The sequence below is a fragment of the Paenarthrobacter sp. GQ52 genome (assembly GCF_059759005.1).
The window spans coordinates 1-57,671 of the sequence record NZ_JCAXEJ010000002.1; the positions used below are offsets into that span (position 1 = coordinate 1).

The following is a 57,671-nucleotide window of genomic DNA, read 5'->3' on the forward strand; positions in this document are numbered from 1 at the left end:
TGCCTTGGGGCGTGTGCTGACGTTGGTGGTGGTGACGAAGTCCGGGCAGGAAGAAGACGCCATCGAGGCCGCCAACGAAGCCAGCCGGGAACACCCCTGCCGGATCATCGTCCTGGCCGATGCTGGCGTTGAAGGACCGGACCGGCTCGACGCGCAAATCCGGGTCGGTGGCGACGCCGGCGCTTCCGAAGTCATCGTCCTGCGCGGGCACGGGCACATGGCCCACGAAAGCGAATCCCTCGTCGCGGCCCTGCTCCTCCCGGACGCACCGATCGTGGCCTGGTGGCCGCACGGCGCCCCGGAAAGCGCGTGCGAGACGTCCATCGGCCGGATCGCCCACCGGCGCATCACCGACTCAGCCAACGAACCGGACCCCCGCCGGGCGTTGGAGAACATCCGGGCGACCTACAAAGCCGGCGACACCGACCTCGCCTGGACCCGCCTGACCAACTGGCGCATGCAACTCGCCGCAGTCTTCGACCAAGTGGATGGCGACCCCGTCTCCGCAGTGGCCGTCGAGGGCGCCTCGGACTCCCCGAGTACGCTCCTGCTGGCCGCCTGGCTCAGCCTCGCGCTGCAGGCCCCTGTCACGATCGTTGCCGATCCGGCAGGGACCGGAATCCGCCGCGTGCGCCTCACGCGCGCCAGTGGCGACGTCCAGCTCTTCCGTCCCGGCTTGTCCGTGGCCGAGTTGACCCAACCGGGACAGCCCGCACAACGCATCACGCTCCCCCGCAGAAGCCTCAAAGACTGCCTTGCTGAGGAACTCCGACGGCTGGATCCGGACGAAGTCTTCGGAGAAGTGATTACGATGGGACTTCCACTTACCAGCCAGAGGAGAGTCCAGACCAGTGCACGCTGATCCAAGAGTAAGCATCCACCCCGACTCCAAGGTTTTGATGGCCGCCATAGCGGCGCGCCTCATCACCAAGCTTGTGGATGTCCAGGACAAGCACGGCGAGGCCACGGTGGTCCTCACCGGCGGAACCGTTGGCATTGGGACCCTGAGGGCTGTGGCTGACTCCGCGGCAGCACCCGCCGTCGATTGGTCAAGGGTTAACTTCTGGTGGGGTGACGAGCGATTCGTCGGCGCCGACAGCGATGACAGGAACACGCGCCAAGCACACCAGGCTTTGCTCGCCCACTTGGCCGTCGACCCCGCCCGGGTTCACGAACCCGGCTCCGCCGATCAGTACGCCACCGCGGACGAAGCTGCGGCAGCCTACGCGGAAGAGCTCAAGGCAGCGGCCGAGGCCGAGCATACAGCGGACACATCGGACAACAGGCCCGAAAAGCCCGGCATCCTGCCGCGCTTTGACATCCTGCTCCTGGGTGTCGGACCCGATGCGCACGTTGCCTCGCTTTTTCCCGAGCAGGCCGGCATTCGCGAGAAGTCACGAACCGTAGTGGGCGTCGAGAACTCACCCAAGCCGCCGTCGGCGCGCATTTCATTGACACTTCCAGCCATCAACACCGCGCAGGAAATCTGGATGGTTGTTGCCGGCGAGGATAAGGCCGGCGCCGTGGGTCTGGCCCTGGCAGGCGCCAATCCCGTGCAGGTCCCTGCAGCAGGCCCTGCGGGGCGTGCAAGGACACTGTGGCTTATCGATGAGAACGCAGCGTCACGAGTCCCCCAGCAGCTGGTCCGGAAGGACCCCGCGGGCGCGTAGGCGCTCCAGCGCTCCGGCCAAGACTACTTCGGCGTCTTGGCTGGAGCGTCTTTCTTTAACGTAATCCAGGTGCGATTTGAAGATTTCATCCTCAGGTCTTGTTGGGGCCGCATGACCGGGATCCCGGGTGGCGGGCGAACCACATTTGGGACAGTCCCACATCCTGGGAATCTGTTCGTCCGGCAGCTTAAGAAAAACAAGCCGTGTTTCGTGTCCCTTGGCGCACCAATAGGGGACACGAATACGCGGTAGTTGTTCTCCTGCTCCGTGGTCGCTTTGATGTCGAGGAGCTGAACCTTGAGTTACACCTACGCGGGTGCCCCGGTAACCAGACGTGCCATGAACCATTTTCGAACCCCTAGCGACTCGGTGGTCGGCCGTCACGGCCTGTGGGCCTTACGGCCAACAGGGCCAGTCTAGTGCGAGGTGCTCGACGGCGGCACTACCGGTGGGTGTCACAGCCAAAGAAAAAGGGAGGCTCCTATGAAGGAGCCTCCCTTTTTGGGAAGAACTAGGAGTCGCCACCCGAGGTAAAGCGCATGATCAGGCCCAGGCCAATGATCACAACGCCCCATGTGATGCCAAGAATGATGGTGAAGCGGTTCAGGTTACGCTCGGCTACGCCGGACGAACTCAATCCGGAGCTCATTCCGCCACCGAACATGTCGGACAAACCGCCGCCACGTCCCTTGTGCAAGAGGATGAGCAGCGTCAGCAGAAGGCTGGTGATACCCAGCAGGATCTGCAGAATGACTTGAAGAACGTCCACGACGGCCTTTCGAAGAAGCGGAAAACGGGAGCCGGACTAGTCCGTGACGAGGTGGCTCTCGAACCTGACAATGTTAGCAAACTCAGCGGGGTCCAAGCTGGCGCCACCCACAAGCAATCCGTCAACGTCGCTTTCGGCCATGATGGCGGCAGCATTGTTGGCCTTGACGGAGCCCCCATAAAGAAGGCGCGTCTTGGCCGCGACGGCCTCGTCGAAGAGACCGGCAAGCTCGGTACGAATTGCTGCACACATTTCCTGTGCGTCTTCCGGGCCGGCTACTTCGCCGGTGCCGATGGCCCAGACGGGCTCATACGCCACAACGAGTTCAGCTGCCTGCTCGGCTGTGAGTCCTTCGACGCCGGCGCGCAGTTGGGCCAGGGTGTGCTCCACGTGTGTGCCGGACTGACGGACTTCTAGGCCCTCGCCGACGCACAGAACGGGCGTGACTCCGTGACGGAAGCCGGCCTTGACCTTCGCGTTCAAGACTTCATCGGACTCGTTGTGGATGGTGCGGCGCTCACTGTGGCCCACCAGGACGTAGGCACATCCCAGCTTGCTGAGGAACTGACCTGAGATGTCGCCGGTGTAGGCGCCGGAGTCGAACTGGGACAGGTCCTGGCCGCCGTAAACAACTTCCAGTTCGTCACCCTGAACCAGCGTCTGGACACCGCGGAGGTCGGTGAACGGAGGAAACACTGCGACCTCGGCGCGGCTGTAGTCATGCTTGGCATCGGACAGTGTCCAGGCGAGCTTCTGCAGCAAGGTGATGCCCTGGACGTGGTCCATGTTCATCTTCCAGTTGCCGGCGATGAAGGGCTTGCGGACGAAGTTGCCGTTGGCAGAGGTAGTCACATGAACTCCAAAGAATGCGTTGAGATATGGAACGACCGGCAGGACGCGGTAACGTCCTGCCGGTCGGTTGATGCTTAGCGGTCGAGGACGCTCAAACCCGGAAGTTCCTTACCTTCAAGGTATTCCAAGCTGGCGCCGCCGCCGGTGGAAATATGGCCGAACTGCGAGTCCTCGAAGCCGAGGGTGCGAACGGCTGCTGCCGAGTCGCCACCGCCGACAACGGTGAACGCAACCGTATCCGTCAGGGCCTGTGCAATGGCACGCGTGCCACTGGAGAAGGCTTCGAATTCGAAGACACCCATGGGGCCGTTCCAGAACACGGTCTTGGCCCCTTCGATCTGGGCCGCGAATGCCGATGCCGATTCCGGACCAATGTCCAGGCCAATGCCGGAAGCACCGAAAGTGCTGTCCTCAATGGCGTCTGCCTTAACGACCTCGTGCTCAGCATCCGCAGCGAAGCGGCTGGCGACTACGACGTCCGTGGGAATCACGAACGACGTTCCGGCATCGGAGGCCCGCTTGAGGTAGTCCTGGACTACCGGAATCTGGTCTTCCTCGAGGAGGCTGCCCGCAACCTTGCGCCCGGCTGCTGCCAGGAAGGTGAAGAGCATGCCGCCGCCAACAAGGATGGTGTCCGCTTTGCCAAGCAGGTTGTCAATGACCGCCAGCTTGTCTGAGACCTTGGAGCCGCCAAGAACCACGACGTATGGACGTTGTGTATCCGTGGTGAGCTTCCGAAGAACCTCTACTTCGGTGTGCACAAGATCGCCCAAGTAGGACGGCAACCGCGTGGCTACATCGAAGACACTCGCGTGCTTGCGGTGGACGGCACCAAAAGCGTCGTCCACGAACGCCCCGTTGCTTCCCGTAAGGGCAACCAACTCGTCAGCGAAGGCGCCGCGCTCGGCGTCGTCCTTGCTGGTTTCACGCGCGTCGAAGCGAACATTTTCCAAGATGAGAACTTCGCCATCCTGGAGTCCGGATGCGAGTTCCTTGGCGGAGTCCCCCACAGTATCGTTGGCCAACTGAACCTTGAAGTCTGCGAGCTCCGCGAGGCGGGTCGCAGCGGGCTTCAGTGAGTACTTATCCTCTGGAGCGCCCTTGGGGCGTCCGAGGTGGGCGGTTACGAGCACACGGGCACCGGCGTCCGAGAGCTTCTTGAGGACCGGAAGGGAGGCCTTGATGCGGCCGTCGTCGGTCACTGCAGAGCCGTCGAGCGGCACATTGAGGTCACTTCTGACCAGAATGTACCGCCCGCGGACACCTTCAGCGATGAGTTCGTTGAGGGTGTGAGATGTCATGTGTCTACCCTAGCCCAGCTTGGATGCGACAAGCTCCGTGAGGTCTACGAGGCGGTTGGAGTAACCCCACTCGTTGTCATACCAGGAAACAACCTTGACCTGGTTGCCGATGACCTTGGTGAGGCCGGAATCGAAGATGGAGGACGCAGGGTCTCCGACGATGTCCGAGGAGACGATGGGGGCATCCGTGTAGCTGAGGATTCCGGCGAACTGCTCGGACTCAGCGGCGGCCTTGACGGCAGCGTTGACTTCCTCCACAGTGACTTCGCGGGAAACAGTGACCGTGAGGTCAGTAGCGGAACCCGTGGGGACGGGAACGCGGATGGCGTAACCATCCAGCTTGCCCTTGAGCTCCGGCAGGACCAGGCCGATTGCCTTGGCAGCACCAGTAGACGTGGGGACCATGTTGATGGCAGCAGCGCGGGCACGGCGGAGATCGCCGTGCGGGCCGTCCTGCAGGTTCTGGTCGGCCGTGTAGGCGTGGACCGTGGTCATCAGGCCACGCTCGATGCCGAAGGCGTCATTGACAACCTTGGCCAGCGGGCCGAGGCAGTTGGTAGTGCAGGACGCGTTGGAGATGATGTGGTGCGCTGCGGGATCGTAGAGGTCCTGGTTGACGCCCATGACGATGGTGATGTCTTCGTCGCTGGCAGGTGCCGAAATGAGGACCTTCTTGGCGCCGGCGTCAATGTGCTTCTGGGCGGCTGCTGCCTTGGTGAAGAAACCTGTGGACTCGATGACGATGTCCACGCCCAGTTCACCCCAGGGGAGGTTGGCGGGATCGCGTTCTGCCAGCACGGTGATGGACTTGCCATCGACTACCAGGTTGCCATCAACAACCTCCACGGACTGCGTGAGGCGGCCACCAACGGAGTCGTACTTCAGGAGGTGGGCGAGGGTCTCGGGGCTGGTGAGGTCGTTGACTGCCACGATCTCAAGGTCTGCGCCCTGGGCCAGTGCTGCGCGGAAGTAGTTACGGCCGATGCGGCCGAAGCCGTTGATACCAATACGGGTGGTCACTATGTGTCAATCTCCTTGGTGCTCTTGCAAGCACGCCTAGTGAGTCGGATCAAATATTTCCAACTAACAGACCCCGCACGTCTTTGGGCAGAGGTGATTATCAGATCGGAGGGCGACCAGCCACGTTGCTGAAGGCTAACCGCCTTCCGTGATCCATCTTACGTTTAACTAAGCCTGCCCCCGCAACTGCGGAGGCAGGCTTTCCAGCATTTGGCCCCAATTCACGCCAAAAGTGACTTTTGTTACATCGGCGTGAACCGGAACTCACCAACTAGAGGACGATGAGGCCCGTGGCGTTGGCGCGGGCAGCTTCGAAGCGCTTGGCGACGTCTGCCCAGTTGACGATGTTCCAGAACGCCTTGACGTAGTCAGCCTTGACGTTGACGTAGTCCAGGTAGAAAGCGTGCTCCCACATGTCCAGCATCAGCAGTGGGGTGGTTCCTACTGCAACGTTGCCCTGCTGATCGTAGAGCTGCTCGATGAGCAGGTTCCCGCCGATGGGCTCGTAGGCGAGGAAAGCCCAGCCGGAACCCTGGAGGCCCAACGCGGCAGCGCTGAACTGGGCACGGAAGGCATCGAAGGAACCGAAGGCGTCATCGATGGCAGCAGCCAGTTCGCCTTCGGGCTTGTCGCCGCCGTCCGGGGAGATGTTGTTCCAGAACACGGAGTGGTTGATGTGTCCGCCGGTGTGGAACGCGAGGTCCTTGGAGAGGCGGTTGATGTTGGCGAAATCATTCTTCTCGCGCGCGTCGGCCAGCTGGGAGAGGGCGTTGTTGGCGCCTGCAACGTATGCCGCATGGTGCTTGCTGTGGTGCAGCTCCATGATTTTTGCCGAAATGTGCGGCTCGAGTGCTGCGTAGTCGTAGCCGAGCTCGGGCAGAACGTACTCTGTCACGAAATCCTCCAATGTAATGGACTCACGTCCGGGTTGGTAACTCTCGTTATTTCATCCGGCCAGCGGACCGGCCGGAAATCCTTGGCGAAGAAAGCCTGCTCTTGCCTCCACCGGGAACAACCCGCGGTGCCTTCGCAGTATTTCCTCCGCACTTTGTCGATTCTATGGGTGCGGCCTACTCGTCCATCATTTCCGGAGTCACATTTGCCTCAGTGCCCGGGATGCCCAAATCCAAGGCACGCTTATCTGCCATGGCCAGGAGCCGGCGGATACGGCCGGCTATGGCGTCTTTGGTCATGGGCGGATCAGCCAGGCGTCCGAGTTCATCCAGGCTTGCCTGCTTGTGCGCCACCCGGAGCTCTCCTGCGTACTTGAGGTGGTCCGGAACGTCATCTCCCAGAATCTCCAATGCACGGTCCACCCTGGCGCCCGCAGCTACTGCGGCTTGGGCTGAGCGGCGCAGGTTGGCGTCGTCGAAGTTGGCGAGCCTGTTGGCGGTGGCGCGGACTTCCTTTCGCATGCGCCGTTCTTCCCAAACCATCAGGGCGTCATGGGCGCCCATGCGGGTGAGGAGAGCAGCGATGGTGTCGCCGTCACGAATGACCACGCGGTCAACGCCGCGAACTTCGCGCGCCTTGGCCTGGATTCCGAGGCGGCGGGCTGCGCCGACCAATGCCAACGCGGACTCGGGGCCGGGGCACGTCACCTCAAGGGACGATGATCGCCCCGGTTCCGTGAGTGAACCATGGGCCAGGAAAGCGCCCCGCCACACTGCCTCAGCATCGGCCGCTGAACCGTTGACGACGGCGGAGGGAAGGCCCCGCACAGGTCGCCCCCGGCCATCCAGCAAGCCCGTTTGGCGGGCTAGTGCCTCCCCGTCGCGCACAACGCGGACGACGTAACGGCTCCCCCGCCGCAGGCCTCCACCGGATACGACGATGATTTCGCTCTGATGTCCGTAGACTTCCGCGATCGCTGCCCGGAGACGGCGGGCGGTGGAAGCGAGGTCGACTTCGGCCTCGATAACGATCCGCCCCGAAATAATGTGCAAGCCGCCTGCAAAACGCAGCATTGCCGAAACTTCCGCCTTGCGGACCGAAGATTTCTTGATGTCCAGCCGGGACAGTTCGTCCTTGACCGACGCAGTAAGTGCCATCGCGTGTTCCTAACTGTTCCCGAAAATATCGTGGTACGCCGCTGCCAACAGCAGTGGATCATGGACGGGGCGGCGCCTCGACGCCCCTACTCTACCCAACACCACTTCGGCGCCGATCATCGCTGCCGCCTTCTCGAAGGCCTTGCGATCCTGCACCGCTGCGGGATCCGCCAGGACGACGTCTACAGTGAACTCAGGTGCATAGCGCCGCAGGACATCCAAGTGGTCCGCTGCCGTCATGCCGGACGTTTCCTTGGTTTCCACATCCAGGTTCATGGTGAGGCAACGCTTGGCAGCCGTATCACCGAGGGCCCGCCGAAGCTCAGGCAGCAGCAAATGCGGCAGGACCGAGGTGTACCAGGAACCAGGGCCCAGAATGACCCAATCAGCCAGCTCAATCGCAGTGAGCGCCTCAGTGCAGGCAGGGGCGGCTTCGGGCAAGAGCCTGACTTCTTCCAGCTTCCCAGCCACGGCGCACTTTGCCTGCCCCCGAACCGTCCGCAGTTCATGGCCGCCGCCCGGTAATTCCACCTGCGCCTTGCCCTCAATGGTGAGGGGGACGCTGGACATGGGCAGTACCTGTCCGCGGGCACCCAACAACGCTCCAGCCCACTTGAGGCCTGCAACGGTGTCGCCCAAAAGTTCCCACAGTGTGACGATCAGCAGGTTGCCCATGGCGTGATTGTCCAGTGAGCCCCCTTTCGCCGAACCGGCTTCGAAGCGGTGCTGCATGACATCGCGCCAGGTCCGGCCCCAATCCGTGTCGTCGCAAAGAGCGCTCAGGGCCATCCGCAGGTCTCCCGGCGGGAGGACGCCGTACTCGTCGCGGAGACGCCCGGAGCTGCCGCCGTCGTCCGCTACCGTGACGATTGCCGTCAGCTCGGATGTGAGCAAACGAAGGGCAGACAGCGAAGCTGCCAGTCCGTGACCGCCTCCCAAGGCGACCACGGAGGGGCTCTTCTTTTGCTGGCTACCGGGAACGCCCTTGGGCGGTATGAGTGGCAGCGGGCCCGTCAGAACCCCCACTACTCGCGTCCCAGGTCGCGGTGGGTGGTGGTCACGGTGACACGGGGGTACTGCGCAAGGCGCTTGGAAAGTTCCACCGTAACCGCCACCGAACGGTGTTTGCCGCCGGTGCAACCGACCGCCAGCGTGGCGTAGTGCTTGTTCTCCTGGCGGTAGCCGTCCAGGACAGGCTCCAACGCCCTAACGTAACGGTCCACGAACTCCTGAACACCCTCCGCGCCCAGGACGTAGTCGCTGACGTCCTGGTCCAAGCCGGTGTGGGGCCGGAGCTGGGGTACCCAGTGCGGGTTGGGGATAAAGCGGGCATCGGCCACAAAGTTGGCGTCCACGGGGAGCCCGTACTTGAAGCCAAAACTCATGACGTTCAGGCGTAGCGTCACGGGCCCGGTATCACTGAACAGCTCCGTGATGGCTGTGGCCAAGCCATGGACGTTGAAGTCCGAGGTGTCCAGAACGACGTCGGCGTGCTCACGAAGTTCCCGGAGGACCTCACGCTCGATGCCGATGCCGTCGAGGATCCTTCCACCGCCCTGCAGCGGATGCGGGCGACGTCCCTGCTCGAAACGGCGGACCAGGACGTCGTCGTTGGCGTCCAGGAAGAGTACCCGGAAGGTGATGCCGCTGGCGCTCAAAGCTCCCAGCGCAGTCTGAATATCGGTGAAGAGGTCCTTGCTCCGGACGTCCACAACTACGGCCAGCTTGGGTATCGACTTTGGCGCATGCGAGACGATTTCGGCCAGAGTGCCCAACATTTGCGGAGGAAGGTTGTCAACGACGTACCAGCCGTGATCCTCCAGGGCATCTGAGGCGGTGCTGCGTCCGGCACCCGACATGCCGGTTACCACCAGCAACTCCGCCTCAGGCGGCTTGACGGGCGTCAGGCCGTCCTGCTCCGTGCCGGACTCTGCCGTAGCCTCATCCATCTGTTGTCCCCGTTTCGTCGGAAGTGGTCATTCGAAAGCTTGTGGTAGCCGCCTGGGGCAGCATGGCCCATGTGGCCGCATCTCAGGCGTCCGGCAGCACTCTTGCGCCGACCGGCCAAGTTCTTACCCTAGCTAAGATTCAAGGATTTCGCCGGTGGTCATGTTCACCGCAGGTGCCGTTTCACCGGTGACCGCAGCAGAACCAAGGTGCTGGACCACCGCGGCAGCCAGAGCCGGCCCGATGCCCTTGGCAGAGGTGAGCTCCTCCACGGATGCGGCCTTGATCTTCTTGAGCGATCCGAAGTGTGCCACCAGGGCCTTCCGTTTCGCCTCCCCCAGGCCGGGCACGCCGTCCAGGACGGACACTGTCATGGCCTTGCCGCGCTTCTGGCGGTGGAAGCTGATGGCAAAGCGGTGGGCCTCGTCACGGATCCGCTGCAGGAGGTACAAACCTTGCGACGTCCGGGGCAGGATCACGGGGAAGTCGCTGTCAGGCAGCCAGACTTCCTCGAGCCGTTTGGCCAGACCCACCACGTAAACGTCATCAATGCCCAATTCCCCCAGGGCGCGGGCCGCCGCGTTGACCTGCGGCTGACCTCCGTCCACCACCACCAGGTTGGGCGGGTAGGCGAACTTGGCCTTCGGAGCGGGCAAAGTAGGGTCCGACGGCGGCACGTCAGTGCTGCTCTTGTCCCTGGTACTTTGTGCACTGCTACGTGTCGGGTTGATGATTTCGCCGGAAACGATCGGGACCTGGGAGGCCTTGTCCGTGAGATAGTGCCTGAAGCGACGGGTCAGGACGTCGTGCATGGCCGCAGTATCGTCGGCGGCTGCAGCGCCCGTAATGGAGAATTTCCGGTAGTCGGACTTCTTGGGCAGCCCATCTTCCACCACCACCATGGAAGCCACCACGTTTGTTCCTTGAACGTGGGAAATATCGAAGCACTCGATCCGCAGCAGGGGAACCGGAATCTCCAAGGCCTCCTGCAGTTCCTGGAGGGCAACGGAGCGGACAGTAATGTCTCCTGCACGGCGTGTCTTATGCAGTTTCAAAGCTTGCTCTGCATTCTCGCGCACGGTGGACATCAGGGCGGCCTTGTCACCGCGCTGTGGTACGCGGATGTCTACCTTGGCACCTCGCAAGCCTCCCAGCCATTCCATGAGTTCAGCATGGTTACTGGGGTTCTCCGGAACCAGGACTTCACGTGGAATTCGACCCTGCACTTCACTGTCCTCACCGTAGACCTGCTGCAGCAGGTGCTCGATGAGTTCCGGCGTCGTAGCATCCTCGACTTTTTCTACGACCCAACCGCGCTGTCCGCGGACACGTCCGCCGCGAACGTGGAACACCTGCACGGAAGCTTCGAGTTCGTCCTCGTGAAGCGCGAAAACGTCCGCGTCGGTATCCTCCGCGAGGACCACTGCGTTGCGTTCAAAGACCTTGCGGAGCGCGATGATGTCGTCCCTGAGCCCGGCCGCGCGCTCGTAGTCCAATTCGGCTACGGCGGCAGACATGTCTTTCTCCAGCCGGTTGATGAAGCGCTTGGCTTCGCCGCCCATGAAGGAACAGAAGTCTTCTGCCAGACCACGGTGTTCGTCGGGGGTGACCCGGCCGACACAGGGAGCGGAACATTTGTCGATATAACCCAGGAGGCAGGGGCGTCCGCTGGACTCGGCCCGCTTAAAGACGCCTGCGCTGCAGCTCCGCACAGGGAAGACCCGTAGGAGTGTGTCCATGGTTTCCCGGATGGCACCGGCTGTGTAGGGACCGAAGTACCTGGTGCCCTTCCTTCTTTCACCGCGCATGACCTGCACCCTGGGGTACTTCTCCCCCATGGTGACGGCGAGGTAGGGATACGTCTTGTCATCCCGGAATACGACGTTAAACCGAGGCTTGAATTCCTTGATCCAGGTGTATTCCAATTGCAGCGATTCCAGCTCGCTGCCCACCACGGTCCATTCAACACTGCTGGCCGCGTGGACCATTGCATGGGTCTTCGGGAGGAGTCCTGCAGGATTCGCGAAGTACGAATTCAGCCGGGAACGAAGGTTTTTTGCCTTGCCCACATAGATGACCCGGCCATGGGGGTCACGGAAACGGTAGACGCCCGGAGTGGTGGGGATTTCACCTGTTTGGGGCCGGTAACTTGCTGGATCTGCCACGTTTCCAGTCTAGTGAACCGGAACGACACTCATTGCCACGGTGGCGCGGCCACCAAGGCGTCAGTCGACCGCCTTGCTTTGGTTGTAGCTGGTGGACCGCTCCTGGCCGCTAAGCAGTGCAATGGCATCCATGATTTTGTCAGTGACTTCGCGGCGGGCGGGCAGGGAGTGGTCCGGGCCTGTCTTGTCGAAGTAGAGGGGCTCGCCAACCTTCATGGTGAAGTGCTGCGGCCGAACGGCGTTCTTGTCCGCAGGCTGCAACTGCTCCGTGCCGATCAGCCCCACCGGGATCACGGGAGCGCCCGTGGTCAAGGCAAGCCATCCCACGCCCGTCCTGCCGCGGTAAAGAATACCGTCGCGGGATCGTGTGCCTTCCGGGTAGATGCCGATGCCCTTCCCGGATTCCAGGATGTCCAGCAGGGTCTTGAGCGCCTGGACACTGGCCGCTTGTTCACCGCGCTCGACGGGAATGGAACCTACTGCCTCGAAGAATGACTTCATCACGGCGCCTTTGACGCCTTTGGTGGTGAAGTATTCCGCTTTGGCGAAGAAGGCAACAGGGCGGGGCATCAATGCCTGAACGATGACGCTGTCCAGGAAGGAGAGGTGGTTGGGGGCTACGATAAATGGCCCATCCTTGGGAACGTTCTCGAGCCCAATGACCGTAGGACGGCAAGTGGAGGAAATCAGGCCTCGGGTTGTCCAGCGGATCGCATCAAAGACTGCCATCGTTTTGTACCTCGCTCAGGGCTGCCGCGCGGACAGCGTCAAGTTCTTCAATTTTGGTGCGCAGTTCGAGGGCAGTGTTTACCACCGCGACTGCTCCGGCTTGCTCAAGTTCACCGTCCGGTGCAAATCCCCAACTGACTCCGATGCAGTCCAATCCATTGGCGAGAGCGCCTGCGACGTCTTGATGCCTGTCCCCCACCATGACGGCCGGCTGGGAGTGGAGATCATTTAACGCCGCGGCGACGATTTCCACCTTGCCGGACGCTGTATTGGCCTTCAGTGATTCGTCATCCGCAGCCCCGCGGATGGAAACGAAGAAGTCAGCAATTCCATGGTGCTCCAGCACGAGGCGCGCAATTGACTGCGGCTTCTGGGTGGCCACCGCGACGGGCCGGCCAGTCTCAGCGAAGAATTCGAGGAGATCGAAGATTCCCGGGTACAACTTGCTTTGGCCAATGCCGGTTTCTTTGTAGTGGCCCCGGTACCGCTCAATGGTTTCATCCACCAATTCCCTGGGGACTTTCGCCAAGTGGAGGAGGGAATCGCTGAGTTTGGGACCCACCATGGAATTCAGCACGGCTTGTTCGGGAACAGGGAGGTCCATTTCCCGGAGGGCAGCAGAAATGCCTCCCGTGATACCGCCGGCCGGATCGACAAGGGTGCCGTCCAGATCGAATATTACGGGCACCGTTGTTTGAGTCACCGGGTTAGTTTCTCACGAGTAGCGGCATGCCTGAAACTCGCATGCCGCTACTGGAATACTTCCAAGGTCCCGAGGATTTTCCTTTGGTGGCCTCAAAGCCGTCCGTGAGTAACTAACCGAGAATCTCGGCCAGGAACGTCGCTGTGTGGCTATCCGTGGATTTTGCCACCTGCTCCGGCGTTCCTGTGGCCACGATCTTTCCTCCGCCCGAACCCCCATTCGGACCAAGGTCCACAATCCAGTCCGCAGACTTGATCACGTCCAGGTTGTGCTCAATGGTGATCACGGTATTGCCTTTGTCCACCAAGCCCTGAAGAACCATGAGCAGCTTGCGGATGTCCTCAAAGTGCAGGCCAGTGGTGGGCTCATCAAGGACATATATGCTGCGACCGTTGGAACGCTTCTGGAGCTCGGCAGCCAGCTTTACCCGCTGGGCCTCTCCACCTGACAAAGTGGTTGCCGGCTGGCCAAGCCTGACGTAACCAAGGCCCACGTCCACCAAGGTGTTCAAATGCCGTGCGATCGGAGTGAAGGCAGCGAAAAATTCTGCACCTTCCTCTATTGGCATGTTGAGGACGTCGGCAATGGTCTTGCCCTTGTAGTGAACTTCAAGGGTTTCCCGGTTGTACCTGGCGCCGTGGCACACTTCGCAAGGGACGTAGACGTCCGGCAGGAAGTTCATCTCGATCTTCAACGTACCGTCGCCGGAACACGCCTCGCAGCGCCCACCCTTGACGTTGAACGAGAACCGTCCCGGCTGGTAACCACGTACCTTGGCTTCAGTGGTCTCAGCGAAGAGTTTCCGGATGTTGTCAAAGACGCCGGTGTAGGTAGCCGGGTTGGACCGGGGTGTCCGGCCGATGGGGCTTTGGTCGACGTGGACCACCTTGTCCAGGTGCTCCAGCCCGGCAATCGTGCGGTGCCGTCCCGCAACCTGCTTGGCGCCGTTGAGCTTGTTGGCGAGGACCTTATACAGGATCTCGTTCACCAAGGTGGATTTGCCGGAACCACTGACGCCCGTGACCGCGGTGAAAAGTCCCAAGGGGAACGTGGCGTCTACGTTGTTGAGATTGTTCTCCCTGGCGCCCACTACCTTGAGCTCACGCTTTTTGTCGTACTTTCGGCGTTTGGCCGGGATATCAATCTTGCGGCGTCCGGACAAGTAGGCGCCCGTCAGCGAGTCAGGGTTCTCCAGGAGTTCCTTGTAGGTTCCGGAGTGCACCACTTGGCCGCCGTGTTCACCGGCACCGGGTCCGATGTCAACAACCCAGTCTGCTTCGTGGATGGTGTCTTCGTCATGTTCCACCACGATCAGGGTGTTACCGAGATCCCGGAGTCGGGTGAGCGTCTCGATCAGTCGCCGGTTGTCACGCTGGTGCAACCCAATGGATGGTTCGTCCAAAACGTAGAGGACACCCACCAGGCCGGAGCCGATTTGGGTGGCCAGCCGGATGCGTTGGGCCTCGCCACCGGACAACGTACCCGAGGGTCGCTCCAGGTTGAGGTATTCCAAGCCGACGTCCAGGAGGAAGGTCAGGCGGGCCTGGATTTCCTTCAGCACCTGGTTGGCGATCTGGGCTTCCCTGTTGGTCAGGGTAAGGCTTCCCAGGAACTCCGCGCACTCGCGCATCGGCAGGGCAGCGACCTCGGCGATCGACTTCCCGTTGATGAGCACGGACAGCGACGCCGGGTTGAGGCGCGCACCATTGCACTCAGGGCAGGGAATCTGCCGCATGTACTCTTCGTACCGGTCGCGTGCCCAGTCGGAATCCGTTTCTCCGTGCTTGCGGTGGACGTACTGGATGGCACCTTCAAACCCAGTGCTGTACTTGCGCTCACGACCAAAGCGGTTCTTGTACTGGACAACAACCTTGTGATCCTTGCCGTGAAGGACGGTGTTGCGGACCTCCTTGGGCAGCTTCTCCCACGATGTCTTCATGGAGAAGCCCAGTTCGTGGGCCAGGCCCTCGAGGAGCCGGTTCCAATACTCCGTTGTCGCTGTGCCCAGGGCCCAAGGAGCAATGGCGCCCTCACCCAGGGAGAGCTCCGGATTGGGAACGATGAGCTCTTCATCCACTTCCAGCCGCGTTCCGATGCCACTGCAGGCAGAGCAGGCACCGAAGGGGTTGTTGAAGGAGAATGAGCGCGGTTCAATTTCGTCAATGGCCAACGGGTGCTCGTTGGGACACGCCAGGTTCTCCGAGAAGGCGCGGATACGCTCGGGATCCTCGGCATCGAGGTCCACGAACTCCACCAGCACCCGGCCTTCTGCAAGGCCCAGGGCTGTCTCGACGGAGTCAGTAAGACGTTGGCTGATCTCTTCCTTGACCACCAGGCGATCCACCACAACCTCGATGGTGTGCTTGAACTGTTTGCCGAGCTTGGGAGGATCGCTCAGCTGGACAAGTTCGCCGTCCACACGGGCACGTGAATAGCCCTTTGCGGTCAGCTCCTTGAAGAGATCGACAAACTCACCCTTGCGGCCGCGTACAACCGGGGCAAGGACCTGGAACCGTGTGCCAGGATCCAGTTCCAGGAGCTGGTCCACGATCTGTTGCGGCGTCTGCCGGGCGATGGGCTCGCCACAAACAGGGCAGTGTGGCCGGCCTACGCGCGCCCAGAGCAACCGCATGTAGTCGTAGATCTCGGTGATGGTGCCCACCGTGGAACGCGGATTCTTGCTGGTGGACTTCTGGTCGATGGATACAGCAGGAGACAAACCCTCGATGAAATCGACATCAGGCTTATCCACCTGCCCAAGGAATTGACGCGCGTACGCGGACAACGACTCCACGTAACGACGCTGGCCCTCTGCGAAGATCGTGTCAAAAGCCAGGGACGACTTCCCGGAACCGGAGAGTCCCGTGAACACGATCATGGCGTCACGGGGCAGATCGAGGTCCACGTTTCGCAAATTGTGTTCCCGGGCACCCTTGACCACCAAACGGGAAAGATCCGGCTTGGCGGGTTTGGTATCGGGTGGGACGGAGACGCCGTTCACGGCATCCATGGCGGTATCTTCAGCTAAGGCTTTGGGCACCTACCAATGCTAATCGAAAACGTCTTCGAATTTCCATGTCGTGCCTCACATGCTACTGATCGGTATCAGTCGGCATCATATGCAGCAGCAAGAAGCTGGACTGCCTCAGCGAACGAAGCTCCTTGGGCCTTGGCGGCGGCGGCATATTCTGCGGCAACACCGGCTAGTGCTCCCCAGCGATCATCGCGCGGGCAGACCACAGTGCCATTGCGTCCACGTGTTGCCACGACCCCGGCTGCTTCCAATTCCTTATATGCACGGGCCACGGTGTGCGGAGCGACATCCAGCACCCCGGCCAGATTGCGAACAGGAGGAAGCTTGGCGCCAACGGCAAGGATTCCGGCATCCACCAGTTCAATGATGCGCAGTCTCAATTGTTCAAAGAGCGCAACGGCGCTGCTGGTGTTGGGGCGCCAGCTTCCCGGAAAATCCCCGGTGGGAGTCACGAGGAGACCCGGCCTGGCGCAGGCTCCACGCGGGGCATCTCTTGTACGAAGCTTCCTTGGTCCATGCCGAGAATTAGACCAGCGACGCCGGTCGGGAACAAGCTGTCACGGCGGAGGAAACCGAATGCTACGTGCGTCGAAGTGTACTGCCGGGTCATGCGGCCTTTTGGGCTACGGCGAAAACGCGACGGAAAGGGTAGACCGTTCCGTGGATCGTCGAAGGGTAGGCCTCACGCAGCAGGGCCGAGTACTCCGCCTCGAATTCAGATGCCTCCACGGGAGTCAAGGCTGCCAATATTGGACGAAGTCCAGTGCCCCGGACCCACTCCAATACCGGGTCTTCACCTTGCAGAACCTGCTGGTAGGTGGTCTCCCAAGCGTCTGCTGCACATCCGGCGTCGAGCATGATGCCCAGGTAGTCCGCAGGACTGCCCACAGCGCCATCGTGCCGAAGCACGCCACCCAGCCGGGTAGACCACCTTGGCGATTCGGCCAGTTGCCGCATCAGGGTGTGGGACGGCGACGTGAAGTTTCCCGGTACCTGCATGGCAAACCATGCCCCCGGTTTGAGGACACGAAGCCAACCGGCCAACAACTCCTGATGTCCGGGAATCCATTGGAGAACGGCATTCGTGACCACGACGTCAGTATCCGCATCGGGGACCCACTGCGTGACATCGCCCAGCTGGAAGGTCAGCCGGCCGGACTGCTCCTGGGGGGACTGCTCCCGGAGGGACTGTGCTTTGAGGAGCATTTCCTCCGAGGAGTCCAGACCCACAACGTGCGCCTCCGGCCAGCGATCAACCAGCGTAGCGGTCAGGTTCCCGGGACCGCAGCCGAGGTCAATGACTGTCCTTGGTTCGTCAGCCCGGACCCTCGCGACGAGGTCATGGAATGGCCGGTCGCGATGGTTGCCGAATTCCACATACTTGGATGGATCCCACTTCACAAAAGCCTCCTCGCGTCTGCCATGCCTGCTGGGCCGAGCCTAAACCGTCCGGGCACTAAGCTGGAAACCAATGAAACTTCTTGAGCAGCTCCCCGGTTCCACGGCCACCGGTCCTTTGGACCCGGACGAAATCTACACCCGGTTCGTGGCGTGGACTGAGAGCCGTGGATTGCAGCTATACCCGGCGCAGGACGAAGCGATCATGGAGCTTGCCTCCGGCGCGAACGTTATCCTGGCCACGCCCACAGGCTCCGGTAAATCCCTGGTAGCAATTGCGGCGCACTTTGAGGCAATGGCACGCGGCCAGCGGAGCTATTACACAGCCCCGATCAAAGCACTGGTTTCCGAGAAGTTCTTCGCACTCTGCGAGATCTTCGGTGCCGAAAATGTTGGCATGATCACCGGTGATTCCGGCGTGAACCAGGATGCCCCCATCATCTGCTGCACGGCGGAAATCCTGGCCAACATCGCCCTGCGCGAAGGCTCTGCGGCCGAGCTGGGCTCCGTGATCATGGACGAGTTCCACTTTTACTCCGACCCGCAGCGCGGTTGGGCGTGGCAGGTACCGCTCCTGGAACTCCCCCAGGCCCAGTTCCTCCTGATGTCCGCCACCCTGGGCGACGTCTCCCGATTCGAAACCGGTTTGTCTGAGCTGACGGGCCGGACCACCACGACTGTCAGCTCTGCGGAACGTCCCATTCCGCTGCATTACTACTACCACCTGACCCCGGTTCACGAGACGCTGGAAGAACTGCTCTCCACCAAGCAGGTCCCCGTCTATGTGGTGCATTTCAGCCAGGCGGAAGCTATCGAGCGGGCCCAAAACCTCATGAGCATCAACATGTGCAGCCGTGCTGAAAAGGACCGCATTGCAGAGTTGATTGCGGGATTCAGGTTTGCCGCCGGCTTCGGAAAAACGCTCAACAGGCTGGTCCGGCACGGGATCGGGGTACATCACGCCGGTATGTTGCCCAAGTACCGCCGCTTGGTGGAACAGCTCGCCCAAGCAGGCCTCCTCAAGGTGATCTGCGGAACCGATACTTTGGGTGTGGGCATCAACGTGCCGATCCGGACGGTGCTGTTGACGGCTCTTAGCAAGTACGACGGCGTACGCACCAGATCGCTTAACTCACGTGAGTTCCACCAGATTGCCGGCCGCGCAGGCCGCGCCGGCTATGACACCGCCGGGACGGTGGTGGTTCAGGCCCCGGACCACGTGGTGGAGAACACCAAGGCCATGGCCAAAGCCACCGCCAAGTTTGGCGATGACCAGAAGAAACTGCGCCAAGTGGTCAAGAAAAAACCTCCGGAAGGGTTCGTTTCCTGGGGGGAGCCGACGTTCAAGCGTCTCGTGGAGTCTGTGCCCGAGCCTTTGACTTCCAGCTTTACGGTGACCCACGCGATGCTGTTGAACCTTATGGAACGGCCGGGCGATCCCTTCCAGGCAACCCGGCGCCTGCTCAGTGAGAACCATGAGAGCCGCCCGGCGCAGCTCAAGTTGATGAAGAAGGCCTTGGGAATCTACAGGGAATTGCTGGCCGCGGGTGTGGTGGAACGCATCCCGGAGGAGGAACAGGAGGCTGAAGGGCGCTCAGTCCGGCTGACTGTTCACCTGCAGGCAAACTTTGCCCTTAACCAGCCGCTCTCCCCCTTTGCGCTTGCCGCGTTGGAGCTCCTTGATCCTGAGTCTCCCTCCTACGCCTTGGATGTAGTCTCCGTCATTGAGTCCACGCTGGAGAAGCCGCGCCAGATTCTCTCTGCCCAGCAGAAGAAGGCTCGAGGCGAGGCTGTTGCCGCCATGAAGGCTGACGGCATTGAGTATGACCAGCGCATGGCCATGCTGGACGAAGTTACCTATCCCATGCCCTTGGCGGAGATTCTCGGCGAGGCCTTCGAGGTCTACCGGAAGGCGGCCCCCTGGGTGGGCGACTTCGAGCTCGCTCCGAAATCGATTATCCGGGACATGTATGAGCGTGCCATGAACTTTGGCGAGTTTGTGCAGTTCTATGGCCTTGCCCGGTCGGAGGGCATCGTCCTGCGTTACCTGGCGGATGGCTTCCGCGCGCTCAGGCAGACGGTTCCCCAGGATTCGCTCCGCGAGGACCTTGAAGACCTCATCGCGTGGCTGGGTGAGCTGGTGCGCCAAGTGGATTCCAGCCTCCTGGACGAGTGGGAAGAGCTCACGTCCGGGCTTGCCCCCACACCCCATGACGCTCCCCCGCCCCCGCCGCCGCTGCTGACCACCAACATCCGGGCTTTCCGGGTCATGGTGCGGAATGAGATGTTCCGCAGGGTTGAACTTTTTGCGGACGAGGACTCCGCAGCCTTGGGCGAACTCGACGCCGATGCCGGCTGGGACGCCGAGCGGTGGGAAGAAGTCCTGGACGACTACTTCGACGAACATGACGACATCGGCACCGGTCCTGATGCGCGGGGTCCCGGGTTGCTCATCATCACCGAAGAACCAGGGACGTGGAAGGTCCGGCAGATCTTCGACGACCCTGCGGGCAACCACGATTGGGGAATTTCGGCCGAGGTGGACTTGGCAGCATCCGATGAGACTGGAACCGCCGTGGTCCGGGTGACAGACGTCAACAGGCTCTAGGTCCACGTGCGATGAAACCCGGCGCCGTTGAATCCGTCCCGGACCTGACCGCGGGCTTGCGGGAGATGGAAGCCTTACGCGGGGAGCAGCGGGCGGCCTGCACTGGTTCGCGTCGATGGTGGGGTGGCGGCCTGGACGTGGAGGGTTTGGCGCTGGGTTCGGTTCAAGCCGCCGCTACAGCGCTCAATGCGATGACTGGCCACCCAGGCAGATACTCGATTGACTCAGGCCTTACTGCAGCGTCTTTCGATTCGCTGGGGCACCTTCGGGTTGAGGGGCGGAAACCCCAAGGCTTCGCTCCCACGTCGGGATTCCGGCGCACGGCCGACGGCTGGATCCGCCTCCACGCCAACTACCCTCATCACGCAGCACGGCTGATGGAAGCGTTGTCGGCCACAGTGCCGCAGGACGTTGACCGGGCGCTGTTGGCTATGACGTCCTTGGAGGCCGAGACTGTGATCGCGGCCCACAAGGGGGTGGCTGCCGCTGTCCGGAGCCGCGAGGAATGGGTGGCCTCGCCGATGCATGGCGCGGCAATCTCCGGTCCGTGGATCAGCCTCTCGCGTTCTGATATTCGGTCCGTGGGTTCGGATTCCACGCCATGGATGCCGGCGGAGAACCCGTTTCAGCCGTTGGATGGGTTGAGAGTGCTCGACCTGACACGCGTCATCGCCGGCCCTACTGCCACGCGCCTGCTGGGTGCCCTGGGCGCAGACGTCCTGCGCATCGACCCGCCCGTCCTTCCGGAGCTGATCGATGCTTTTATTGACGCCGGGTTCGACAAGCGCAGCGCCGAAGCTGATTTCAGGAAGAATGAAGACATTGCAACTGTGCATGCTCTCGTCGCCTCAGCAGATGTGGTGGTCACCGGATACCGGGGCGGGGGCTTGGACAAATTCGGATTGAGCCAGGGCGCGCTGCTCGCTACCAAGCCCGGGCTGGTGGTTGTCGCACTTACCGCATGGGGCAGCAGCGGGCCGTGGAAGGGGCGGCGGGGCTTTGACAGCCTCGTCCAGGCAGCCTGCGGAATCGCTGAGCGGTATGGACGGCATCACGACGACGGATGGACACCTGGTGCGCTTCCGGTTCAGGCACTGGACCACGCCACAGGATACGGACTCGCGGCGGCAGTGCTGGCCCTGCTGGCCGAGCGACTCATGACCGGAACCGGTGGAGCAGCGAAACTCTCCCTGGCGCGGACGGCCGAGGAGCTCTTCGCCCTGCCTTCCGGCCACCAAGGCAGCCCGGTGAGCCAACTCCATGAACCGGAGTACCTTGAAGCGGACAGCCCCTACGGCGAGCTCAGGTTCGTAGGGCCGCCCCTTGTGGTGGCGGGCACACCGCTCACGTACCGGGAACCGCCCGTACGTTATGGAACGTCAACGCTCGCCTGGCGGTAGGAGTCCGGCAAGCCCCTAGTAAGCTCGAATGCATGAGTGTAATCCGCCCCGCCACCGTTGACGACGTTCCCGCCATCCTGCGTATGATCCACGACCTCGCGATCTACGAGAAGGAACCGGACGCAGTTAAGAACACCCCGGCCATGCTCACCGAAGTACTCTTTGGCGAGAACCCCCGGGTATACGCCACCATTGCCGAAAACAGCTCCGGCACAGTTCAAGGTTTCGCGCTCTGGTTCCTGAACTACTCCACATGGGAAGGCGTCCACGGCATCTACCTTGAGGACCTCTACGTAGTGCCGGATGCCCGTGGCGAGGGCCACGGAAAGGCGCTCCTGCAATATCTGGCCGCCACCGCCGTCGAACGCGGTTACGCCCGGGTGGAATGGAGCGTCCTGAACTGGAACGAACCCTCCATCAACTTCTACAAGAACCTTGGTGCTTTCCCCATGGAGGAATGGTCGACGTTCAGGCTGACAGGCGACGCACTCCAGGCCTTCGGAGCGAACGTCAGTGAGGCGAAAGAGGCGCTGACCCGTGGCTGAACCGTACGTAGCTGACGAGCGGGCCGCCACCGGCAGGCACATCATCCAAGCCCGCCACGAATTTCGTGGACTACGGACGGCGGAGCACTACTTCACTGTTCCCTTGACGCATCAGGCAGATGTACCCGACGAGACGATCACGGTCTTCGCCCGGGAATACTCGTCCACTGACCATTCGGCGGACGAAGCCGCCAAGCTGCCGTGGCTCTTGTTCCTCCAAGGGGGGCCCGGCGGCAGGGGCAATCGTGTAACGTCGCTGTCCGGCTGGATGAAGGCGGCAGCGAAGGACTTCCGCATCCTCATGCTTGACCAACGCGGCACCGGACTGTCCACCCCGATTGAGCGTCAGTCATTGGAGCTCCGGGGTAACGCTGCGTCGCAGGCAGAATACCTGACCCACTTCCGTGCCGATTCCATTGTGGCTGACGCCGAGTACATCCGAGGTGTCCTGGGCTCCGGACCCTGGTCAGTGCTGGGACAGAGCTTCGGCGGGTTCTGTGCACTGACGTACCTGTCCTACGCGCCGGAAGGACTGCGCGAAGTGCTCATCACGGGCGGCCTGGCACCGCTCCACGGTTCAGCGGAGCGCGTGTATCAAGCAACGTTCCGTCGGGTTGCCGCCAGGAACGCCGAGTATTTCTCGTGGTACCCGGAGGACCGGAAAAAGGTCACGCGCATTGCCCGTCATTTGGAGCAGCACCCTGAATTCCTCGCCAGTGGCGAACGGCTAACGCCGGAGCGTTTCCAAATGGTGGGATCCTTCCTGGGCGGCAACACCCGGGTTGATGCGCTTCACTATCTTTTGGAGGACGCGTTCATCGACACGCCCTCCGGCGAGCGGTTGTCCGAATCATTCCTTGAACAAGTACGGGGACTGGTGAGTCGGGCGGCCAATCCGCTCTACGCCGTCCTGCACGAATCAATCTACGCTCAGGGAGAGGCAACCAACTGGGCCGCCTGGCGCGTTCTGGAGGACTACCCGGAGTTCAAACCGGAAGCCGGGGATCCGCTGCTCACAGGCGAAATGGTGTATCCGTGGTATTTCGAACAGGATCCCGCGCTGGTTCCCCTACGCGAAGTGGCCGAACAACTGGCCGCCCGCCAGGACTGGAAACCGTTATATGACCCCACCCGGTTGGCCTCCAACACGGTCCCCGTCGCAGCCGCCGTGTACAAGGACGACATCTACGTGGATCACGATCTATCGCTTGAGACCGCGGCCGCGGTGCGCGGACTTCAAACCTGGGTTACGTCGGACTTCCATCATGACGGCATCGGCGAAGACGGTGAGGGCATCTTCGGGAGACTCTTCGGTATGGTGCGCGCCAACCGTTAGGTGGAGGTGCCTTCGGTGCGGCCATCTATCGAGGCGGCCGCCCGCTGCCGGGTTGCCGTGACGGCTGTCAGGGCCAGCACGGCTGCGGCGAGAAGGCTGGAAGCGATATTGAGCCCTTGATAGCCGATCCACGCAAGAAGCAGGCCTGAGGTTGCGCCTCCGAGCGCCCCCGCGGCACCCATCAGGGTGTCGGAGACACCCTGCACAGTAACCCGTTGGTCAGGTACGACGCTCTCGGCCAACAGCGTTGATCCAGCAATGGTTGCCGCCGACCAGCCCAGTCCCAGGAGAATCAACCCCGCTGTCACCAACACAGGCTCCTGCTGGCCGAACCCGGCGATGAACACCGCCACCAGAAGAAGTCCGTGGCCCATGGCAATGGTCTGAAATCGGCCGGCCTTGTCCGTTAGCCAACCCCAGAGCGGAGACAGGGCGAACATTCCAGCAATGTGGAGGGAAATCGTAAGCCCGATAACCACCAGGGCATCCGTGCTGTCGGTGGTTCCGTGGTGTCCCTCATGGGATCCGCCCACCAGCTGTTGAAGATGCAGTGGGGTCATGGACATGACCGCCACCATGACGCCGTGCGCAGCCACGACGGCTGCCAGGGCCAGTATCGCCTGCGGTGATGATCGGACGGCTCGAAGACCGGACCGGATGGTTCCCCGGACAGGCTGAGGTCCCGGCTCGCCGCTAACGTCGGCCTGACGAGCCAAGCGGCGGGACAGCAGCAGAGGATCTGGCCGTAGTCCCGCGTACAGTAGCCCGGCCGCCAGGAACAATCCCACGGCCGAGAACACAAAGGGGCCGGCGATGGGCGGCAGGCCCAGTGCCGCACCTACGGCGGCTCCTGGCTGTATCAGGTTGGGCCCTGCCACAGCCCCGATGGTGATGGCCCAGACCACCGTGGACAATGATCGTCCGCGGTGCTCCGGTTCGGCGAGGTCGACGGCGGCGAAACGAGCCTGCAGGTTCGCGGCTGTGCCAAGGCCGAGAAAAGCTGCGCCAAGCAGAAGCAGGACGAACGACTCGCTCATCACTGCGGCGATGATGAGCAAGGCACCCACCATCGCAGCTGCCAGGCCGGTGACGAGTCCTACGCGCCGGCCCCGTGCCTCAGCCAACCTTGCCAGCGGCAGTGCTGCGATTGCTGCAGCCAGTGTCAGGACAGTGGTGATGGAGCCGGCCCAGGCTTCGGAACCTGATAAGTCCACGGCCAGCAGGGACCCGATGGAAAGAGTCGCCCCATTGCCAACGCCGCTGAGCAGCTGTGCGGAGCTGAGCAGGAAAACAGTACGGCGCTGAACCCGTTGTGGGTCCAGCGCCGTAGTTGAAGTGGTAGTCACTTCACGAGACTACAACCTTTGGAGGTCAGTTACTCGGCCTCGCTCATGCTCTTCTTGGCATCTGCCTCGAGTCGGGCATCCAGCTTGGCTTGCCGTGCCTGCGGGCTCATCAAGCTGGCTACGACAGCAACGATGATGGTACCGACGATGACAGCCAACGACACATAGGTGGGGATCTCAGGAGCCCATTCGATGTGGTGTCCGCCGTTGATGAACGGAAGCTCGTTCACGTGCATTGCGTGGAGGACAAGCTTGACCCCGATGAAGGCCAGGATGACGGACAGGGCGTGCTTCAAGTACACCAGGCGTGTCATGAGTCCGCCGAGGAGGAAGTACAGCTGGCGCAAGCCCATCAAGGCGAAGATGTTGGCAGTGAAGACGATGAACGCGCTTTGGGTCAGGCCGAAGATCGCGGGGATGGAGTCCACGGCGAACAGGAGGTCCGTGAGGCCGATGGTGATGAAGACGATCAGCATGGGCGTGAAGACCTTCTTGCCGTCCACCACGGTGCGGATCTTGTTGCCGTCGAACTTCTCGGACATCGGCAAGACCTTGCGCAGGCGGGCGATCAGAGGGTTTTCGGCGCCTTCTTCTTCGTCTTCGCCGGAGTCCTTGGCCTGCTTCCAGGCCGTCCAGAGAAGGAACGCGCCGAAGATGTAGAAGACCCAGCTGAACTGCTCGATGACCACTGCGCCCAAGGCGATGAAGATACCGCGAAGGATCAGCGCGATGATGATGCCCACCATCAGCACTTCCTGCTGGTACTTACGGGGCACCGAGAAGCGGGCCATGATGATGATGAACACAAAGAGGTTGTCGATGCTCAGGCTGTACTCAGTGACCCAGCCTGCGACGAATTGGCCGCCATATTCGGGGCCTGCAAAGACGAACATTGCAACTGCAAAGAGCAGGGCAAGCGCGACGTAGAAGCCGACCCACAGGCCGGCTTCCTTCATGGAAGGTTCATGGGGACGCTTGACGACCAACAGGAGGTCGATCAGCAGGATGATTCCGAGAACGACAAAGGAGCCGATCTCAAACCAGACGGGAAGCTGCATTAAAGGTGCCTTTCGCAGGGTACGGGAAAGCGGTGTAAGTCTCTCCGGCCTGCCAGGGTGCGGTGAATGCAAATTTTGGCGGCCCGCTAGATCCGGCGAGGCATCTGTGCCTTGCGTGCTGACGGATGTAGCGCTTGGGATACTCCCCTACGTGACCTCAACCTTACCTTAGGCGTGCCCGGCGGACTGCATCTGGCGTAATTCGCGCTTCAATTCCTTGACTTCATCGCGGATGCGGGCAGCGACCTCGAACTGCAGCTCAGCAGCCGCCCCGTGCATCTGTTCGGTCAGTTGCTCAATGAGGCCTACAAGGTCTTCAGCGGGAGCTGCGGCAAGGCCATCCTGCCGAACTGTGGCGGCACCCTTGGCGGCCGCCTTGCGCTTGCCGCCCTTGGCCAGCCTGTTGTTGTTGAGCAGTTCCTGGGTGTCCGCGTCTTCCTTGGCCAGCTGATCGGTGATGTCCGCAATCTTCTTGCGCAACGGCTGCGGGTCTATGCCGTGATCCGTGTTGTACTGCACCTGGATAGCTCGGCGCCGGTTGGTCTCCTCAATGGCATGGGCCATGGAGTCGGTAATCCGGTCCGCATACATATGTACCTGACCCGAAACGTTACGGGCGGCACGGCCGATGGTCTGGATCAGGGAGGTGGAGGAACGCAGGAAACCTTCCTTGTCGGCATCCAGAATGCTGACGAGGGAAACCTCGGGAAGGTCCAAACCTTCGCGGAGCAGGTTGATGCCCACCAGGACGTCGAAGACGCCCATTCGAAGTTCGCGGAGCAGTTCCACTCGACGCAGGGTATCGACGTCGGAGTGAAGATACTCCACCTTGACGCCGTGACCCACGAGGTAGTCCGTAAGGTCTTCTGCCATGCGCTTGGTCAAGGTGGTAACCAGGACGCGTTCATTCTTTTCCGTGCGGGTCCTGATTTCACCGAGCAGGTCGTCAATCTGTCCCTTGGTGGGCTTGACCACTACCTCGGGGTCGATAAGGCCGGTGGGGCGAATGATTTGCTGCACATAGCCGTCGGCTTTGCCGAGCTCGTACTTACCCGGGGTTGCGGACAGATACACGGTCTGGCCGATGCGTTGCAGGAATTCATCCCATTTGAGGGGCCGGTTGTCCATCGCCGACGGCAGGCGGAAGCCGAAGTCCACGAGGTTGCGCTTACGGGACATATCGCCCTCGTACATGGCACCGATCTGCGGAATGGTGACGTGCGATTCATCAACCACCAGCAGGAAGTCATCCGGGAAGTAGTCGATCAGGCAGTGTGGTGCTGTTCCAGGCTCGCGGCCATCGATGTGCACGGAGTAGTTCTCAATGCCGTTGCAGAACCCCATCTGCTGCATCATTTCGAGGTCGTACGTAGTGCGCATCCGGAGTCTCTGGGCTTCCACAAGCTTGTTCTGGCCTTCGAGGACCTTTAAGCGATCAGCAAGTTCGTCCTCGATCCGTTTGATGGCGCGGGCCATACGCTCAGGGCCCGCCACATAGTGCGAGGCCGGGAAAACGTACATCTCTTCCTCGTCCCGGAGAACCTCACCGGTGAGGGGATGGAGTGTCTGGATGTTCTCGATTTCATCACCGAAGAACTCGATCCGAATGGCGAGTTCCTCGTACATGGGGATGATCTCAACGGTATCGCCACGGACCCGGAAGGTGCCCCGGTGGAAGTCCATGTCATTGCGTGCGTACTGCATGGAGACGAACTTCCGGAGGAGATGGTCGCGGTTCATTTCTGCGCCCTTGCGGAGCGTCACCATGCCGGCGATGTACTCTTCAGGCGTACCCAGGCCGTAGATGCAGGATACCGTGGCCACCACGATGACGTCGCGGCGGGTCAGGAGGGCGTTAGTGGCAGAGTGCCGAAGCCGTTCCACTTCCTCATTGATGGAGGAGTCTTTTTCGATGAAGGTGTCCGTCTGCGCTACGTAGGCCTCTGGCTGGTAGTAGTCGTAGTAGGAGACGAAGTACTCCACCGCATTATTAGGCAGCAGCTCCCGGAATTCATTGGCCAGCTGGGCTGCAAGGGTCTTGTTCTGGACCATCACCAGGGTGGGCCGCTGGACCTGTTCGATGAGCCATGCCGTGGTGGCGCTCTTGCCCGTACCAGTGGCGCCGAGCAGGACAACGTCCTTCTCGCCGTTGTTGATTCGTTCGGTCAGTTCTGCGATGGCAGTCGGTTGATCACCCGCGGGTTTGAACTCACTGATCACTTCGAAAGGCGCGACGACACGGTTGATTTCCTGGGCAAGGCTCATGAAACCAATCTACCCCCGCCCTAGGACAGCTACTGTCCGCGTTTGCCTTCAGCTGAAGACGTATACGACGGCGGCATCCAGCCTGTGCGCTCGGCCCAGGCATTCATGAGCGGCCAGGCAACCTCGGTGAACCACGGCTCCTTTGCGTCAGCATAGTCCCCCGTGCCGTGATCCGCCGCGTGCGCGGCCGCCAATTCCTGCTTGTGCGCCTGGTAATCGGTCAGGGCAGACTGCTCTGCCCGCAACCAGTCGCGGAAAAGCAGCGCATAGCGCCATCCGGGCGAGCCGGCCACCCGGACATGAAGGTTCACCGGCCGACCTGGATCTGCGTTGGCATGGAGTCTCTTCTGCCACTCTGCGGGATCGGGTTGGGAGGGCTTTGGGGTGTCTTGGTTAGCCTCCGGCACGGCGGGGAAGCCGGCAGCGGCAAGGAGCGGCGCGATCCTGTCCGCCGTCGCAAGATCGGCCACAGCGAGTTGGAGGTCAATCACGTCCTTTGCCGCCAGGCCCGGTACCGACGTGGAGCCGATATGGTCCACTGCAAGGATGTCGTGGGGAGCGGCAACGAGAACCCGCTCCGCGAGCCGCTCGGCCTGGACCCCCCACTCCCCCTTCGACCGGCTCATGACAGGGCCATCTTTACGGGAGGCCCTGGTGCCCCGGCTGAGGTTCTCAGCGAAGGGGATCAGGCGCCGCTCCCACAAAGCCTCGACGGCGGCGAGCAACTCTTCCCGGCTTCCGGAGTTGGTCAGGACAACGTCGGCAGCAGCATTGCGCTCCGCACGCGTGGCCTGTGAAGCCATACGGGCCAAGGCATCATCCCTGGACATCCGGCGGAACTCCACCATGCGCTGAATGCGCACTTCATCAGGAGCATCCACCACCAGTACCAAATGGAAGCTACTGCCCTGCCCGGTCTCGACGAGGAGCGGAATGTCCTGGACCACGATGTCACCAGGGCCAGCACCTGACACAATCGCCGCAGCAGCCTCGCGGACCAGCGGATGGATGATGCCGTTGAGTACTTCGCGTTGAGTAGGGTCCTGAAACACGATGGAACCAAGTTTGGGCCGGTCGAGCCTTCCCGCTTCGTCAAGGATTCCAGGACCGAATGCGTCCACGACGTCAGCGAGGCCTGGAGTTCCAGGCTCCACTACTTCCCGCGCAATGAGGTCCGCGTCCACAAGGATGGCACCCAATTCCTGCAGCTTGGATGCCACCAGTGACTTCCCTGAGGCGATGCCGCCCGTCAGCCCGATTTTCAGCACCCTCCAACACTAGACTGAAGCGGTGGAAAATGAGGATGACAGCCGCGCGACAACGTACACGACACTCGCCGTGGGTTCGGATTTCCGCCACGAACTGGAGATCCGGCGGTCCCGTTTCATTACCGTTCTTCGGCGCTCACCAGACGAGGAAACCGCCCGCTCACTGGTTAGTGACCTGCGGCGTGAATTCCACGACGCCCGTCACCATTGCTCGGCCTTCGTCCTAGGTCCTGATCGGATGATTCAACGGTCCAGCGACGACGGCGAACCCTCGGGCACGGCAGGCATTCCCATGCTGGAGGCCCTGATCAAACGCGAGACCGCGCCGGGGGTGACGGACCTCAGCGACGTAAGTGCCGTCGTCGTGCGCTATTTCGGTGGAATCCTCCTGGGTGCGGGCGGCCTGGTCCGTGCGTACTCCGAGTCGGTGTCGGCAGCCCTGGAGCGGGCACCGTTGGTTCATCGGCGAAGGCTGCGCCTGTGCGCCATCGACGTCCCCCATGCCGAGGCCGGCCGTTTGGAGAACGAACTTCGCAGCGCCGGGTACGTCATGGCGGAGACCGGATACGAACCCCGGCACACCGTACTGCGAGTGGCTTTGCCGGATGATGCAGCAACAATTTCGGCGGCCCGCTCACGGCTGGCTTCGCTGACAGCCGGCAACTTGGAGCTCAGGCCACAGGGAACCGATTGGGTTGACGTCCCCCGCTAAACATGGCCGGCTACGCGGAATACGCAAAAGGACCCCTGCCCGGAGGCAGGGGTCCTTTTTTGGCTATTCAGCACATCCCGTGAGGGAGGCGGAATTAGTTGCCGGTCAGCTTCTCACGCAGTGCGGCGAGTGCTTCGTCAGACGCCAGGGTACCAGCGTTGGACTCGGCAGCAGCCGGCTCCGAGGAGTAGCTGGTGGTGCCGGAATCGCTCTCACCGGACGTTGCAGCAGCAGCGTCGTCAGCAGCGTGCTGGGCAACCTGCTTCTTGTGGGCTTCCCAGCGGGTCTGGGCGTCAGCGTACTGCTGCTCCCAAGCGGCGCGCTGGGTCTCGTAGCCTTCGAGCCATTCGTTCGACTCGGGGTCGAAGCCCTCAGGGTACTTGTAGTTGCCCTCTTCGTCGTACTCAGCGGCCATGCCGTACAGAGCGGGATCGAACTCGGTGCTGTCAGCGTCAACGCCCTCGTTAGCCTGCTTGAGGGAGAGGGAGATACGGCGACGCTCGAGGTCGATGTCGATGACCTTGACGAACAGTTCGTCGCCAACGGAGACAACCTGCTCTGCAAGCTCCACGTGGCGGACAGCCAGCTCGGAGATGTGCACGAGGCCTTCGATGCCGTCTTCGACGCGAACGAACGCACCGAACGGAACCAGCTTGGTGACCTTACCCGGAACAACCTGGCCGAGGGCGTGGGTGCGGGCAAAGGTCTGCCACGGATCTTCCTGCGTAGCCTTGAGCGACAGGGAGACACGCTCGCGGTCCAGATCCACTTCGAGGACCTCGACGGTGACTTCCTGGCCAACCTCGACAACCTCGGACGGGTGGTCGATGTGCTTCCAGGACAGCTCGGAAACGTGAACGAGACCGTCTACGCCGCCCAGGTCCACGAATGCACCGAAGTTGACGATGGAGGAAACGACGCCCGGACGAACCTGGCCCTTTTCCAGCTTGTTGAGGAACGTGGAGCGAACCTCGGACTGAGTCTGCTCGAGCCATGCACGGCGGGACAGCACAACGTTGTTGCGGTTCTTGTCCAGCTCGATGATCTTGGCTTCGATCTGCTGACCGATGTACGGAGCGAGGTCGCGGACACGACGCATCTCCACGAGCGATGCGGGCAGGAAGCCGCGCAGGCCGATGTCCAGGATGAGGCCACCCTTGACAACCTCGATGACGGTACCGGTAACGACACCGTCTTCTTCCTTGACCTTCTCGATGTCGCCCCAGGCACGCTCGTACTGAGCACGCTTCTTGGAGAGGATCAGACGGCCTTCTTTGTCTTCCTTGGTGAGAACCAAAGCTTCGACCTGATCGCCAACGGCGACGACGTCACCGGGATCAACATCGTGCTTGATGGAAAGCTCGCGGGAAGGGATGACACCTTCGGTCTTGTAACCGATGTCGAGCAGAACTTCGTCGCGGTCGACCTTGACGACGGTACCTTCGACGAGGTCTCCGTCGTTGAAGTACTTGATGGTGGCGTCGACAGCTGCGAGGAAGTCCTCAGCGGTACCGATGTCGTTAATGGCGACTACGGGGGTACCGGGCTTCTCGGTGGAGGTGATGGTCATGTAGTAGGGGCTCCGTTGTGGATAGTTAGTCGGTCAGGCAAACCGCTGCCGCCCGGGTCCGGACGGCAGAACACGGCAAAAACCGGGTCAACCTGATTTGTGGATTAGTACAAATGGATGCATGCACGTAGTACACGCCCGTTTATTCTAGTCGCATTGGCAAAGCAGGGTCAAAAGGAGTGTCACGGCGAGAGGATGTCTCCCAGACGCGTGAACGTGACTCCCTGATCCAGTAGCTGCGGCAGGGCACGCGCATAGCCGCCGGCTGTGCCTGCGGCCGGTCTGTTGAAGTGTGAAATGACGATGTCTCCGGGCACTACCCGTCCCACTTCGGCGGCAACGGTGGCCGCCGAAAACGTTGCTCCGCCGTCGCCGTTGACCGTGAAGTTGACCGGCAGCATGCCGAGCCTCCGAGTCACCTCAACTGTGACGTCGTCGTAGAACGCAGTACCAGGACGGAAAAACTGTGGGATCTTGCCGCTGATTTCCTGCAGTATCGCTTGGTTACCCATGAGTTCGTCGTAGGCAGCGGCGACGGTGGCGGTCCCGTGGATGCCATACGCCGCCCTGCCGTTCACCGACAGCGGGAGGTGGGCGGTACCGTGATTGGCGAGTTCGAACAGCGGGTCGACCGCCAGTTCAGCCGAAAGCGAGGGGTTGGCGTGGATCCATCGGCTGTTGACGAACAGGGTTGCAGGGACCTTGTGCCGGCGAAGAGTGTTCAGCAGTGCGTGGTCGCACCCTGTGCCGCCGGGCCCGCCGCAAGCGTCGAATGTCAACGCCACGTGATGCGACCGCGAATTGTTCACGACCCCCGTCACATGCAGTCCCCATTCCTTGCGCTGCCTCCCCGCGAACTCCGCCACGATTTGTTGCTTGTCAGGTATCGACTTGGGAGGAACGGCCGGTGCGAGGGCAGCGGCCGCCTGTTCACTGGACCTGGTGGCTATGGAGGGTGGCGGTACGGCCGGTCCCGTTCGCTGAGACATCGGAGCGGGCGGGCTTGTGCTTGACGTGGAAGGCTGCGTCGTACCGCCCCTGTCCGCACACGCCGTCAGGGCGGCGGAAGCAAGGCCCGCCATTCCAAGCAGCACTGATCGCCGGCCGGCCAATGGCCGCCGCTCGGAATCCCCCATGGATGTCCCTATCTGGTTTGTAGCTATGTGGTTGTAAAGACGTGCTTGCGAAAGACGAGGTTGCTAGAAGTGCGTCAGACAGTGAGCGGAACGTTCGACTGCAAACAACTGCTGGGCCAGGAAAGCAGCTCCCGCTGTTTTCTCACTGATACGACCTGCAGCGGCCAACGTTACCGGCGACACGGCCCCAAGGTAGATGGATGCGAGGTCTGTGACGTCCAGGATGAGGTCCGGCGCCTCGCCGGACGCTTCATTCACGACGGCGGCAGCACCGCCGTCGGACTCCAGAACCCAGGTGCCACCCGCCAGACCCAAAGAATCCGACACCTCCAGTACCAGCCTGCCGGCAACCGGGAAGCTGCGGGCGCGCAGGGCAGCAGGAGTATCGAGGATCCTAAGCCACAGCATGTCGCGGATCTCAGAGGCCTCGATGCACCTTGGATCTTCCAAGGCCCATGCGAGGGGGTCGTCCACAGGCGCTTCTGCCCAGGTCACTTCGTCAATGAGGTCGATGCTGCCCAGGAATCGCCACAGGTCCAGGTAAGCCGCGTTGCTTGCCGCGACGAGGTCCACGATTTCCATGGTGTAAGGCTTGTGGTCCCACCCTTTGAAGCGGTACGAAACGTAACCATCCAATGATCCGGAAGGGTCATAGTGAAGGGCGCAGCGGACGGAGGTGTCGGGCTTGCCGTCATGGCCGATGGAACCGGAGGCGAGCAGCCGGTAGTACTCTTGCCTGTCGATGGAACCCGGCGAGATTCGCTGGACGCGTTCAAAAACCTGCGGCGCGATGTCCAGCAAAACAGAGGGATCGGCGACTTCCACGGTGCCCAGCGGCTGGCCCCTGAGGCGGAATCTTGGCCCGGTATCAACCTTGATGCTTCGCTCAAAAGTGGCAACACCGAAGCCGAAGCGGCCATAAATGGACGCCTCTGACGCGGTGAGGGCGGCCATGGCCAGGCCGTCATCCTTGGCAGCTTCCAAGTCGGCGGTGATCATGCCGCGAAGAATCCCGTTCCGCCGGTGGGTGCCGCGGACTGTCACGGCGGTGACGAGGTTGGATTCAAGCTGGCGGCCAAAACCTATGTTCAGGGCCTTGCGCATAGTCGCGTACGTTGCCACCGGAACGTCGGAGCCAAGCGAATGCACAGGCACGGTGCCATTGGCGTAGACGCCTGTCAGTTCGCGCTTGTCCGTTTGGTAGGCCGCCAGGGTTTTGGCCAGGTATTCATCATCGCGCCGCTGTTGATGGAATCCGTGGGAGACAGCCTGCACCCAAGTGGTGCAGCGGCCATAACCGGCGTCATCAGGATCGGCTACGGCTGGGAAACGTTGGACGGTGTATTTTCCGGACATCTTTTCATTGGGATCGGCCACGCCTTCGAGCCTAGCCAGACGCCGGAGGGCGCGCCACCATAAAGGCGGCGCGCCCTCCGGCGTTCCTCTGAAAGCTTCCCTGGACTAGTGTCCGGCCTCGTACCAGCTGGAACCAACGCCAATCTGGACATCAAGCGGGACGGACAACTCGGCGGCCGAACCCATCTGGTCGATGACCAACTTCTCCACGGCTTCGCGTTCTCCCGGGGCCACTTCCAGGACAAGTTCGTCGTGGACCTGCAGCAGCAGGCGCGATTTAAGGCCCTGGCTGGCGAGCTCCGCCGAGACACCCAGCATGGCGCGCTTGATGAGGTCCGCAGCCGAGCCCTGGATGGGCGAGTTCAGGGCGATGCGTTCTGCTGCTTCCCTTGCCTGCCGGTTCGTGCTGGTCAGGTCCGGCAGGTAGCGTCGGCGTCCTTCAATGGTGGCCGTATAACCGTCCGTCCTGGCCTGATCCACTACACCGCGCAGGTAGTCACGCACCCCGCCGAAGCGGTCGAAGTAGTCCTTCATGAGCGTGCGTGCCTCATCCACGGAGATTTCCAGCTGCTTGGACAAGCCGAAGGACGTCAGGCCGTACGCCAGGCCATAGGACATCGCTTTCACCTTGGAGCGCATGGCACTGGTAACTTCGGCCGGTGCCACGTTGAAGATCCGCGATCCTACAAATCGGTGCAGGTCCTCGCCGTCACGGTATGCCTGGATCAGCGCTTCGTCGCCTGAAAGGTGAGCCATGATGCGCATTTCGATCTGCGAGTAGTCGGCCGACAACAGGCACTCGTAGCCTTCGCTGACGACGAAGATGCCGCGGACGCGACGTCCTTCCTCGCTGCGGACCGGGATGTTCTGCAGGTTGGGGTTGTTGGACGAGATGCGGCCGGTGGCTGCAATGTTTTGCGCATACGTTGTGTGGATGCGTGCATCATCAGCAACGGACTTTTTGAGGGTCTCCACCATCTGAGCCAGCTTGGAAGACTCACGGTGCGCCATGAGCTGGACCAGGAATTCGTGGCCGGTCTTCTCCAGCAGCCCCTTCAGGGAGGCGGCGTCCGTAGTGTACCCGGACTTGATCTTCTTGGTCTTGGGCAGGCCGAGTTCCTCGAAAAGGACCGTCTGCAACTGCTTGGGCGATCCGAGGTTCACCTCGTGACCGATCGCCGCGAATGCCTGTTCCTGGGCATTCTCGATCACCTTGGTGAGGTCCGCGAGTTGCTCGTCCATACGGTCCGTGGACACAAAGATGCCGGTCAGTTCCATCTGTGCCAGCACGCGTGCCACAGGAAGCTCCAGCGTCGTCAGCAGGGCGTCAGCCTTGATGTCGGCAAGTTCCGTTTCGAAGTGCTTGCTGAGGGCATGCACGACGGCGGCATGCTGGACGAGCGCTGCTGCTGCAGCCTGGTCTGTTCCACCCGAGAGGTCGAGTTCCAGCTGCCCGGACTGTGTGGCGGCCGTGGCAAGGGAGATCTTCAAGTGGACTTGGGCGAGCTCGGCGAGGTCGTAACTACGGCGGTCCGGCTGGATCAGGTAGCCGGAGATGGAGGTGTCATCCACTACGCCTTCCAAGCCGAGGCCACGGTTGTGAAGAGCCTTGAGGGCCGACTTGAACTCGTGAAGCACCTTGGCTTCCTCGGGGTCCTTGAGCCACCGGGCCAGGACGGCCTCAGCTGCAGCGTCAAGGCCCGTCAATTCGATGTACGCAGCTCCGTTGCTCCTGACAACAGCCAAGGCACTTGCGTCATCGCCGATGCGTCCAGGAACCAGTTGCACTGCCAATGCTGAACGCACACCGGATCCGGCTGCGAAGAAGGCCTCAAGTCCCGCGGCGTCCGTGAGTACCGAGTATTCAGGGGCATCGATGGTGTCGGGGGCCGCCCCGGCAGTGTCATCACCGTAGAGGTCGAACAAACGCGTACGGAGCGTCCGGAATTCGAGTTCCTCGAACAGATCCTCTATGGCCTGGCGATCCGGACGTGGCTCATGCAAGTCAGCCAAGGTGAGGGGTAGGTCGAGGTCGGTCAGGAGCCGGTTGAGCCTGCGGTTGCGCTTGACGTTTTCAATGTTTTCCTTCAGGGCCCCTCCCACCTTGCCGCCGATGGAGTCAAGGTTGTCCAGGATGCCTTCCAGGCCACCGTAGAGATTAATCCACTTGGCAGCCGTTTTGGGGCCAACGCCTGGAACGCCGGGAAGGTTGTCCGCAGTTTCGCCCACGAGCGCGGCGAGGTCGGAGTACAAACCGGGCTTGACGAAGTACTTCTCCTCGATGGCCGCAGCGTCCATCCTGGGGATGTTGCTGACACCCTGCTTGGGGTACAGCACAAAGACGTTGTCGTTGATCAGCTGGAACGCGTCCCGGTCGCCTGAGACAAGAAGGACTTCGAAGCCTGCAGCGTCACCTTGGGCTGCCAGCGTGGCCAGGACATCATCGGCTTCATAGCCGGGCATGGCTATGGTCCTGATGCCCCAGGCTTCCATGACCTTGGCAATGAGGCCGATCTGGCCCGCGAACTCCGCAGGGGTGGCGTTCCTGCCGCCTTTGTATTCGCTGTACTCCGCTTTGCGGAACGTCGTGTCGTCCGAGACGTCGAAAGCGACGGCAACGTGGGTGGGCTTCTGGTCCTTGATCAGGTTGATCAGCATGGACGTGAACCCGTGCACTGCGTTGGTGTACTGACCCCTGGCCGTGGAGAAATTCTCTGCGGGAAGGGCGTAGAAAGCCCGGAAAGCCATGGAGTGGCCGTCCAGGACCAGCAGCCTGGGCCGGCCCTCCCCCATGGAGCTGGTGGAAGCTGTGGCAGAGGGGGTGGGTGCTGTAGCGATGGCAGCAGCTTGGGCCGTTGGAACCTGGTCCGGTTTGGTTGTTTCACTCACAGGTGCCAGCCTAGTTGGCATGATGGACAATTTCACGCCGAACCGGTTTGTCGACGAACTCAATGAGGCAGGTGTTCCCGAAGAGTTCCACGATTGGCTTTCAGCGCATGGCGTTGGCGCCCTTGTGGTGAAACTGGGCATCCGGTTCACGGAAATGAGCGCCGAGCGCACGGTGGCCACGATGCCGGTGGAAGGAAACACCCAGGTGGCCGGCATCCTCCACGGCGGCGCGCATGTTGTCCTGGCGGAGACTTTGGGTTCGTTCGCCGCATCCCTCCACGCCGGCAGGGGTCGCCATGCGGTGGGCATCGAGGTGGGCGCCACCCATCACCGTTCCGTTGCCAGCGGCATAGTGACAGGCACGTGCACGGCCATCCACCTTGGCGGGACCTTGGCCACCCACGAGATCGTCATCACGGATGACAAAGGGCGCAGGCTCTCAACTGCCCGGATCACCAACATGATCCGGGACAACCGTCACTGAGCCTGAACCGTCACTGAACTGGACCGTCACGGCAAGCGGTAGTGCAGCTCGGCCGCGGCCCCACCCAGGATCTTCGACGAAACCAACTCAAGTGGCGCCGTCGGGCCGTTGAGGGGCAGCAGTCGCTTCCCTGCGCCCAGCACCACGGGAATGATGGTGACGATCATCTCGTGAAGCAGGCCGGCATTGGCGAATTGGGCCACGAGGTCGCCTCCGCCCACCAGCCAAACGTTCTTGTCGCCGGCATCCTTCAGCAGGTCCGGGGCGAACTCCCGGACGTCACCCCGGACAAAGGTGATATCCGAACCGGCCGGAGCGGAGTATTCGTGATGGGTGAACACCCAGCAGGGCGTGTCCGGATACGGCCATTTGCCGGGTTCGTGTTCCATGAGCCAGCGATAGGTATCGCCGCCCATGGCGATACAGCCGACGCCCGCCATGAAGGACTCGATGCTCTCGTTAACGCCCTCAACCTGGTCGAACTGCAGGAGCCAGCCAAGGTCGTCGTCCGGCGAAGCGATGAAGCCGTCAATGGTTGAAGCTACGTAGTACTGGAAAATCGACATGGCCCCAGACTAGGACATGACCCCGGACTAGTCAGTGGCAGGCTTACTGCTTCGCTTAACGGCGGGTGTTTCACCGGCTCGTTTGGAATCCGGTGGCGTTGCAGCGTCATTCGGCGGACTTGGGGTGTTGCCGGAATTGTCGTAGAAGAAGGTCACCGTTCCGGCGACATCCGCCGTGTCCGTGATGGATATCCGGATGGCGTCCCTGCCTTCGGCCGCGGGCATCCGCAAGTACAACGTCTGGTAGTCCCCTCCCCCGGCCACAACGTCCGGGGCTGTGGGGACACCGTCGAACAGGACCTCTCCTACCCGCACGTAGTAACCGTCCAAGCGGACAATCGTGCCACCGGCCCTGGGACCTGAGGCGCGGGTCGACCCGGTGACGGGCCGCAAGTCCCCGTCCACCACGGTCAGCCCGAGCAATTGCCGGGGGCAGGCTTCTCCAGGCGACTGTTCCGCTTTGAAGATGCCGCCGGGATTGCTGCGGTACTGCGCCACCACAGATGCTGACGTGGCGGCAACCCTGAACTCAAGGCACTGCCGTTGCGGGATCCGTGGGGTGTTGGCGACGGCAGCGGTTGCCCGCTGCCAGTCCTCTTGGCTTCCGGTCTGAAGGGCACGGCAGACGGCGGCACCCGCCAGCCAGACGGCCGCGTCTGCTGCCCCTGCCACGCTTTGGGCCAAGGCATCGCACTGAAATTGCTGGAGCAGGAGATACCGCTGGCCCGGGGCTGGATCATTCGGACCGACGGGTCCCGTGGGCACCCAACTCACCACGGTGGGACTCCGGGAAGGGACCTGGGGGCCTGGGGTCTCCTGCTGTTGAGTAGTGGCGCTGGAGCCGTGAGTAGGGTCGACGGCGGTGGGTTCGGGTGTTGCGGTCGTGGCGTCCGCAGAGTTGGTGCCTGACGGGGAGGCTTCTGCGGAGGCGTCCGAAGACGGGGTGCCCTCTGCCTGGGTCGATGGTGTCGTCCCCGATTGTGTCGTGCCGGCCTGAGCCGTGCTGGCCTGCGACGGAGTGGTCGCCGGTGGTGAGGCGGAGGTCGAGCCAGGCGGGAGACTGTCGTTTTCAGGAGGAAGGCAGGCCGAAAGTCCAAGCATCAAGACCGGAACCAGCGCCAGTCCGATGAGATGCTCCCGGGATCGGCACGTCATCACAGCCCCACATCTGCCGGATTAAAACAACGCAGCTATGTGCATAACTACACTGCTGATTATTCTCCCGAACGGACCTGACGGCTAGAAAGGGGCTTACTTCCCGAAATAGGGCACGATCAAGTAGATGCCGAAAAGAACGGCCAGTGCACAGAAGCCAAAGCAAACGAATGCCAGGGAGCGCACCAGGGCGGGCGACTTCTGCCGGGCGTCACCGGCGATGGCCGTCAGGCGAACGCCCAATGAGTAGAGCACGACCAAAGTCACTGCGGCCACGAGGGTTACTCCGCCCACCTGCAGCAATTCCAACCATTTCATCGCTGCACATCCTCGCTGGGGGTGGTCTTTCGGGACTTCTTCTTCTTACGGAACCGCACGGCGTGGCCGGCTTCTTCAACCTCGACGGCGTTGTGGTGGCCAACGTGCGACCTGCGGGAAACGACGAACATGAACAGGACCGCGGCAGTTCCCACCACTGCGGCGATGACGACGCCTACGACGCCGATGCTCACCAGGAGAGCTGTGAGGGCACCGACGATAGCGGAGGCCGGGAGGGTGAACAACCATCCCAGGGCGATCTTTCCAGCGGTGCCCCATCGGACGGATGTGCCCTTGCGGCCGAGGCCTGAGCCGATGACCGAGCCTGAGGCAACCTGTGTAGTGGAGAGGGCAAAGCCCAAGTGGGAAGAGGCCAGGATGGCCGAGGCGGTGCTGGTTTCAGCGGAAAAACCCTGAGCCGGCTTTACTTCGGTGAGGCCCGAGCCCATGGTGCGGATGATGCGCCAGCCACCAGCGTAGGTTCCGATGGCGATGGCGAACGCGCAGGCGGCGATGACCCAGAACTGCGGGCCGCTTCCCGGTGCCTGCGTGCCTCCGGCGATGAGGACCAAGGTGATGATGCCCATGGTCTTCTGGGCGTCATTGGTACCGTGCGCGAGGGCCACCAGGCTTGAGGTGAAGATCTGCCCGGTGCGGAAGCCGCCGCGTTTCTGCGTGAGCTTGTCACCGGTTTCGGGATCATGCCGCGAAGTCAAGGCATACGCGAGGCGGGTACAGATGTACGCAACAAGGCCTGCGATGAGCGGCGCGAAGATAGCGGGCAGGATCACCTTCTGAAGCACGGTCTCGAAGTTGATGGAATGCAGGCCGATGCCCACCACTGCCGCGCCGATGAGACCGCCGAAAAGAGCGTGCGAGGAACTCGACGGCAGGCCCTTGAGCCAGGTAATCATGTTCCAGAGGACGGCCCCCATGAGGCCGGCAAAGATAATGTCCGGCGTGATGTGGATTCCGTCCGAGCCTTCCCGGATCAGTCCGCCGGAAATGGTCTTGGCCACTTCCGTGGAGAGGAACGCGCCTACGAGGTTGAGCACGGCGGCCAGGGCGACTGCCGTCTTGGGCTTGATAGCCCCTGTAGCGATAGGCGTAGCCATCGCATTGGCGGTGTCGTGGAACCCGTTGGTGAAATCAAAGAATAGGGCCAACGCTATTACCAGCGCGACCATGAAGGTGATATCCACCTGTTGCCCAATCTGCAGAGTCGTCGACGTTCAGCAGTTTCACTTCCCCATACCTGCCATCCACAGCATAGTTCAGCAATTGTTCAACTGACTTGGCTTGCGGGATTCACTCTGGCGGGCTTGAAACCTTAAGAATCCTACGTGGCATCCGGTGAGCGGACAAACGTGCAGATGCTCCGTCTCAGCCCAGGTAAGCCCGTACGGACGCGAGGTCGCGACGGGACAGGCCCTTGCGGGGATCCGGTGAGATGCAAAGCACACGGTCCTGCTGGTATTCGGCCCAGGACCGGGCATCGGACTCCTGGCTGAGTTGGTCGTCAAGCCAAATGATCCGCTCGCTGCCGATGGCGGCCAGATCCTTTTGGAGGGCCGTCAGCTTCCACCACTCCGGGCCCTCATCCCAACCTTGACTGGACAGCACGGGCCAGTCATGGCCATTCAAGCCAATGGCAGGGCACAAAAACTCCGGGGCCAGGCGTTCCCACGTAGTAAGCCAGACAAAGCGCGCAGCTGGATGGCCCGCCAAATCATTGAGTTCGGCAACAACTTCCGGCGCATAGGCGACATCAAGGATCCCTGCGTCAGCGATGCTCCATTCGCCACCCCAGTCAGTGCTTCCGACCGGACTGAAGGGGTTCACCACGCCGTCGACGTCCAGATACACGGACACTGGCGCAGCGGCACCCTGGCTGGCATCCATGGCCACTCCCCCTTCCCCAACGGTTGTGAATCAGCCTACGGGAGAGCGGGGCAGGAGAAGCGGATCGCTGGAAACGGATGAGCGTCGAGAGACTGGATAAATCATTCTCTTGACGTGCGTCATGGAAGTGATATTCTCGAAGAATGGAAAAGCCCACAGTTCATTCCGCCAAAAGCGTCCGGGATATCGAGGACACAGTCCGTACGGATTTCCGGCATGCGATGTCGTACGGCGGATATCTGGACCTTGACCGCCTGCTCAGCTCCCAGCACCCCCTCAGCGAACCCGAACACCACGATGAGTTGCTGTTCATCATCCAGCACCAGACCAGTGAGCTCTGGCTGAAGCTGGTCCTGCACGAGTTGCTGGAAGCCCGGCGGCTTTTCGATGCCGACAACCTCGGCAAGGCACTCAAGTGCATCGCCCGGGTAAAGGCCATCCAACGCACCATGACCGAGCAATGGTCGGTGCTTGGAACGCTCACACCCCGTGAGTACGCTCAGTTCCGCGGTTTCCTGGGGAGCTCGTCCGGCTTCCAGTCGTACCAATACCGCGGCGTTGAATTCCTGCTCGGCAACAAAAACCGTGGAATGTTGCGCGTCTTCGAAAGCGAACCCGAGGCTCACGCATTGCTCGGAAAGCTCCTTGAGGAGCCCACGCTGTATGACGCCTTCCTCAGGGTTCTTGCGCGCGCCGGCTACGACATTCCGGCCGACATTCTTGACCGGGACACGAGCGAACCGTGGACGTTCCGCAAAGACCTTGTCCCCATCTTCCAGAAGATCTACGAATCGGACGACACCCCGTGGGGCCTCTATGAAGCCTGCGAAGACCTGGTGGATATTGAGGACAACTTCCAGGCTTGGCGCTTCCGCCACCTTCGGACGGTCCAACGCACCATCGGTTTCAAGGTAGGTACCGGCGGATCGTCAGGCGTGGACTTCCTTAAGCGGGCCTTGGACCTCACGTTCTTCCCCGAGCTCTACGCCGTCCGAACAGAAATCGGCAACTAGCAACTCCGCCCGGCCAGGGCCGCCCAATACTTCCGCAGGAGGAACCATGACCACAGCGCAGCAGACCCAAAAGCCGACGTCGGCCGAGCTGGACGCCGCTGATCCCCTCGCCGCCCAGCGTGAGGCTTTTTACACGCCCGACGCCGATCAGCTCGTCTCATATCTGGACGGCAACTCACTCGGACGCCCGCTGAAGGTCACCTCCGCGAATCTGGCTACCTTCGTTCACGACGCCTGGGGCAGCCGCCTCATCCGCGGCTGGGACGAGCAATGGATGGACGAGCCCATCGTCGTGGGTGACCGCATCGGCGAAGTGGCCCTGGGCGCTGCTCCGGGACAGACCACGGTGGGTGACTCAACCTCGGTGATGCTGTACAAGATGATCCGCGCGGCAGTCGACGCCCAGCCGGGCCGCAACGAAATCATCATCGACCGCGACAACTTTCCAACGGACCGGTTCATCATCGAGGGCATCGCCAAGGAGCGGGGGGCGAGCATCAAATGGATCGCCGCGAACCCTGCCAGTGGTGTGCGGGCGGAGGACCTGGACGGGTTGCTGGGCGAGCGGACCGCCGTGGTTGTCCTCAGCCATGTGGCCTACCGCTCCGGATTCCTGGCCGATGCCAAGGGAATCACCGCCAAGGTGCACCAAGCCGGCGCCTTGATGCTGTGGGACCTGTGCCACTCCGTTGGCTCCGTGCCTCTGAACCTGGACGAATGGGGCGTTGACCTTGCCGTCGGATGCACCTACAAGTACCTCAACGGCGGACCGGGCTCACCGGCCTTTGCCTACGTCAATGCGTCACAGCAGGATCGTTTGCAGCAGCCCATCTGGGGTTGGATGGGTGCGGACAACCCGTTCGGGATGACGGAGTCGTACAAGCCCGCGCAGGGCATGCGCAGGTTCATCACGGGAACGCCTCCGGTGTTGGCCATGCAGCCCCTCAAGGACATGGTGGAATTGATCGCCACCGTGGGAATGGATGCCGTCCGTGAGAAGTCGATCAAACTGACCGAGTACGCGATCGCGCTTTCCGAGGAACTCCTGGTCCCGCTTGGTGCGGAAATCGTGAGTCCCCGCAATCCCGCCGAACGTGGCTCGCACATCACAGTGGACCACCCGCTCTTCGCCGATGTCACCGCCAAGCTGTGGGAAAAGGGTGTCATCCCCGACTTCCGTCCCCCTCACGGCCTGCGCATCGGCCTGTCACCGTTGAGTACAAGCTACGCCGAGGTTGAGCTGGGAATCGCAGCCATCCGCGACGTCCTCTCGGACCTTCTGTGAGCCGGAAATGAGTGCCGTCCTGGACGACATGGACTCCCGCCCCGGGAGTACGACGTCGCTTCTGCGCACCGTCATCGGCCTGTATCTGCGAGATGCCGGCGGGTGGATGTCAGCCAAGGACATGGTGACCCTCATGGAAGCCCTGGGCACCTCCGGAACAGTGACCCGGACGGCCCTGGGACGGCTCCGCAAGAAGGACGTGGTGGTGCAGGAGAACCGCGATGGTGTCCCCGGGTTCACCCTCACCGAGGGCGCTGCAACCATGCTTGCCCGGGGGGATCGCCGGATCTACAACCCGCGCAGCATGTCAGTGTCGGATCCCTGGTGCCTAATCTCCTTCTCCATCCCCGAGACGGAGCGCGAGAAGCGGCATCAGCTACGGCGCAGGCTCCACTGGATCGGCTGCGGTACGGTGGCCGCCGGACTGTGGATTTGCCCTGATTCGCTTCGGGTGGAAGTGGAAGAAATTCTTGCCGACCTTGACCTCCGGAGCATGGCCACGATCTTTGTGGCGGCAACTCCAATGGTGGGTGGCAGCCTTCAGGATGCTGCGTCCAAATGGTGGGACTTGGAAGCGGTAGCTGAGCTGCATAGGGACTTCATTCGTCAGCACACTAACAGCAACAGCAACGGCGAGCTTCCGCGGCATCCCGGTCAAGCCATGGAGCCCTCCCCCGAGGCGTTTGCTACCTATGTCCAGTGCATCGACCGATGGCGGATCATCCCCTACCTTGACCCTGGCCTGCCGTCGGCCTTCCTGCCTGCGGACTGGCCCGGAGCAGAGGGCACTGCCTTGTTCGGCCGGCTCGTCGCCGCCTATGCGGAACCGAGCGCGGAGTTTGTGCGCAACACCTTGCGGGAAACTGCCGGGGCTGCCATTTCCTGATGGCGCACTTAGCCCCCTGACTCCACGCGGGACACGAACCGGAACCTGTCGCCGCGAAATGCACTGCGGGTCCACTCCACTGGCGCGCCGGCCGCATCACGGGCCAGGCGGTGGACCACCAGCAATGGTGCTCCCATTTCGATTCCCAGTAGCCTGACGTCCGCCGGACCGGCGAGGGATGTCTCCACCGTGTCCTCAACGTCGGCCACCTTGACCCCGTAGACGTCCGCCAGAACGGAATACAGCGAGCCCGTCCTGGCCAGGTTGGACTTCAACCGCGGCAGCTTCCCGGGAAGCCAGGCGATCTCATGTGCCAACGGCTCCCCCTCAATTAATCGGATGCGCTCCAGCCGGGTCACCGGGTCACCTTGGTCTACCCCCAGATGGGCGGCGACCTCCGCATCAGATCGAAGGACGTCGAGGGCAACCAGCGTGGAATCCGGCCGCAAGCCCTGGCTCCGGGCGTCATCCGAAAAAGACGTCAGCTGCCGGCCGTGCGTCATCTTTGGGGGCGCCACGAAGGTGCCGTGTCCTTGGATGCGCCCCAGCTTCCCTTCCGCCACAAGCTCGCTGATGGCCTGCCTGACAGTGGTCCGGGAGGTGGTGTACTTTTCGGCAAGGGCGCGCTCGGTGGGAATCAGCGTGCCCGGTTGGAGTCCGGCTATCAGCCCGAGTACCTCGGTTTTCAAGAGGTAGTATTTGGGCGTTGCGTGCTCGACTTCGCTGGACATATTGGCATCCTACTTATGGACAACACCATTGGTCTATGCCAATGTTGATCGAGTTGGTCTGTACCCGCTCCGGAACCGCTTCCGAAGACCGTCACTTATCCGAAAGTTCGCACCCGAAACGAAGGGACGTCAGTTGGAGGAAATACTGCAGTGGAACACCACCAAGTCGGCGGAGATCCTGTGACTCCCGCTGTTCTTGGCCTCCACATAGGCGGCTCCAAGACGCACGCTGTCAGGTCCGATACTGCACACGGCGACGTGGACTCCCAGGGTGGCTCCGGCGTCGAAATCACCGAAGCCAGCGCCAATCTGTCCTCCGTTGGGCACCAAGGCGCCGATGCCGTGCTGCGCCGGATCGCCGCAAGTGTGGGTGGCGGTATCAAGGCTGTATGTGCCGGAGCAGCCGGAGCGGACACCCCGGCAAGTCGTGCAGTTCTCTCCGCCTTGCTCACGGAACATTTCCCCGGCGCCAGGATCGACGTGGTGCATGACACCCGCATTGTGCTGGCGGCAGCAGGCCTCGACGCCGGAGCCGTGGTTGTCGCGGGCACCGGATCGGTGGCGTGGGGCCGGAACCGCGAGGGCCGGGAAGCCCGCAGCGGAGGTTACGGGTACCTGCTGGGCGATGAAGGCGGAGGCTACTCGGTGGTGCGCGACGCAGTCCGCGAGGCACTTCGCGAGTACTATGCGGGGCTGGAACCCGGCACCCTGGTCAGAGCACTCATGGCGGCTACAGCCAATGTGGATGCTTTGCAGCTCATGGACTCCTTCTACGCCAAGCCCGAACCTGACCATTGGGCCGGTTTGGCCCCGCTGGTCCTGGACCTGGCAGCGGAGGGCGATCCTGCGGCGTTGCGTATCCAGGCAGAGGCCGCGCACTCGCTGGCTACGCTTGCCCGACAAGTCATGGGTGAGCTTGGATTGGACCTGCCGTTGGTCATGGCCGGCGCCCTGTTAGTGAATCAGAGCCAGCTCGCCGCGGCCGTGGCACGCAAGATGTCCTTGGAAGATCCGTCCTTGATCCGGATCCTGGCTCAGCCCCCGGTCCATGGTGCAGTGGAATTGGCCCGGCAGCTGGTCCAGGAGTAAGTCAACTGACCCGGGAGTAACCGGGCAGGTGATCGGCGCCGCCAACCGGAGTAGTCTGGATTCATGCCTCTCACGATCGGTGGTTGGTAGCATTGGCGCGGACCAGGCAGCGGTGGCTGCCGGCTCTGTTGATTCCCTTTGCCTTGGCCATTGCAGTGCTGTTTGGCTCGGTCCAAGCCGGCGCCACCGTTTCCCTTCCGCCGAAGACCGCTGAAGAAATCCTGGCCATGATCGCGCGCACCGAGGTGCGGGCGCTTTCCGGCACTGTGGAGCAAACCGCCGAGCTGGGGTTGCCGGAAGTTCCCACATCAGGTCCGGGCATCGCCCCGGGCGCCGTCTCTGCCTTGGAGTTCCTGACCGGGTCCCATAGGGCCAGGGTCTATGTGGATGGACCTTTGCGGGCACGGTTGCAAGTTCTGGACCAGATGGCAGAACGTGACGTGGTCATCAATGGCGGAGATGCCTGGTTCTACAACTCGAGGGACAACAGCGCTACCCATCTGACCGCACCCGCCAAACCGACCGCGCCGGAGAAGTACGAGCCACGCATGCTCCCGCCGGACATGCCGACGCCGGAGGCAATGGCCAGCCGTTTCCTGGCAGCGGTCGATGCCAGTACGGAGGTGACCGCTTCTGAGTCTTCAACAGTGGCGGGACGCAGCGCCTACTCTCTGGTCCTTAACCCACGCAGTACCGATACCCTGGTTGATTCGGTGACCATCGACGTGGACTCCGAGACCGGTTTGCCTCTGGGTGTCGAGGTGCGGGCCAACGGACAGGCCGAACCAGCCTATTCACTCGCGTACACCCAGTTGGACCTTTCCACGCCGGATGCTGAGTTGTTCAATTTCACCCCGCCGCCCGGTGCCACCGTCACTGAGAAGGTATTGCCTGTGAAGCCAGTGCCTTCCATGGCCATGCCGTCCACGCCGGTACCCGATCCTGCTGTAGCGGAACCAGAGGTGCGCGGTCCCGGAGCGTTAGTCACTGGCAAGGGTTGGGATTCCGTGATCTCCCTGCCCGCGGGTTCTGCTCCTGCTGAACTCACCTCCAATCCCCAGCTATCCCAAGCCCTGCAGCCTGTTGGCGGCGGCCGGGCCTTGACGACGTCGCTGCTGAGCGTGTTGATTCTCGACGACGGTAGCGTCTATGCGGGCATGGTGCCTTTGGAACGGCTCCAGTCAGCCGCTGCCGCCCAGTGAACAAACCCCCCACAGCCGCCACTGTTGGTGCAACCGGGCGCGCGAATCCCGTCCGCTCGTCTGATCCCGCCATAGAAACGCACGGACTCGTAAAGCGGTTCGGTCACCGGTCGGCTGTGGATGGCATTGACCTTGAGGTACCCCGCGGCTCCGTGTTCGGCTTCCTGGGACCGAATGGTTCGGGGAAGACCACCACCATCCGGGTGCTGCTGGGCCTGGCCTCGGCAAGCAGTGGTGACATCCGTGTCCTTGGCAAGGAGATGCCTCAAGCTTTGGCTACCGTGCTGCCGGACGTCGGCGCTTTAGTGGAAGGTCCCGGCTTCTACCCTTTCCTTTCGGGGACGGGAAACTTGATGCGCTTGGATGCGGCCGACCGTCATGGGTCGTGGTCAACCAGACGGCAACGTGTGCACGACGCGCTTGAAAGGGTAGGTCTGGGCCACGCCGCCGGCAAGAAGGTCCGCGCTTACTCTTTGGGCATGAAGCAGCGACTCGGCTTGGCGAACGCAATGCTCAGGCCACGGGAGCTCCTGGTTCTGGATGAACCAACCAATGGCCTGGACCCCCAAGGCACCCGTGAAGTCCGTAACCTGGTTCGCTCCCTCGCTGCGGGCGGGGCCACGGTGTTCGTGTCCAGCCACTTGCTTGCCGAGGTGGAACAGATGTGTACCCATGTGGGCGTGATGAGCGCCGGGCGCTTGGTGGCACAGGGGCCCCTGGAGGAGCTGCGGGCGGCCGGGCAGGCACATGTGGTGGTGCAAACGCCCGACGTCGAATTGGCGTCCCGAGTGCTGACGCGGCTCGGCCTGGTCCCCGGTGAAGCGCCGGGAATCGGCAGTCCGTGGGGAACCACCGCAGTGTTGGGCACCGGGATCAATGGGCGCGAGCCGGAGACGATCGTGGCTGCTTTGGTTGCTGAGGGTGTCCGGGTCCGTGGCTTCACCGTGGAGAACGCGAGCCTGGAAGAGCGTTTTGTTTCCCTCACCGGGGAGGGGTTCGACGTTGTCGGCTGAAACTGCTGGTCCGCCCCAAGAGACTGCCGTGCGCCCCGGCATCGGATGGGCGCTCCTGGGCTCTGAATTGTCCGTGCTGTTCAGGCGGCTCCGGACGTGGGCCATGCTGTTCGCCCTCGCCGCCGTACCTGTTTTGATCGCAGTTGCCGTCAAGTTGTCGTCCCGGCCCACAGCTCCTGGCCGCGGGCCACTGTTCCTTGACCGCATCACCCAGAACGGCCTGTTCGTCGCAGTCACGGCCTTGGTGGTGTGCGTTCCTTTGTTCCTTCCCCTCACCGTCGGCGTGGTGGCCGGGGATACCATCGCCGGGGAGGCGAACCTGGGAACCTTGCGATACCTGCTCCTTGCCCCGGCAGGGCGGATTCGCCTGCTGCTGGTGAAGTATGCAGGGGCCGTCGCTTTCTGTTTCGCCGCTACGGCCACCGTGGCAGCGTCCGGCGCCTTGGCCGGCGTCGTACTTTTTCCTGTAGGTCCGGTGACTTTGCTGTCAGGTGACACCATTAGCGTGGGCGAGTCGGCGTTAAGATCGTTGCTGATCGCTGCCTACATCACGGTATCCCTCCTGGGACTCTCCGCAATCGGTCTACTGATCTCCACCTTCACGGACGTGCCGGTGGGCGCCATGGCTGCCACCATCGTGCTCTCTGTGGTGTCCCAGGTGCTCGACAACCTGCCCCAGCTTGAGTGGCTGCACCCGTGGCTGTTCAGCCATCACTGGCTGGGGTTCGCGGATCTGCTGCGGCAGCCCATTTCGTGGACGTCGTTCGGTGAAAACGCCCTCCTCCAAGCCGGGTACATCGCCGTTTGCGGCGCGCTGGCGTACACAAAATTCTCCAACAAGGACGTCTTGTCATAGCTTTGTCGTAGGCTCTTTCCATGGCCAGATTCTTTGATGTGCACCCGGAAGATCCCCAACCACGCGCCATTGGCCAAGTGGTGAACATGCTCCAAGGAGGCGGCCTGATCGCCTACCCTACCGACTCCTGTTACGCGCTTGGCGCACAGATCGGCAACAGGGAAGCATTGGACCGCATCAGGACCATCAGGCAGTTGGACGACAAACACCACTTCACCCTGGTGTGCAAGGACTTCGCCCAGATGGGGCAGTTCGTGATGTTGGACAACGATATCTTCAGGAGCATCAAGGCCGTCACGCCCGGCAGCTACACGTTCATCCTCCCGGCAACCCGTGAGGTTCCCAAGCGGCTCCTGCACCCCAAGAAGAAAACCGTGGGTGTGCGCATCCCGGATCATCGGGTGGTCCAGGCGCTCTTGGCCGAGCTGGGCGAGCCCTTGCTCTCCAGCACGCTCCTGCTGCCGGATGAGGAAGAACCGTTGACCCAGGGATGGGAAATCAAGGAGCGCTTGGACAACCAGGTGGATGGCGTCATCGATGCCGGCGACACCGGCTCAGAACCAACCACCGTGATCGACTTTTCCAGCGGCGTGGCCGAGGTTGTGCGGTACGGAACCGGCGATCCCTCGCGCTTCGAATAGGCGCCTTACCGTCATTGGCAGTCACTTGAATTGAAAGCGGCACCCGGAATTCAGGGCGACTTGTGCAACGCCAGTCATTTCCAGTGCCAGGGCTGACGGCTGGGGCGACACAGGCTGTGGCGGGTAGGCCATGAAAATAGACAGTTGGCGGTTGCCATCGGCGCTGCTGATGGCAATGCTTCCGTACCCTGGAATGTCGCCTGCATGGCCGTAGTAGAAGCCGTTGGTGCAGCGGTCATCCCAGTGGTCCAGGCCGAGGCCATAGTCGGCAAACACGGTGCCCTTCATGGCAATGAGGCTCGCCGGGGACAACAACTGTCCCCTTAGCAGCGCGGCTTGGAAGACCAGGATGTCCTCCACTGTGGATACCAGACCTCCGTTGGTGATCCCGTTGGAGATCCCCTCCGGGAGCCCGGTGCCGGTAACGTCCACGGTTTCTCCCTCCAACTGGACATATCCGTGGATGACGTCATCGGGGACAGTGGAGTTCGCAATCAGGAACTCCGTGGATTGGAGGTTCAAGGGCGTCAGGACGTCCGTTCGCAACACAGCCCCCAGCGGCGCACCTCGAAGCTGCTCCACTACCCGGCCCAGCAGGGCATCAGCATTGAGCGCCGCGGCGGGCAGGTCAGCGGCACGTACGTCAGCGGCGTCGCCAAGAAGCTGGCGGATCGTCACGGGACTATTTGCCGTGAGGGCGCCGGGGAGGTACGCGGTGACGGGGTCGTCCAAACCCAGCCGGCCCTCTTCCACGAGCTTCATCACGGAGACAGCCAAGAAGGTCCGGAACAGTTCACCCACAGGGAAACGGTCACCCGACTGTACAGCGGCCTGTCGCTCCCGGCTCAAGACTCCTTCCGCGAGCATCCATTCCTGCTGGCCTACCTTGGCTTTGATGAGGACGGCAGACGCCCCTTCTTCGAGCTTCTCCCGCGAGAAGAGCTCCAGAGTGGCGCGGAGCTCCTGGAACGCAGGGGTGGTTGCAACGCTTTCCGTGGGCGCCGGAGAAGTGGTGAGCGTGGGTGCGGCAGGAGGGAGCGGCGTCGAAGCTTGAGCAGTTGTTGCCGGCGGGGGCGCCATGGCGGTGGTGGGCTGAACCGGCTGCGGTTCGGGGGTTTCGGTGCACGCGCTGAGGAAGAATCCGCTGAGCGCCACTGCGCTGGCAAGCCAGCCGCATGCGAGGGCGGTAGTCGGTATCCCTCTCGCTGGACGTCGCGGCATACGTACTCCCGCTGCTGGTTCTGCGGCCTACTCCTCCGGTGTGCGTGCCCGGCTCGGCTGCACGCGCATGGGTTCGCCCGGCATCTTGGGGAATTCCGGTGGGAAGGGCATTTCACCCTGACCGTTCTTGACGTCGCGCTCCCACCACTTGAGCAGAACGTCGATGTCACCGGGGTGATGGTGCATGGATTCCCAAGGGTCGCCTACTTTAGCCAATCGATCCGGAACTGTCTTGATGGTGTATTTCGCAGGATCGGCGCTCTCCAGTTCGTCCCACGTCAACGGGCAGGACACCTGGGCCGTAGGTACGGCACGTGGACTGTATGCCCCGGCAATGGTCCGATCCCTGTTGGCTTGATTGAAGTCCACGAAAATCCTGGTCCCGCGTTCTTCTTTCCACCAGGCCGTAGTGACCTTCTCCGGCATTCGCCGCTCCAACTCGCGTCCAGCGGCGATCACGGCGTGGCGTACGTCGAGGAATTCATGCTTGGGATGGATAGGTGCATACACGTGGAGTCCCCGGTTGCCGGAGGTTTTGATGAACGCCGTGAGTCCGGCTTCTTCCAGCACGGAGCGCAGTTCCAGCGCAGCCGGGATGGCATCGTCGAAGTCTGTGCCGGGTTGGGGATCCAAGTCGATCCTGAGCTGGTCGGGATTGTCGGGATCGTTGGCCCGGGATGCCCAGGGGTGGAACACCACTGTGTTCATTTGCGCGGCCCACACGGCAACGGCTGGCTCGTCGATCACCAGCTGGGGGTGTGAACGTGCGCTGGGGTAGGTCACGGGCACTGAACGGACGTACTCCGGGGCGCCTTTGGGCGGATTCTTGGAGAAGAACATCTCGCCCTCGATGTTCCCCGAGTAGCGCTGGAGGCTGATCGGCCGGTTCCCGTTTGCCGTCACGAAAGCCTCGCCGACGTCGATGAGGTAGTTGGCAAGGTCCAGCTTGGTCAGTCCGGCTTCAGGCCACATCACCCGGCTTGGACTCGAAATCCTGACCTCGCGGGGGCCGTCAGGACCAGGGACAGTCACGGTGGTTGCTTCGCTCGCCATGGCCACAAGCTACCGCGTTTAAGCCTTGCGCGTCAGCACCCGATGCGTTTTGGTGTCGTGGGCAATGATGGATGCATGCCAAACATTGAAACATCCGTGACCATCGCCGTCGGTGAAACCGAAGTGTCAGCCCTTCACATTCGGCCCCCGATGCCCTTCGCTAACCTTGTTGTGGCACACGGGGCGGGAGCCGGAATGGAACACCCGTTCCTGGAGGGTTTCGCTGGGGCAATGGCAGACGAAGGCGTGTCCACGTTGCGGTTTAACTTTCCTTACCGGGAGGCTGGCCGGCGTTTTCCGGACCGCCCGCCGCTGGCCATCGCTACATGGCGGGCAGTGATGGACAAAGCAGCTGAGCTAGCCCAAGGCGAACCCCTTTGGGCAGCGGGTAAATCCTTTGGTGGACGTATGGCTTCCATGGCAGTGGCCGAGGGCATGCCCGCAGGGGGTTTGGTGTACCTCGGTTATCCGCTCCACGCACCCGGCAAGCCGGAGAAACTGCGGGATGAACACCTCTACGGCGTCACTGTGCCCATGCTCTTCCTCCAAGGAACACGCGATACGTTCGCTACGCCGGAACTGCTGGAGGCAGTGGTGGCGAAGATAGGCCCGACGGCGACACTCCAGTGGAGTGAGGGCGGTGACCATTCGTTCGCGGTCAAGGGCCTGAAACGTGGGGCGGCCGAGGTTGGGGCGTCGCTTGCCCCGGCGGTTGCTGCTTTCCTGCGGGCAAACGCCTAGGCCTGCTTCGGCAGAGGTTCGTGGCGAAGGAAGGACCGGCGAAAACGGCCCGTGCCTGCAGTGAGGGCACGAAGTTCTATCGCGTACCGCAGGAGCTCCTGGTCCGGCACTTCGGCGCTGATTTCCGTTCCTTCACCCTCAGCGGCGGTAGTGCCGGTCACACGACCCCGGCGTCCGGACATATCACTCATCACCGCGCCCACGAATTCGTCGGGAACGCTGATGACAACGGATGAAACGGGTTCCAGCAGCTGGATCCTGGCGCTGGCCGCAGCTTCCCTCAGGGCCAACGCCCCGGCCGCCTGGAAGGCTGCGTCGGAGGAGTCCACGCTATGGGTTTTTCCACCTACCAGCGTCACCTTGATGTCCACCACCGGGAATCCGGCTGAGACACCCTTCAGCATTTGTGAGCGGACCCCCTTCTCGACGGATGTGACAAACGTCCCGGGGATTGCCCCGCCCACGATCTTGTCGGTGAACTCAAAACCCTCACCGCGAGCCAGTGGCTCCACCTCAATGTCACAGATGGCGAATTGTCCATGGCCGCCGGATTGCTTGACGTGCCGCCCATGTCCGGTTGCCTTGGTGGCAAAGGTTTCCCTGAGGGGCGTGATGACATCCACGGTCTGGAGTTTGACGCCCTGGCTCCGCAGCCTGTCCAGGACAACCTCGGCGTGGGCCTCCCCCATGCACCACAGGATGAGCTGGTGCGTGTCCTGGTTGCGTTCCAAACGAAGCGTCGGATCGGCAGCTGCCACCTTTCCGATGCTCTTGGCCAGAGCGTCCTCATCACTGCGCGATGCCCCTTCAATCGCTACAGGCATCAAAGGCTCGGGCATGTTCCAGGTTTCGATGAGCAGCGGCGCCTCACGGTCCGAGACCGTGTCGCCCGTCTCCGCGCTTGCCAGCTTGCTGATGGCGCAGATGTCACCGGCAAGGCACTGCGGAATGGCTTTCAGGCTCGAACCCACGGGCGAATAGAGATGGGTGATGCGTTCATCGGCGTCGTGGTCCTCGTGCCCCCGGTCCGCCAAACCCTTGCCACCGATATGGATCGAAGAGTCTTCCCGCAGGGTCCCTGAAAAGACCCGCACCAAGCAGACACGGCCGAGGAATGGATCTACGGTGGTTCGCACTACTTCTGCGGCAAGTCGTCCGGCCGGGTCACACGGCAAGGGCTTCAGTGAGGAGCCGTCGAGTTCCATCACCGCCGGGGCGATGCGTTCCAACGGCGATGGCAAAGCATCCGTCAACAGTGCCATCAGTTCCGGAAGTCCCAGGCCTGTTTCGGACGACGTCGGTATCACCGGGAAGAAGCTGCCCCGTGCCACTGCAGTTTCAAGATCGTCGATGAGGTCCGCGAGGGGCAGTTCTTCACCGCCAAGGTACCGGTCCATGAGGGTTTCATCTTCGCTTTCGGCGATGATGCCTTCGATGAGGGGTCCCCTGGCTGCTTCGACGTCCGAAGCCGGCTCCAGGTCCCCATTCTCAGTGCTGTCGGGATTCTCAGTGCCGTGGACCACGCCGATGAGTCCGGCGTTGCCCACGGCTGGGAGATACAGCGGGAGGACAGCCTCACCGAACGCTTCCTGGCAACGCACGACGGCGGCACTGAAGTCAGCGCGCGGATGGTCCAGTTTGCTGACTACCACCGCACGCGGCATTCGGATCTTCTCGCACTCGCCCCACAACGCAATAGTGGCACCGTCAATGCCATCAGCAGCCGACACAACGAAAAGGGCCGCATCCGCGGCCCTCAACCCAGCGCGCAGTTCGCCGGTGAAGTCGGTGTAGCCGGGGGTGTCGATCAGGTTGACCTTGATGTCCCCCACAAGAATCGGCGCTACGGACAACGTGACTGAGCGTTGCTGATGGATCGCGGAGAGGTCCGAATCACTGACAGTGGTGCCTTCGCTGATGGAGCCCATGCGGGTGATGGCACCTGTTGCGGCCAGTAAGGCTTCCACCAGCATCGATTTGCCCGCACCCGAATGTCCCACGAGTGCCACGTTCCGGATTTTTGCTGGATCGCTGGCGGCGAGGGCAGCTCCATTGTCACCGCGCCTGGTATCGGCTGCGCCAGGTCCGGTTCCCTTTGCTGTTTCTCGCGTGCCCTTCGCGGACATGGGTACCTCCTGGTGTTTGTATCCCGGCACCGTGTCCGAACGCATCCAGTTCGAACGTTAAAGAGGATTGGACACCCTGAGGCGACCACAGGGCAAGGCCTCGCGGCGACGAAAGCCGGACAATCGCCGTCGGGCTTCTTTACCGCCTGTCAACTACCGCATTAAACGGTCAGCAGCCCCCACAGCAACCACACCGATCCTACGGTGCATCCGGCGATCACCGCCGTGAATCCGGTCAGCCAGACGAACGCCGGGACGCCCGTGGTGCGGCCAAGAATGAAGGCATCAGAGGCCGCCAAGCGGTCGCGGCGTCGGGTGTGCACGCCGGCAAGTTTGAACAGATCCCGAACACCGCCCACGGACAGGGCGACGCCGAGCGCCAGGACTACATAGTTGACTACCGTGGGCGTCGCGAACAGGATCAGGAGCTGCGCGGTTGCAGCGCTCAACACAGCGACAAGGATGCCCGTGAGGTTCCTCAGGAAGATGAGAGAAACCAGCAGGATCAATGCCCCGATGGACATGGCGGCGCCGGACCGGCCCGCGGCAAAGGCAGCGATCAGGCACAAACCAACCACAGCCGGCGCAGGATAGCCCCAAAACCCGGACCAAGCTGCCCCGAACGCGCTCCGGCCACTGCTGACAAGGCGCCCCGAATGGTCGAGGCCGATCCGGAGCCCATGGACAAAGCGCCCAGTCATGAGTGCGGCGTAGGCATGCCCCAGCTCATGGACGAAAGTGACGTAGAGGCCGAACCACCTCCACGTTGCGCGAGGGATGCTCAGCACGACGGCGCACGCGAGGATGCCCAGCAGGGCCGGTAGGGGCACGGCGGTGGTGTGCGTGTCGGTGAAGCCGCGGACCACCGCTTCCCACCAGTTTTGCGCGAAATTCACAGCACCGTCGACTGAAGGCGGGAATGCAGGCCGGCGATGAGTATCTCGAGTCCGAAGTCGAAAGCTGCCTCGCCTCGCTCACTGGTGGGTCCTGCGTGAGCCAAGGCGCTGGTGAGGGCGGGGTACCCCTGCGCCGGTGGCGCCCAGACGACGTCGGGAGCTGCCAGGTCCAGCGCGAAGCCCAGGGCGAAGCTGTCTATGGTGGAAATTGCTGACATTACGTCCCGCCCGCGGAATCCCGCGGCTTCGAGGGCCACTGCCAGGTTCTCGTAGAGGGCCATGACCTGTGCGTCCTGAACGGTTTGGAGGACCAGCAGGGGCGCGAGTTTTGGATGGCGGGCAAAGGCGTCTCGATAACTCCGGACAATCGCGCGAAGTGACGCCTCCCAATCTTGCTCGTCCTCCAGGATGTAGGGGCTCTCGGAGATGATCCGGCCACGCATGAGCTCGAGGATCTCCTCCCGCCCGCTGACATGGTTGTAGATGGAGGACTGGCTCACGCCGATCCGCTTGGCAAGTTTTGGCAGGCTGAAGTCCCCTGCCTCGTCCACCAGTTCAAGGGCAGCGGTGACGAGTGCATCAATCGATATCAGCGGGACCAGCGGGCGTGCCATACGGGTGTCTCCATTCAAGGTTGTTGTTACGACTCTAGCCAGAAGTTTGCGTCGAGGTATTGTGCGCGGGGTCACAAGGACTTACGATAAACGAAAGCCTTTCGCTTAAGTTCGGCTTCTCCTGAAAACTCCCCTCCCCAAACCCCCCAGAGGATCCCCATGTCTGACCTCGAAACCCGACCTCCGGCAGCAGACGCCGGGAATGGGCTCAAGCGCAACGCCATAGGCACCGGCGGCATCGCCTTCCTGGTGATCTCCGCGGCAGCCCCTCTCACCGTTATGGCCGGCGTGGCACCTGTAGCCATCGGCGTTGGGGGCATAGGCGCCCCCATGGGCTACGCCATTGCCGGAGCGGTCCTGCTGGTCTTCGCCGTCTCCTTCATGGCCATGACCAAACACGTCAAAGCCGCTGGCGGCTTCTACACCTACATCACCTTGGCCATGGGCAAAACCGTGGGCCTGGCCTCAGCCATCCTGGCGATCGTTTCCTATAACTGCCTGCAAATCGGCGTCTACGGACTGTTCGCCGTCCAGACCCAAGCCATGCTCCTCGCACTCTTTGGCTTGGACGTGCCCTGGCCTGCCGTCGCTTTGGTTGCCATTGCGGCCGTCTGGTTCCTGGGATACCGGGGCATCGATGTTGGCGCGAAGGTCCTTGGCGTCCTGCTCATCGCCGAGACTGCGATCCTGGCCATCATGGGCTTCGGAATCCTTGCACGTGGCGGCGCTGAAGGCATCAGTTTCGCCTCCT

Annotated in this window: 52 protein-coding genes (1 of these 52 running past the window's edge); 18 read left to right on the forward strand and 34 right to left on the reverse strand. The window is 62.1% G+C overall.

Annotated elements, in window-relative coordinates:
- On the forward strand, nucleotides 1-862 hold an 862-nt coding region (locus AC6CH8_RS03570), incomplete at its 5' end, for a glucose-6-phosphate dehydrogenase assembly protein OpcA (protein WP_498188669.1).
- Nucleotides 852-1,670: a 6-phosphogluconolactonase gene (pgl, locus tag AC6CH8_RS03575; protein WP_091467354.1), complete on the forward strand. Its 819-nt coding sequence runs from the start codon at nucleotides 852-854 to the stop codon at nucleotides 1,668-1,670. The genes AC6CH8_RS03570 and pgl, both read left to right, overlap by 11 nt.
- Here pgl and AC6CH8_RS03580 read toward each other — a convergent pair.
- The 15 genes from AC6CH8_RS03580 to AC6CH8_RS03650 form a co-directional block, all read right to left on the reverse strand.
- Complete coding sequence (locus AC6CH8_RS03580) at nucleotides 1,623-2,018, reverse strand: RNA polymerase-binding protein RbpA (RefSeq protein WP_091467352.1); 396 nt, start codon at nucleotides 2,016-2,018, stop codon at nucleotides 1,623-1,625. The genes pgl and AC6CH8_RS03580 overlap by 48 nt on opposite strands.
- Nucleotides 2,019-2,181: 163 nt before the next feature.
- On the reverse strand, nucleotides 2,182-2,439 hold the full coding sequence (gene secG / locus AC6CH8_RS03585) for a preprotein translocase subunit SecG (protein WP_017198454.1): 258 nt from the start codon (nucleotides 2,437-2,439) through the stop codon (nucleotides 2,182-2,184).
- 36 nt (nucleotides 2,440-2,475) lie between these two features.
- Nucleotides 2,476-3,291 (reverse strand): triose-phosphate isomerase, encoded by an 816-nt coding sequence (tpiA, locus tag AC6CH8_RS03590; RefSeq protein ID WP_178993035.1) that lies wholly within the window; start codon nucleotides 3,289-3,291, stop codon nucleotides 2,476-2,478.
- 74 nt (nucleotides 3,292-3,365) lie between these two features.
- Nucleotides 3,366-4,592, reverse strand: a complete 1,227-nt coding sequence (locus tag AC6CH8_RS03595) for a phosphoglycerate kinase (RefSeq protein WP_498188670.1) — start codon at nucleotides 4,590-4,592, stop codon at nucleotides 3,366-3,368.
- Between the two features lie 9 nt (nucleotides 4,593-4,601).
- Complete coding sequence (gene gap / locus AC6CH8_RS03600) at nucleotides 4,602-5,612, reverse strand: type I glyceraldehyde-3-phosphate dehydrogenase (RefSeq protein ID WP_091467346.1); 1,011 nt, start codon at nucleotides 5,610-5,612, stop codon at nucleotides 4,602-4,604.
- Nucleotides 5,613-5,883: 271 nt separating this feature from the next.
- Nucleotides 5,884-6,507, reverse strand: a complete 624-nt coding sequence (locus AC6CH8_RS03605; protein WP_091467344.1) for a superoxide dismutase — start codon at nucleotides 6,505-6,507, stop codon at nucleotides 5,884-5,886.
- Between the two features lie 175 nt (nucleotides 6,508-6,682).
- Nucleotides 6,683-7,663 carry a DNA-binding protein WhiA gene (gene whiA, locus AC6CH8_RS03610; RefSeq protein ID WP_017198459.1) on the reverse strand — a complete coding sequence of 327 codons (981 nt, stop codon included), beginning with the start codon at nucleotides 7,661-7,663 and terminating at the stop codon, nucleotides 6,683-6,685.
- A 9-nt stretch (nucleotides 7,664-7,672) separates the two neighbouring features.
- Nucleotides 7,673-8,689 (reverse strand): gluconeogenesis factor YvcK family protein, encoded by a 1,017-nt coding sequence (locus AC6CH8_RS03615; RefSeq protein ID WP_017198460.1) that lies wholly within the window; start codon nucleotides 8,687-8,689, stop codon nucleotides 7,673-7,675.
- Nucleotides 8,689-9,612 (reverse strand): RNase adapter RapZ, encoded by a 924-nt coding sequence (rapZ, locus tag AC6CH8_RS03620; RefSeq protein ID WP_420181077.1) that lies wholly within the window; start codon nucleotides 9,610-9,612, stop codon nucleotides 8,689-8,691. Before rapZ ends, AC6CH8_RS03615 begins: the two co-directional genes overlap by 1 nt.
- A gap of 132 nt (nucleotides 9,613-9,744) precedes the next feature.
- A complete protein-coding gene (uvrC, locus tag AC6CH8_RS03625) occupies nucleotides 9,745-11,775 on the reverse strand; it encodes an excinuclease ABC subunit UvrC (RefSeq protein ID WP_498188671.1) in 2,031 nt (676 codons plus the stop codon).
- A 60-nt stretch (nucleotides 11,776-11,835) separates the two neighbouring features.
- Entirely contained in the window at nucleotides 11,836-12,504 is a 669-nt protein-coding gene (locus AC6CH8_RS03630) for a lysophospholipid acyltransferase family protein (protein WP_091467339.1), read from the reverse strand.
- Nucleotides 12,491-13,207, reverse strand: a complete 717-nt coding sequence (locus tag AC6CH8_RS03635; RefSeq protein WP_498188672.1) for an HAD hydrolase-like protein — start codon at nucleotides 13,205-13,207, stop codon at nucleotides 12,491-12,493. The genes AC6CH8_RS03630 and AC6CH8_RS03635 overlap by 14 nt, the downstream gene beginning before the upstream one ends.
- A 112-nt stretch (nucleotides 13,208-13,319) precedes the next feature.
- On the reverse strand, nucleotides 13,320-16,247 hold the full coding sequence (gene uvrA, locus AC6CH8_RS03640; protein ID WP_498188673.1) for an excinuclease ABC subunit UvrA: 2,928 nt from the start codon (nucleotides 16,245-16,247) through the stop codon (nucleotides 13,320-13,322).
- A gap of 65 nt (nucleotides 16,248-16,312) precedes the next feature.
- Nucleotides 16,313-16,693: a GntR family transcriptional regulator gene (locus AC6CH8_RS03645; protein ID WP_091467334.1), complete on the reverse strand. Its 381-nt coding sequence runs from the start codon at nucleotides 16,691-16,693 to the stop codon at nucleotides 16,313-16,315.
- 154 nt (nucleotides 16,694-16,847) lie between these two features.
- The gene (locus AC6CH8_RS03650; protein WP_498188674.1) at nucleotides 16,848-17,642 is read right to left on the reverse strand and encodes a trans-aconitate 2-methyltransferase; all 795 of its coding nucleotides are present in this window, start codon (nucleotides 17,640-17,642) and stop codon (nucleotides 16,848-16,850) included.
- Nucleotides 17,643-17,712: 70 nt separating this feature from the next.
- On the opposite strand from AC6CH8_RS03650, the gene AC6CH8_RS03655 reads away from it, so the two are divergent.
- The 4 genes from AC6CH8_RS03655 to AC6CH8_RS03670 are packed head-to-tail and all read left to right on the forward strand — an operon-like array spanning nucleotide 17,713 to nucleotide 23,528.
- Complete coding sequence (locus AC6CH8_RS03655; RefSeq protein WP_091467332.1) at nucleotides 17,713-20,247, forward strand: DEAD/DEAH box helicase; 2,535 nt, start codon at nucleotides 17,713-17,715, stop codon at nucleotides 20,245-20,247.
- A gap of 11 nt (nucleotides 20,248-20,258) precedes the next feature.
- Nucleotides 20,259-21,647, forward strand: coding sequence for a CoA transferase (locus AC6CH8_RS03660; RefSeq protein ID WP_498188675.1), 1,389 nt, complete (start codon nucleotides 20,259-20,261; stop codon nucleotides 21,645-21,647).
- A 32-nt stretch (nucleotides 21,648-21,679) separates the two neighbouring features.
- On the forward strand, nucleotides 21,680-22,192 hold the full coding sequence (locus AC6CH8_RS03665) for a GNAT family N-acetyltransferase (RefSeq protein WP_091467328.1): 513 nt from the start codon (nucleotides 21,680-21,682) through the stop codon (nucleotides 22,190-22,192).
- On the forward strand, nucleotides 22,185-23,528 hold the full coding sequence (locus tag AC6CH8_RS03670; RefSeq protein ID WP_498188676.1) for an alpha/beta fold hydrolase: 1,344 nt from the start codon (nucleotides 22,185-22,187) through the stop codon (nucleotides 23,526-23,528). The genes AC6CH8_RS03665 and AC6CH8_RS03670 overlap by 8 nt, the downstream gene beginning before the upstream one ends.
- On the opposite strand, the gene AC6CH8_RS03675 is transcribed toward AC6CH8_RS03670, so the two are convergent.
- The 4 genes from AC6CH8_RS03675 to coaE all read right to left on the reverse strand — a co-directional run bounded on the left by AC6CH8_RS03675 (nucleotide 23,525) and on the right by coaE (nucleotide 29,465).
- Nucleotides 23,525-24,874 carry an MFS transporter gene (locus AC6CH8_RS03675; RefSeq protein ID WP_498188677.1) on the reverse strand — a complete coding sequence of 450 codons (1,350 nt, stop codon included), beginning with the start codon at nucleotides 24,872-24,874 and terminating at the stop codon, nucleotides 23,525-23,527. The two genes, AC6CH8_RS03670 and AC6CH8_RS03675, sit on opposite strands and share 4 nt — an antisense overlap.
- Nucleotides 24,875-24,903: 29 nt before the next feature.
- Nucleotides 24,904-25,932, reverse strand: coding sequence for a TerC family protein (locus AC6CH8_RS03680; RefSeq protein WP_420181069.1), 1,029 nt, complete (start codon nucleotides 25,930-25,932; stop codon nucleotides 24,904-24,906).
- A gap of 168 nt (nucleotides 25,933-26,100) precedes the next feature.
- On the reverse strand, nucleotides 26,101-28,197 hold the full coding sequence (gene uvrB / locus AC6CH8_RS03685; RefSeq protein ID WP_091467321.1) for an excinuclease ABC subunit UvrB: 2,097 nt from the start codon (nucleotides 28,195-28,197) through the stop codon (nucleotides 26,101-26,103).
- Nucleotides 28,198-28,226: 29 nt separating this feature from the next.
- Nucleotides 28,227-29,465 (reverse strand): dephospho-CoA kinase, encoded by a 1,239-nt coding sequence (gene coaE, locus AC6CH8_RS03690; protein WP_498188678.1) that lies wholly within the window; start codon nucleotides 29,463-29,465, stop codon nucleotides 28,227-28,229.
- Between the two features lie 22 nt (nucleotides 29,466-29,487).
- Between coaE and AC6CH8_RS03695 the strand changes: the two genes are divergently transcribed.
- A complete protein-coding gene (locus tag AC6CH8_RS03695; protein ID WP_498188679.1) occupies nucleotides 29,488-30,177 on the forward strand; it encodes an IMPACT family protein in 690 nt (229 codons plus the stop codon).
- A 94-nt stretch (nucleotides 30,178-30,271) separates the two neighbouring features.
- Here AC6CH8_RS03695 and rpsA read toward each other — a convergent pair whose 3' ends face one another.
- The 4 genes from rpsA to polA form a co-directional block, all read right to left on the reverse strand.
- Nucleotides 30,272-31,747, reverse strand: coding sequence for a 30S ribosomal protein S1 (rpsA, locus tag AC6CH8_RS03700; protein ID WP_011774756.1), 1,476 nt, complete (start codon nucleotides 31,745-31,747; stop codon nucleotides 30,272-30,274).
- 182 nt (nucleotides 31,748-31,929) lie between these two features.
- The gene (locus AC6CH8_RS03705; protein ID WP_498188680.1) at nucleotides 31,930-32,613 is read right to left on the reverse strand and encodes a polysaccharide deacetylase family protein; all 684 of its coding nucleotides are present in this window, start codon (nucleotides 32,611-32,613) and stop codon (nucleotides 31,930-31,932) included.
- A 333-nt stretch (nucleotides 32,614-32,946) separates the two neighbouring features.
- On the reverse strand, nucleotides 32,947-34,260 hold the full coding sequence (locus AC6CH8_RS03710) for a GNAT family N-acetyltransferase (RefSeq protein ID WP_498188681.1): 1,314 nt from the start codon (nucleotides 34,258-34,260) through the stop codon (nucleotides 32,947-32,949).
- 84 nt (nucleotides 34,261-34,344) lie between these two features.
- Nucleotides 34,345-36,987, reverse strand: a complete 2,643-nt coding sequence (gene polA, locus AC6CH8_RS03715; RefSeq protein WP_498189234.1) for a DNA polymerase I — start codon at nucleotides 36,985-36,987, stop codon at nucleotides 34,345-34,347.
- A 160-nt stretch (nucleotides 36,988-37,147) separates the two neighbouring features.
- Here polA and AC6CH8_RS03720 point away from each other — a divergent pair, with 160 nt between their 5' ends.
- Nucleotides 37,148-37,612 (forward strand): hotdog fold thioesterase, encoded by a 465-nt coding sequence (locus AC6CH8_RS03720; protein ID WP_243836761.1) that lies wholly within the window; start codon nucleotides 37,148-37,150, stop codon nucleotides 37,610-37,612.
- A 26-nt stretch (nucleotides 37,613-37,638) separates the two neighbouring features.
- On the opposite strand, the gene AC6CH8_RS03725 is transcribed toward AC6CH8_RS03720, so the two are convergent.
- The 5 genes from AC6CH8_RS03725 to AC6CH8_RS03745 all read right to left on the reverse strand — a co-directional run bounded on the left by AC6CH8_RS03725 (nucleotide 37,639) and on the right by AC6CH8_RS03745 (nucleotide 41,553).
- Nucleotides 37,639-38,178 (reverse strand): dihydrofolate reductase family protein, encoded by a 540-nt coding sequence (locus AC6CH8_RS03725; RefSeq protein ID WP_091467313.1) that lies wholly within the window; start codon nucleotides 38,176-38,178, stop codon nucleotides 37,639-37,641.
- 27 nt (nucleotides 38,179-38,205) lie between these two features.
- A complete protein-coding gene (locus AC6CH8_RS03730; protein ID WP_498188682.1) occupies nucleotides 38,206-38,943 on the reverse strand; it encodes a hypothetical protein in 738 nt (245 codons plus the stop codon).
- A 486-nt stretch (nucleotides 38,944-39,429) separates the two neighbouring features.
- Nucleotides 39,430-39,651, reverse strand: coding sequence for a hypothetical protein (locus AC6CH8_RS03735; RefSeq protein ID WP_091467309.1), 222 nt, complete (start codon nucleotides 39,649-39,651; stop codon nucleotides 39,430-39,432).
- Nucleotides 39,648-40,853, reverse strand: coding sequence for an inorganic phosphate transporter (locus AC6CH8_RS03740; RefSeq protein ID WP_091467307.1), 1,206 nt, complete (start codon nucleotides 40,851-40,853; stop codon nucleotides 39,648-39,650). Before AC6CH8_RS03740 ends, AC6CH8_RS03735 begins: the two co-directional genes overlap by 4 nt.
- A 181-nt stretch (nucleotides 40,854-41,034) precedes the next feature.
- Nucleotides 41,035-41,553, reverse strand: a complete 519-nt coding sequence (locus AC6CH8_RS03745) for an HAD domain-containing protein (RefSeq protein ID WP_498188683.1) — start codon at nucleotides 41,551-41,553, stop codon at nucleotides 41,035-41,037.
- A 143-nt stretch (nucleotides 41,554-41,696) separates the two neighbouring features.
- Here AC6CH8_RS03745 and kynA point away from each other — a divergent pair, with 143 nt between their 5' ends.
- Genes kynA through AC6CH8_RS03760 form a run of 3 tightly spaced genes read left to right on the forward strand, consistent with a single transcriptional unit; the run spans nucleotide 41,697 to nucleotide 44,737 of the window.
- The gene (gene kynA / locus AC6CH8_RS03750; RefSeq protein WP_498188686.1) at nucleotides 41,697-42,566 is read left to right on the forward strand and encodes a tryptophan 2,3-dioxygenase; all 870 of its coding nucleotides are present in this window, start codon (nucleotides 41,697-41,699) and stop codon (nucleotides 42,564-42,566) included.
- A gap of 46 nt (nucleotides 42,567-42,612) precedes the next feature.
- Nucleotides 42,613-43,851, forward strand: coding sequence for a kynureninase (locus AC6CH8_RS03755; RefSeq protein ID WP_498188688.1), 1,239 nt, complete (start codon nucleotides 42,613-42,615; stop codon nucleotides 43,849-43,851).
- A 7-nt stretch (nucleotides 43,852-43,858) separates the two neighbouring features.
- On the forward strand, nucleotides 43,859-44,737 hold the full coding sequence (locus tag AC6CH8_RS03760; protein ID WP_498188689.1) for a PaaX family transcriptional regulator: 879 nt from the start codon (nucleotides 43,859-43,861) through the stop codon (nucleotides 44,735-44,737).
- Between the two features lie 8 nt (nucleotides 44,738-44,745).
- On the opposite strand, the gene AC6CH8_RS03765 is transcribed toward AC6CH8_RS03760, so the two are convergent.
- Entirely contained in the window at nucleotides 44,746-45,468 is a 723-nt protein-coding gene (locus AC6CH8_RS03765) for a GntR family transcriptional regulator (RefSeq protein ID WP_498188691.1), read from the reverse strand.
- A gap of 150 nt (nucleotides 45,469-45,618) precedes the next feature.
- On the opposite strand from AC6CH8_RS03765, the gene AC6CH8_RS03770 reads away from it, so the two are divergent.
- From AC6CH8_RS03770 to AC6CH8_RS03790, 5 genes are all read left to right on the forward strand, one after another.
- Entirely contained in the window at nucleotides 45,619-46,557 is a 939-nt protein-coding gene (locus tag AC6CH8_RS03770; RefSeq protein WP_498188693.1) for an N-acetylglucosamine kinase, read from the forward strand.
- 92 nt (nucleotides 46,558-46,649) lie between these two features.
- Entirely contained in the window at nucleotides 46,650-47,759 is a 1,110-nt protein-coding gene (locus AC6CH8_RS03775) for a LolA family protein (RefSeq protein ID WP_498189236.1), read from the forward strand.
- Nucleotides 47,756-48,772 (forward strand): ABC transporter ATP-binding protein, encoded by a 1,017-nt coding sequence (locus tag AC6CH8_RS03780; RefSeq protein WP_498188695.1) that lies wholly within the window; start codon nucleotides 47,756-47,758, stop codon nucleotides 48,770-48,772. The genes AC6CH8_RS03775 and AC6CH8_RS03780 overlap by 4 nt, the downstream gene beginning before the upstream one ends.
- Entirely contained in the window at nucleotides 48,762-49,628 is an 867-nt protein-coding gene (locus tag AC6CH8_RS03785; protein WP_498188697.1) for an ABC transporter permease, read from the forward strand. The genes AC6CH8_RS03780 and AC6CH8_RS03785 overlap by 11 nt, the downstream gene beginning before the upstream one ends.
- Nucleotides 49,629-49,648: 20 nt before the next feature.
- On the forward strand, nucleotides 49,649-50,269 hold the full coding sequence (locus AC6CH8_RS03790; RefSeq protein ID WP_091467290.1) for an L-threonylcarbamoyladenylate synthase: 621 nt from the start codon (nucleotides 49,649-49,651) through the stop codon (nucleotides 50,267-50,269).
- Nucleotides 50,270-50,290: 21 nt separating this feature from the next.
- Here the strand turns inward: AC6CH8_RS03790 and AC6CH8_RS03795 are convergent, their stop codons facing one another.
- A complete protein-coding gene (locus AC6CH8_RS03795; protein ID WP_498188699.1) occupies nucleotides 50,291-51,490 on the reverse strand; it encodes a serine hydrolase domain-containing protein in 1,200 nt (399 codons plus the stop codon).
- A gap of 27 nt (nucleotides 51,491-51,517) precedes the next feature.
- Complete coding sequence (ligD, locus tag AC6CH8_RS03800) at nucleotides 51,518-52,543, reverse strand: non-homologous end-joining DNA ligase (RefSeq protein ID WP_420181053.1); 1,026 nt, start codon at nucleotides 52,541-52,543, stop codon at nucleotides 51,518-51,520.
- A 75-nt stretch (nucleotides 52,544-52,618) separates the two neighbouring features.
- Here ligD and AC6CH8_RS03805 point away from each other — a divergent pair, with 75 nt between their 5' ends.
- Nucleotides 52,619-53,284 (forward strand): alpha/beta hydrolase family protein, encoded by a 666-nt coding sequence (locus tag AC6CH8_RS03805; protein WP_498188701.1) that lies wholly within the window; start codon nucleotides 52,619-52,621, stop codon nucleotides 53,282-53,284.
- Here AC6CH8_RS03805 and AC6CH8_RS03810 read toward each other — a convergent pair.
- The 3 genes from AC6CH8_RS03810 to AC6CH8_RS03820 all read right to left on the reverse strand — a co-directional run bounded on the left by AC6CH8_RS03810 (nucleotide 53,281) and on the right by AC6CH8_RS03820 (nucleotide 56,920).
- Complete coding sequence (locus AC6CH8_RS03810; RefSeq protein WP_498188703.1) at nucleotides 53,281-55,410, reverse strand: elongation factor G-like protein EF-G2; 2,130 nt, start codon at nucleotides 55,408-55,410, stop codon at nucleotides 53,281-53,283. The genes AC6CH8_RS03805 and AC6CH8_RS03810 overlap by 4 nt on opposite strands.
- 161 nt (nucleotides 55,411-55,571) lie before the next feature.
- Entirely contained in the window at nucleotides 55,572-56,306 is a 735-nt protein-coding gene (locus tag AC6CH8_RS03815) for a M50 family metallopeptidase (RefSeq protein WP_498188705.1), read from the reverse strand.
- Nucleotides 56,303-56,920 carry a TetR/AcrR family transcriptional regulator C-terminal domain-containing protein gene (locus AC6CH8_RS03820; protein WP_498188707.1) on the reverse strand — a complete coding sequence of 206 codons (618 nt, stop codon included), beginning with the start codon at nucleotides 56,918-56,920 and terminating at the stop codon, nucleotides 56,303-56,305. Before AC6CH8_RS03820 ends, AC6CH8_RS03815 begins: the two co-directional genes overlap by 4 nt.
- Before the next feature lie 159 nt (nucleotides 56,921-57,079).
- Between AC6CH8_RS03820 and AC6CH8_RS03825 the strand changes: the two genes are divergently transcribed.
- Nucleotides 57,080-57,671, forward strand: the 5' end (the start) of a protein-coding gene (locus AC6CH8_RS03825; protein ID WP_498188709.1) for an APC family permease. The gene runs 866 nt beyond the window's last position; the window shows 592 of its 1,458 coding nt (coding positions 1-592); it begins with the start codon at nucleotides 57,080-57,082; its stop codon lies off the right edge, out of view.

Coding starts and splice junctions, on each gene's coding strand:
- AC6CH8_RS03580 (WP_091467352.1), bottom strand. CDS start 2,018: ATGGTTCATGGCACGTCTGGTTACCGGGGCACCCGCGTAGGTGTAACT.
- AC6CH8_RS03595 (WP_498188670.1), bottom strand. CDS start 4,592: ATGACATCTCACACCCTCAACGAACTCATCGCTGAAGGTGTCCGCGGG.
- whiA (WP_017198459.1), bottom strand. CDS start 7,663: ATGGCACTTACTGCGTCGGTCAAGGACGAACTGTCCCGGCTGGACATC.
- rapZ (WP_420181077.1), bottom strand. CDS start 9,612: ATGGATGAGGCTACGGCAGAGTCCGGCACGGAGCAGGACGGCCTGACG.
- AC6CH8_RS03630 (WP_091467339.1), bottom strand. CDS start 12,504: ATGGCAGTCTTTGATGCGATCCGCTGGACAACCCGAGGCCTGATTTCC.
- AC6CH8_RS03655 (WP_091467332.1), top strand. CDS start 17,713: ATGAAACTTCTTGAGCAGCTCCCCGGTTCCACGGCCACCGGTCCTTTG.
- AC6CH8_RS03660 (WP_498188675.1), top strand. CDS start 20,259: ATGAAACCCGGCGCCGTTGAATCCGTCCCGGACCTGACCGCGGGCTTG.
- AC6CH8_RS03665 (WP_091467328.1), top strand. CDS start 21,680: ATGAGTGTAATCCGCCCCGCCACCGTTGACGACGTTCCCGCCATCCTG.
- AC6CH8_RS03680 (WP_420181069.1), bottom strand. CDS start 25,932: ATGCAGCTTCCCGTCTGGTTTGAGATCGGCTCCTTTGTCGTTCTCGGA.
- uvrB (WP_091467321.1), bottom strand. CDS start 28,197: ATGAGCCTTGCCCAGGAAATCAACCGTGTCGTCGCGCCTTTCGAAGTG.
- rpsA (WP_011774756.1), bottom strand. CDS start 31,747: ATGACCATCACCTCCACCGAGAAGCCCGGTACCCCCGTAGTCGCCATT.
- polA (WP_498189234.1), bottom strand. CDS start 36,987: ATGGCTTTCCGGGCTTTCTACGCCCTTCCCGCAGAGAATTTCTCCACG.
- AC6CH8_RS03720 (WP_243836761.1), top strand. CDS start 37,148: ATGATGGACAATTTCACGCCGAACCGGTTTGTCGACGAACTCAATGAG.
- AC6CH8_RS03725 (WP_091467313.1), bottom strand. CDS start 38,178: ATGTCGATTTTCCAGTACTACGTAGCTTCAACCATTGACGGCTTCATC.
- AC6CH8_RS03735 (WP_091467309.1), bottom strand. CDS start 39,651: ATGAAATGGTTGGAATTGCTGCAGGTGGGCGGAGTAACCCTCGTGGCC.
- AC6CH8_RS03745 (WP_498188683.1), bottom strand. CDS start 41,553: ATGGATGCCAGCCAGGGTGCCGCTGCGCCAGTGTCCGTGTATCTGGAC.
- kynA (WP_498188686.1), top strand. CDS start 41,697: ATGGAAAAGCCCACAGTTCATTCCGCCAAAAGCGTCCGGGATATCGAG.
- AC6CH8_RS03755 (WP_498188688.1), top strand. CDS start 42,613: ATGACCACAGCGCAGCAGACCCAAAAGCCGACGTCGGCCGAGCTGGAC.
- AC6CH8_RS03760 (WP_498188689.1), top strand. CDS start 43,859: ATGAGTGCCGTCCTGGACGACATGGACTCCCGCCCCGGGAGTACGACG.
- AC6CH8_RS03765 (WP_498188691.1), bottom strand. CDS start 45,468: ATGTCCAGCGAAGTCGAGCACGCAACGCCCAAATACTACCTCTTGAAA.
- AC6CH8_RS03790 (WP_091467290.1), top strand. CDS start 49,649: ATGGCCAGATTCTTTGATGTGCACCCGGAAGATCCCCAACCACGCGCC.
- AC6CH8_RS03795 (WP_498188699.1), bottom strand. CDS start 51,490: ATGCCGCGACGTCCAGCGAGAGGGATACCGACTACCGCCCTCGCATGC.
- ligD (WP_420181053.1), bottom strand. CDS start 52,543: ATGGCGAGCGAAGCAACCACCGTGACTGTCCCTGGTCCTGACGGCCCC.
- AC6CH8_RS03805 (WP_498188701.1), top strand. CDS start 52,619: ATGCCAAACATTGAAACATCCGTGACCATCGCCGTCGGTGAAACCGAA.
- AC6CH8_RS03810 (WP_498188703.1), bottom strand. CDS start 55,410: ATGTCCGCGAAGGGCACGCGAGAAACAGCAAAGGGAACCGGACCTGGC.
- AC6CH8_RS03820 (WP_498188707.1), bottom strand. CDS start 56,920: ATGGCACGCCCGCTGGTCCCGCTGATATCGATTGATGCACTCGTCACC.